Raw genomic sequence first — 57,671 nt, forward strand, 5'->3', positions numbered from 1 at the left:
AGAGCACACGGTTCATACCCGTGGTGTCGAGGGTTCGAATCCCCCTCTCGCTACTACACGAAAGATGAGTCTGTAAATCGAGTGAAAGGTTTACGGGCTTTTTTATGTTGCCGGCATATTCATACAAAAATATACAAAATTTCTTTTTACTATTGCCATAATCCCCAAAATCCTTTATAATGCAAAAAGGTGAAAGCAAAAGTTCATTGTAATGACAGTAGTATGAAATGATAACAGGGTGGTTATTCAAAAAAGGATAACTGCCTTGTTTTTGATTATAGGAAAAATCGCTATTGTAAAACCTTTTGCCGAATCACATCAACATTCACGAAAGAGAGGGAAAGGAATGGAGAAACAAGAGAAAAACACAGTAACACCCTACGACCTTGATGGAAGGCCGCCACTGAAGCTGGCGATTCCTCTTGGTTTGCAGCATGTGCTGGCTATGTTCGTAGGTAATCTTACACCGCTTCTGATCATCACAGCAGCCTGTGGAATCGAAGCCGGCGGAGAACTGCAGGTAGCACTTCTGCAGAATGCCATGCTGATCGCAGGTATTGTAACATTGGTTCAGGTATTTACCATAGGACCTGTGGGTGGTAAACTCCCCATCGTTATGGGAACCAGTTCCGGTTTTATTGGCGTATGCCAGAGTGTTGCAGGAGTCATGGGTAATGGAGTGGTTGCGTATGGTGCAATTATGGCGGCATCCTTTATCGGCGGTCTTTTTGAAACTGTACTGGGAAGCTTCCTGAAACCACTGAGAAAATTTTTTCCGTCAGTTGTAACAGGAACCGTTGTATTATCAATCGGTCTTTCACTGATTGCTGTTGGTATCAGTTCTTTTGGCGGCGGAAGTTCCGCTAAGGACTACGGTTCTCTGGAGAATTTGTTTGTAGGCTTTGTAGTTCTGGTTGTAATTGTCGTATTAAAACATGGAACAAAAGGATTTACAAGCTTTGCATCAATTCTGATCGGTATTATCGTTGGATATGTGCTGGTAAGTATTATGGCAGCAGTTCTTCCTACCACATTTACCTATGTGGATGATGCAGGTGCAACAGTAGAAGCTACCAAATCCTGGGTTCTTAACTGGGATAAAGTAGCAAGCGCATCCTGGTTTGCAGTGCCGAAGATCATGCCTGTCAAATGGGTATTTGATGCAAGGGCAATCGTTCCGATCTGCATCATGTTTATTGTAACAGCTGTAGAGACTGTAGGTGATATTTCCGGTATCACAGAGGGCGGTCTTGGAAGAGAAGCTACAGACAAAGAGCTTTCCGGCGGCGTTATGTGTGATGGCCTTGGATCTTCACTGGCAGCAGTATTTGGCGTACTTCCGAATACTTCTTTCAGCCAGAACGTAGGTCTGGTTGCAATGAACAAGGTTGTAAACCGTTTCTCAATTGCAACAGGCGGTATTTTCCTTATCGCATGTGGGCTGTTTCCGAAGCTTGCAGCACTGATCTCCATCATGCCTCAGAGTGTATTGGGCGGTGCGGCAGTTATGATGTTCTCATCTATTGTTGTCAGCGGTATCCAGCTTATCACAAAATGGCCGGTAACTCCGAGAAACGTAACAATTGTCTCCGTTGCACTTGGTCTTGGCTATGGACTTGGGGCAAACTCAGCAGTCCTTGCACATATGCCGCAGGCAATCACACTGATCTTCGGCGGTTCAGGAATCGTACCTGCAGCACTGTTTGCTATTATTCTGAATATCGTGCTTCCACCGGATGAGAAATCCGAAGTTGAGATTGCAGAAGAGATTCTTGACATGAAGAAAAAAGAGACACAGAAGAAATAGCGGCACACTGGGAGTGTTCGAAAGTGAATAAGTAAAACAATAAAAGCGTGAAACCGGGAATATTTGGTTTTGCGCTTTTATTCAGATTATAGTAAATGATTATCTGGTGTAGATATGTGGTGAAAGCAGACTGCAGATATCTGTAATGAATTTCCTGATAATGATAAAAATATGTTATTGAATTGTTATTGAGAAATTCAGGGTTGACAAATATAGTTTCCGGTGGTAAATTAAGTGTAAATTTAACAGATTAAACCGATGAAGCGGAAGTCAAAGCAGTCATGCGCGCACAGAGAATCCGGGAAGGTGAGAGCCGGGTGGAAATGCAGTCTGCCAAATGGGCCGCTGAGGGCACAGTGAAAGGTTGAAGATTACAGAGCAGACTAAGTATCCTGTGACGTGAGGCATACGTCAGTTGCCGGAAATATGAAGGTATTTCGCAAAGAGTACGGTTCAAACCGTAAATCAAGGTGGCACCGCGGGTGAAGTATATACGCTCGTCCTTGACAGAAACGATAATTCTGTCAAGGACGGGCTTTTTTATGTTCCTGGCAGAAACTGAATTAATCACAGGAGGTGTTTCCATGTATCCGACATTAGAAACCATCAGGCAGCTTGCACAGACAAAAGAATATCGTCGTATTCCTCTGTGCAGAGAACTTTATGCAGACAGATATACACCGGTAGAGGTAATGCGCATTTTGCGAAAAGCCAGCCGCCATTGTTACCTGCTGGAAAGTGCCAGCCAGACAGAAGTGTGGGGCAGGTATTCTTTTCTGGGGTATGAACCGTCCATGGAGATTACCTGTACAGACGGAACATTGAAGATCCGGACAACCGATGCTGAGGGAAAAACAGAGGAAACCGTAAGGCAGGTCACACATCCCGGTGATACTCTCAGAGAAATCATCCGGAAATATAAAACTCCGGTAATGGAAAAGATGCCTCCTTTTACAGGCGGTCTGGTAGGATATTTCTCCTACGATTATATCAAATACAGTGAACCAAAGCTGAAACTGGAGGACAGGGAACAGCAGGATTTCAGGGACATGGATTTAATGCTTTTTGATCAGGTGATCGTATTTGACCATTTCAGACAGAAAGTACTTCTGATCACAGGTGTGATGACAGATGATCTGGAAGCCTCCTACGAGAAAGCAGTAAAGAAATTGAAGGAAATGGCGCAGCTGATCCGAAACGGGGAGCATATGGAATTTGAACCGCTGAGACTTCAGTCAGAAATACAGCCGAAATTTCCGAAAGAAAAATATGCAGAGATGGTGGAGAAAGCCAAACATTACATCAGAGAAGGTGATATTTTCCAGGTAGTACTTTCCAATCCCATGCGTGCGAAAGCAACAGGAAGCCTGTTTGATACTTACCGTGTTCTTCGGGCATCTAATCCTTCTCCTTATATGTTTTATTTCTCCAGTGATGACATTGAACTGGCAGGTGCTTCCCCGGAAACCCTTGCGAAGCTGGAAAATGGCACCTTAAGTACCTTCCCTCTGGCAGGAACCAGACCAAGAGGAAAGACAAGAGAAGAGGATAAAGAACTTGAAGAGGGACTCCTGAAAGATGAGAAAGAGCTGGCAGAACACAATATGCTGGTAGACCTGGGAAGAAACGATATTGGAAAGATCAGCAAGATCGGAACTGTAAAAGTAGAAAAGTATCTCTGCGTAGAACGTTTTTCCCATGTAATGCATCTGGGCTCTACAGTAACAGGGATTATCCGGGATGATAAAGATGCTGTGGATGCAGTGGACGCAATCCTTCCGGCAGGAACCCTTTCCGGAGCACCCAAATTCAGAGCCTGCCAGATCATCGAGGAACTGGAACAGAGCAAACGAGGCATTTACGGAGGAGCCATCGGATATCTGGATTTTGCAGGAAACCTGGATACCTGTATTGCCATCCGCCTGGTTTACAAGAAAAACGGAGAAATCTGTATCCGTTCAGGTGCCGGAATCGTGGCAGACAGTGTACCGGAAAAGGAATTCCAGGAATGCTGCAACAAGGCAAGAGCAGTGGTACAGGCAATTGAACAGGCACAGGAGGGATTAGAATGATATTACTAATCGATAATTATGACAGCTTTTCCTATAACTTATATCAGCTCATCGGCACAGTGGAACCGGACATCAAAGTAGTGAGAAACGATGAGTGTACACTGGAAGAAATCGCAGAGATGAAACCGGAAGCCATCATTTTATCCCCTGGTCCAGGAAGGCCGGAGGATGCAGGTATCTGTATCCCGGTTATTAAAGAATTTGCAGGAAAAATCCCCATCCTGGGTGTGTGCCTGGGACATCAGTCCATCTGCGAAGCCTTTGGAGGAACAGTTTCCTATGCAAAAGAGCTGATGCATGGAAAGAAAAAGCTGATGTATAAAACAGGAGAAAGCCGGCTTTTTAAGGACCTGCCGGATACCTTTGCAGCAGCCAGATATCATTCCCTGGCAGCGTTAAAGGATACCCTGCCTGCAGAACTTAAGGTGACAGCAGAGTCAGAGGACGGAGAGGTCATGGCAGTGGAACATACAAAATATCCTGTGTTCGGAGTACAGTTTCATCCTGAATCGGTAATGACACCGGACGGCAGAGTGATGATAGAGAACTTTATGGAGGTAGTGAGAAATGATTAAGGAAGCCATTATTAAATTATCAAAGAAACAGGATTTAGCTTATGCGGAAGCAGAAGCTGTAATGGACGAGATTATGAGCGGTCAGGCAACACCTGTACAGATGTCTGCTTATCTTACTGCATTAGCTTTAAAAGGAGAGACAATTGATGAGATCACAGCTTCCGCAGCAGGAATGAGAGCTCACTGTATCAAACTTCTCCACAACCTGGATGTGCTTGAAATCGTGGGTACCGGCGGAGACGGTTCTAATTCCTTCAATATTTCCACTACTTCTTCTCTGGTGATCGCAGCAGGCGGTGTTCCGGTTGCAAAACATGGAAACAGGGCAGCATCCTCCAAATCCGGTGCAGCAGATGTTCTGGAAGCACTGGGAGTGAAGATTACACTGACGCCGGAACGCAGTGCAGAGATCCTGAAAAAGATCAACATCTGCTTCCTGTTTGCGCAGAATTATCACATTGCAATGAAATATGTGGCACCAATCCGTAAAGAGCTAGGAATCCGTACTGTATTTAACATTCTTGGACCGTTAAGTAATCCGGCAGGTGCAAACATGGAACTGATGGGAGTTTACGATCAGTCACTGGTGGAGCCACTGGCACAGGTTATGGCAAATCTGGGCGTTAACAGAGGAATGGTTGTCTATGGACAGGACAGTCTGGATGAGATTTCCATGTGCGCACCTACTTCTGTATGTGAGATCAGGGATGGCAAATTTACTTCCTATGAGATCACACCGGAACAGTTTGGATATGAGAGATGTGAGAAGGGTGCCCTGACAGGTGGTACACCTGCAGAAAACGCAGAGATCACAAAAGCAATCCTGAAAGGTGAGGAAAAAGGTCCGAAGCGTCAGGCGGTATGTTTAAATGCAGGTGCAGCACTCTATATCGCAGGAAAAGCCGCTTCCATAGAAGAAGGAGTGAAGCTGGCAGAATCCCTCATCGACAGCGGTGCAGCACTGAAAAAACTGGGAGAATTTGTAGAAGAGACAAATAAATAAAAAGCAACCCCCAATTACTAATGTAAAGGAAATCTGTAACTGTCCGGTAATCTGCTGACTGTGGATATACAGAACAGTTACAGAAAAATCATAGAGATTATGAAGAATATATTAGAAGAAATAGCAGCCAGAACAAGAGAAAGAATTGCAAAAGAAAAGTCCTGTATTTCTGTTTCGGAGCTGGAGAACCGGATTCAGGAAGTAAATAAAAATGCAGGGCAGAAAATCACATTTCTCCAGGCATTACAAAAAGATGGTATGTCCTATATCTGCGAGGTAAAGAAAGCCTCCCCCTCAAAGGGACTGATTGCACCGGATTTTCCATATCTGGCAATTGCAAAGGAATATGAACAGGCAGGTGCAAGTGCAATCTCCTGTCTCACAGAACCTTTTTATTTCCAGGGAGCAGACCAGTATCTGAGAGAAATCGCAGCCACTGTACAGATACCTGTACTCCGCAAGGATTTTACAGTGGATGAATATATGATCTATCAGGCGAAATCCCTTGGTGCTTCCGCAGTATTACTTATCTGTGCTATCCTGGATGACGGAGAATTAAGAGCATACAGACAGCTTGCAAAAGAGCTGGGACTGGATGCACTGGTAGAAGCACACGATGGGTACGAAGTGGACAGGGCCTTAAATCTCGGGGCAGAGATCGTGGGAGTCAATAACCGGGATCTGAGAACCTTTCAGGTAGATATGAACAACAGCATCTGCCTGAGAAAAATGGCACCGGACAATGTAGTTTTTGTTTCCGAGAGCGGAATCCGCACCCCGGAGGATATCCGGCTTCTTTATGAGAATAAAGTGGATGCGGTACTGATCGGGGAAACACTGATGCGAAGCCCGGACAAGAAAGCAGCGCTGGAAAGCCTGAATGGCAGCCCGTTACGCTGAAAGATCGAATATTATCTGAGAGGATAGAATATGACCAGAGAACAACAGCAAAGAACCAAAATCAAAATCTGTGGTCTGAAACGCCCGGAAGACATTACCTATGTAAATGAAGCAAAACCTGATTACTGTGGATTTATCATAGAATTTCCGAAGAGCAGCAGAAATGTTACAGGTGCATTGGTGAGAGAACTTACTGCAAAACTTAATCCGGACATTATCCCTGTAGGTGTTTTTGTAAATGTAGCACCTGAGCGTGTGGAGGAACTGCTTCTTGACGGAACTATCCATATTGCACAGCTTCATGGACAGGAAGATGAGGCATATATACGGAGAATCCAAAAGAATACAGGTCATCAGGTTATAAAGGCCTTTTCCGTAAAAACAGCTCAGGATATTGAAAAAGCCCTGAAAAGTCCGGCAGATTATATACTGCTTGATCAGGGTGGCGGTGGAACCGGACAGACCTTTGACTGGTCACTGATCCCGGAGATAGACAGACCCTTTTTCCTGGCAGGAGGACTGGGTGCAGATAATCTGGAAACAGCCGTCCGGACTATTCATCCCTATGCAGTAGATCTGAGCAGCAGTGTGGAGACGGATGGAATGAAAGACAGAGATAAGATTTTGAAGGCAGTTCAACTGGTGCATATAATATAAGATAATAATTCAGAAAGAACATAGAATACTCTGACCGACCATCTGACAGGCCAGGGATTACATACATAAAAGGAGGATATATACAGATGTCAAAAGGAAGATTCGGCATCCATGGAGGACAGTACATTCCGGAAACACTGATGAATGCTGTCATTGAACTGGAAGAAGCCTACAACCACTATAAAGATGACCCGGAGTTTAACGCAGAGCTTACAGAGCTTCTGAACGAATATGCAGGAAGACCATCCCGTCTCTACTTTGCATCCCACATGACAGAAGATCTGGGTGGAGCAAAAGTATACTTAAAGAGAGAAGACTTAAACCATACAGGTGCTCACAAAATCAACAATGTACTTGGTCAGGTACTTCTTGCAAAAAAAATGGGCAAGACCCGTGTCATTGCAGAAACAGGCGCAGGTCAGCATGGTGTGGCAACAGCAACAGCAGCAGCTCTTATGGGTATGGAATGTGAAATCTTCATGGGAAAAGAAGACACAGAACGTCAGGCATTAAATGTATACAGAATGCGTCTTCTGGGTGCAAAGGTCAATGCAGTTACTTCTGGTACTGCAACACTGAAGGATGCTGTTTCCGAGACAATGAGAGAGTGGACAAACCGTATTTCCGATACACATTATGTACTTGGTTCTGTAATGGGACCTCATCCGTTCCCTACAATTGTTCGCGATTTTCAGGCAGTGATCTCCAAAGAAATCAAAGAGCAGATTCTTGAAAAAGAGGGCAGACTTCCGGATGCAGTTCTTGCATGTGTAGGTGGCGGATCCAATGCAATCGGAACATTCTACAATTTTATCAATGACAAAGATGTCCGTCTGATCGGATGTGAGGCAGCAGGACGTGGCGTAAATACGGCAGAGACAGCAGCTACCATTGCAACCGGCAAACTGGGAATCTTCCATGGAATGAAATCTTATTTCTGCCAGGATGAATATGGTCAGATCGCACCTGTATATTCCATTTCCGCAGGTCTGGATTATCCGGGAATCGGACCGGAACATGCGCATCTCTATGATACAGGACGTGCAGAATATGTACCTGTCACAGACGAAGAAGCAGTAGAAGCATTTGAATATCTCTCCAGAACAGAGGGAATCATTCCTGCTATTGAGAGTGCTCATGCAGTAGCTTACGCAAAGAAAATTGTTCCGCAGATGAGAAAAGACCAGATCGTGGTCATTACAATTTCCGGACGTGGAGATAAGGACTGCGCAGCAATCGCGCGTTACAGAGGGGAGGATATCCATGAATAAGAGAATTACAGAAGCATTTGAAAAAGGAAAGGCATTTATCCCGTTTATTACCTGTGGAGATCCGTCTCTGGAAGTGACAGAGCAGCTTGTCTATGCAATGGAGGAAGCTGGTGCAGACCTGATCGAGCTTGGGATTCCGTTTTCTGATCCTACAGCAGAGGGACCGGTGATCCAGAGAGCAAATGTGAGAGCACTTTCCGGTGGTGTGACTACAGATAAGGTATTTGACATGGTGGTAAAGATCAGAAAGAACAGTTCTGTTCCTATGGTGTTTATGACTTATGCAAACGTGGTATTTTCTTACGGAACGGAGCGGTTTATTAAAACAGCTGCAGAGATCGGAATGGACGGTCTGATTCTGCCGGATGTGCCGTATGAGGAAAAAGAGGAATTTGACAGTGTTTGCAAGAAACACGGTATTGATCTGATCTCTCTGATCGCGCCGACTTCTCATGAGAGGATCGCACAGATTGCAAAGGATGCGGAAGGGTTTGTGTATTGTGTTTCTTCTCTTGGTGTTACAGGAACAAGAACTAATATTACTACAGATATCGGGGCAATGGTGAAGCTGGTAAAACAGGCGAAAGATATTCCTTGTGCAGTTGGATTTGGCATTTCTACGCCGGAGCAGGCAAAGAAGATGGCAGCACAGTCGGACGGGGCTATTGTGGGATCTGCAATTGTGAAGTTGTGTGCAGAACATGGTGCGGACTGTGTACCGTATGTGAAAGAGTATGTAAAAGCTATGAAGGATGCGGTAATGGAAGCTTAAATATTGAAAAGGGGACGCGCAGAAACATATTTCATTTCGTGTGCGGTTTCGGAGCCTAAGAACTTCTAAGTTGCTAAAAATATGCTAAAAACATAAGAAAAATGACCCAAACTCGCCGCATGCTGCGGCTCAGACAGTGGGTCATTTTTCTTATAACGCATATTTTTATCAGCTAAGAAGTTCTAAGACTCCTGCAAATGCACACGAAATGAAATATGTTTCTGCGCTGTGTATTGGTATGAACTGGAGTAATTCGTATCTTTTATAAGAAAGACCTCAGAATTTGCAGAACTCCGTTTTCCCAGTAGGGCGGGCAGGTATTTTTGGCGGCAGCCCGGACTTCCGGACGGGAGTTTGAAACCGCGTAGCTGAGTCCGGCATTTTTAAGCATTTCGATATCATTAAGATTATCTCCGAAAGTACATGTCTCATCAGGAGCAATTCCAAGATATTCCTGAAGAAAAGCAATAGATGGTCCCTTACCGGAACCAGGAGCACTGCAATCCATCCATTCCTTACCGGCAGCAGCCATAACTGTTTTGTCTTTCCAGGTGGGAGTGAATAAAGGGGCGCACATTTCCTCACAGGCGTTGGGGTGGTAGACTGCAAATTTGTTTACCTGTTGCCCCTCGAGTTTTAACATTTCCGGAACTTCATGGATATCATATCCGTAAGAATCTCTCAGCCAGTGAAACATCTGGCTGCCTCCGTCTTCTGCGAAACAGCGTTCAGGTGTGGAAATAAAATAATCACAGGAAGGCATATCCTCTCTTACCATAGAACACATTCCTTTCCAGATTTCGTCCGGCAGAGTATCCACTTTCAGAATCTCCTTCGGAGTCCGTACAACAGTTCCTCCGTCAGAGATATAAAGCAGTCTGTCTGCGACAGGGGCAAACAGTTTTCTTTCACTTCTGTACTGCCGCCCGGAGCATGCCACAAACACAATCCCCTTATCAATCAGCCTTCCGATAACCTCCATATACTCCCTGTCAATAGCCAGAGTCCCATCCTTTACCAAAGTTCCATCTATATCTGAAGCAATCAATTTAATCATATGAATAAGAAATCCTTTCTATTTCATTTTATAAATTCTCTTTGTAATAAGTCCCTTCTATAATAAATACAATTCTCATTCTATCACGCCAAAATATAACTTGCCATAAAAAATTTAGAAAAATTGCAACTATTCACCAGTCCCGGTTCATGCGTTACCATCCTGTAAAATGTTCTGTGAGGAAATCTCATCTGCATAGCCTGGCGTTGCAAGGCGCATTACTGTGAACGAAGTGAGCAGTAACAGCCCGGCAGTTCCACAGCCAATCAACAGGCAGGAAATATTTTTGTTTTCAGGTGCATTTGCAGTGGGCGTAGCACCTAGAGTTCCTAGCCCGCGAAACCGCACCTGAAAACAAAAATATTTCCTGCCGTCCCCAAACTTTTTTTGCCCCATGAACCCCATTGACTTTTCCCCTCTTTTTTTTTATATTATATAAATAGAATTCCGCGTACCCATAAACCTACGCGTTCAAACTCTGAAAAAGAAGGAGAAATGCATAAAAATGGATAAGAAAATGCTCTTTGTTTTCAACCCAAAAGCAGGCAAAGGTAAGATCAAAGCAAATCTGCTTGATATCGTGGACATTTTTAACAAAGGCGGTTATGAAGTCATTATCTATTCCACACAGAAACCAAAAGATGCCTATGAGAAAGCCAAAGAATACGAATCCAAAGTAGATCTTATCGTATGCAGCGGCGGAGACGGGACTCTTGATGAGGTGGTTACCGGAGTAATGGAAAAGAAGAGTTCCATTCCCATCGGATACATTCCGGCAGGAAGCACCAACGACTTTGCAAACAGTCTCTTTATGCCGAAAAGCATGACAGATGCCGCTTCCATGATCATGGAAGAGAAACTTTATCACTGTGACATCGGCAGATTCAATAACCAGAGCTTTACATATATAGCAGCTTTCGGTCTTTTCACAGATGTAGCCTATCAGACAGATCAGGATCTCAAGAATATCCTTGGCCATGTAGCCTATCTTCTTGAGGGAGTGAAACGCCTTTTTGATATCAAATCATACCATATGAGAATTGAATCCGAAGAATTAACTGTGGAGGATGACTTTATCTTTGGAATGATCACCAATTCCCGTTCAGTGGGAGGGTTCAAGAACCTTACAGGCAAGAACGTGGATATGAATGACGGACTTTTTGAAGTTACCATGATCACAAGACCGAAGAATCCGCTGGAATTGCAGGAGATCATGACTGCAATGCTGACAGCAGAGGACAATACAGATCTGATTCATTCTTTTAAATCAGCCAGGGTGACCATTACCTCAGAAGAACCGGTACCATGGACTCTGGACGGTGAATACGGCGGCAGTCATACACAGATAGAGATTGAAAACTGCCACGAAGCACTGAATCTGTATCTGAAAAGTACAAAAAATGAGGAAACCAGATCAATTGGAATTTCCCCGTTAATAAATAAAAAGGAGAAATAAAATGGGTGAGTATATCAATGTAGTAGAGACTTTTGGATGTGACGTGTTTAATGATTCCGTCATGCAGGCACGACTTCCGAAGAAGATCTACAAAGAATTGAAAAAAACCATAGAAGAGGGCAAAGAACTGTCTATGGAGATTGCGGATGTAGTAGCGCACGAGATGAAAGAATGGGCCATCGAGAAAGGTGCCACACATTACAGCCACTGGTTCCAGCCCCTTACAGGTGTGACAGCAGAGAAACACGATGCTTTTATCACAGCTCCGATGGATAACGGCAAGGTCCTGATGTCTTTCTCCGGAAAAGAACTGATCAAAGGTGAACCGGATGCATCTTCTTTCCCGTCCGGTGGATTAAGAGCAACTTTTGAGGCGAGAGGATATACAGCATGGGACTGTACATCACCGGCTTTTGTGCGTCATGATGCAGCAGGCGGAACACTCTGTATTCCTACTGCATTCTGTTCCTATACAGGAGAAGCACTTGACCAGAAGACACCACTTCTTCGTTCTATGGAAGCAATCAACACCCAGGCACTCCGTCTGCTGAGACTTTTCGGAAATACAACTTCTAAGAAAGTAACTCCGTCAGTAGGAGCAGAGCAGGAATATTTCCTGATCGATAAAGAGAAATGGCTTCAGAGAAAAGACCTGATCTATACAGGCAGAACTCTTTTTGGAGCTATGCCTCCGAAGGGACAGGAAATGGATGACCATTACTTCGGAAGTATCCGTCAGAGAATTTCCGCATACATGAAAGAGGTAAATGAAGAATGCTGGAAGCTTGGAATTCCTGCAAAGACACAGCATAATGAGGTTGCTCCTGCACAGCATGAGCTTGCACCGATCTATGCACCGGTCAATATCGCAGCAGACCAGAACCAGATGATGATGCGTATTCTTAAAAAGGTTGCCAGCCGCCATGGAATGCGTTGTGTCCTTCATGAGAAACCATTTGCAGGTGTGAACGGTTCCGGTAAGCATAACAACTGGTCTCTTACCACAGATGACGGAATCAATCTTCTGGATCCGGGCAAAACACCTCATGAAAATATTCAGTTCCTTCTGGTCCTTACCTGTATCCTGAAAGCAGTAGATGAACATGGAGATCTTCTGCGTGAATCTGCGGCAGATGTGGGAAATGACCAGAGACTTGGCGGTCATGAGGCACCGCCGGCAGTGATTTCCGTATTCCTTGGAGAGCAGCTTGAGGATGTTCTGGAACAGCTGGTCAGCACAGGAACAGCAACTCACAGTAAAAAGGGAAGTAAGCTGGAAACAGGTGTTAAGACTCTGCCTGATTTCATGAAGGATGCCACAGACCGTAACCGTACTTCACCTTTTGCTTTCACAGGAAATAAATTTGAATTCCGTATGGTAGGCTCAAGAGATTCTATTTCCGCATGTAACGTAGTCCTGAACACGATCACAGCAGAAGTATTTAAGGAAGCATGTGACCGTCTGGAAAAAGCTCCTGATTTCGAACTGGCGGTACATGACCTGATCAAAGAATATGCCACAGATCATCAGAAGATCGTATTTAACGGAAACGGCTATGCGCCGGAATGGGAGAAAGAAGCTAAACGTCGCGGACTTCCGATTCTTCCGAGCATGGTAGATGCAATCCCTGCACTTACTACAGAGAAGGCAGTGAAACTCTTTGAATCCTTTGATGTATTCTCAAGAGCTGAGCTTGAATCACGTGCAGAGATTAAATATGAGATTTATTCTAAAGCAATCAATATTGAAGCAAAGACCATGATCGACATGGCAACCAAGCAGATTATTCCGGCAGTTATCAAATATACCACTGTTCTTGGCGAATCCATCAATACAGTGAAGACAGCAGGCGAAGGGCTGATCGATGTAAGTGTACAGCTTGACCTGCTTAAGAAAGCATCAAAACTCTTAAAGGCTGCAAACAGTGCCATGAGTAAGCTGAGCAAACTGGTTGAGAAGACCCCGGAATATGCAGAGGGACGGGACAGAGCCGTATTCTGCAGAGAAAAGGTGGTTCCTGCAATGGAAGCTTTACGTGAGCCTGTGGATGAACTGGAAATGATCGTAGATAAGGAAATGTGGCCGATGCCTTCTTATGGAGATCTTGTATTTGAAGTATAATGTTGTAAAAATATAAAGAAGAATGCTATAATGAAAGGGTCGTGAATCTGTAAAAGATAAGCGGCCTTTTTCTATAACACAAACTGGACTATAATAGTTATATAAAGGAGAACTAAATGGAAGAACTGAAATTTCTGGAGGAGCAGCAGGTAGCCCCTGAACTGATAAAGAGAGTAGAAGAATTCCGCAGCCGGTATGAAGTGGCACCGGAAACAGCAGGCAGGATTGTGAAACCATCCATTCCATTTTACGGAAAAGACATTCTGGAAATGGCCATTGCCGGACTGCTCAAAGGGGAGAATCTATTACTCACTGGTCCGAAGGCAACAGGAAAAAATATCCTTGCAGAGAACCTGGCATATATTTTCAACCGTCCCGCATATAATGTTTCCTTTCATGTAAATACCAACAGTGGAGATCTGATCGGCACAGACACTTTCGTGGACAACGAAGTTAAGCTTCGCAAAGGAACTATCTATCAGTGTGCAGAATACGGTGGTTTCGGAATCCTTGACGAGATTAATATGGCAAAGAACGATGCAGTTTCCGTTCTTCATGCAACTTTGGATTATCGCCGTTCCATCGATGTCCCGGGCTATGACAAAATTGATCTTCATCCGGCTGCCCGTTTTATTGGAACCATGAATTACGGTTATGCAGGAACCAAAGAACTCAATGAAGCGCTGGTATCCAGATTTCTGGTCATAGACATGCCGGCTCAGACTGAAGAATCCCTGGAATTTATTTTCCGCCGGATGTTCCCGAATATAAAAGAAAACGCCAGAACACAGTTCATCGGAGTATTCCTGGATCTTCAGCTCAAAGCCACAAACAGTGAAATTTCCACCAAACCTCTGGATCTGCGAGGTCTCCTTGCAGCCATGAAGATTGTAGAAACCGGACTTTCTCCGAGAAAAGCAGTTACTATGGGAGTGGTGAACAAGACCTTTGACATTTTCGAGAAAGAAATCGTAGAGGATATTGTGAAAACCAGAATTCCGGCAGACTGGACAAGGGATGATGTATATGAAAGATGAGAAAATCGTAGAAATCGACGATTACCGTCTGGAACTGGAAAACAGGATCCGCAATCTCCTCTGGACTATCAGCGGGGATTACACGTTAAATATGAAAGTAGACGTTTCCCTGTATCTGCGCTCAAAAGCAATTGCTCTGTATGACGGCATCAAGCAGGGCGCTCTGGCAAAATATTATGACAGAAATCTGCTGGGTTTATATCTGGTAAAAAAAGTTTTCTGCCAGGCAGGAGAGGGAGAACTGACTGCAGTAGCACAGCTATGTGTAGAAGAAGCAATCGGGGATAAAATCTGTCAGGAGCGTCCGGGGGTCCGGGAGATGCAGAAGGAAGCATTCGAGGATATCCTGGATCAGGAGTTTGAACAGATGCCCGCATACGGAGATATTCTCGGTCGCCTGAAGATTGCCATCCTGCGTGACCGTTTGCAGAATGGAAACCATTATGTAGAAGAGCGTCTTCGGAAAATCCGCGACATGGTTTACAAAGCCAGAACAGCTACAGACACTATAGAACTGATCCGTATTATTGACAGTCTTTACAACACTATCATTGATCCGGATTTTGAGAAAGATCATGGAACACTGGAACAGGTTATGGCAGTCACCATGGAAGAACTGACAGAATACGATTGGGAAGATTTTCTCACAGAAGAACTTTATGAGGAAGCTCTGGAGAGTTACATCGAACAGATGACAAATAAGATTACGGATATGGAAGACACTGCTGTCACTGAAGAAATGGAAAAACAGCGCCAGACCAAACACAAAATTACAATTCTCACAGAGGAAGAACTTGAGAAAGCATACACCTATGTTGAGTTGAATTTCGGAAAAACTTATCTGACTCCTGCAGAAGAGAAGCGAATGAATTATCTGATGTGCAGGGAACTTCACAGAGACTGCAGCCTTTATTTTACAGAAGGAATTCTTAAGAATCCGGTCAAACGAAACTATCAGTACGAATATGCAGTGCGATTAAAGAATAAGAATATCTGGCTCTACCATGACAAACACAGAATCGTAAAGCAGAACATAGCATCCCTCACAGATCTTTTGCGAAAGACGCTGGTGCTGAAAAGCGAGACGCAGGAAGTACTGTCAGACAGAGGAACGATCATTCCGTCCAGACTCTGGCGTGTGGGCAGAAGCAGTGAGGCAAATCTGTTTAAAAGAGAATTGAAATCTGATGCATCTGATTTCGTAGTAGATGTGCTGATCGATGCCAGCGGTTCCCAGATGTCCAGGCAGGGAGATGTGGCATTACAGGCTTATATCATCAGTGAAGCATTAAGTAATGTAAACCTGCCTCACCGTGTCATGAGCTTCTGCACATTCTGGGACTATACGATCCTTCACAGATTCCGTGAGTACGATGATCCACAGTCAGCTAATGAAAATATTTTTAATTATGTAACTTCTTCCAATAACAGGGATGGACTTGCTATCAAAACCGCAGGATACGGTCTGCTTCAGAGATCTGAGGAGAAAAAAATCCTCATTGTATTAAGTGATGGAAAACCATATGATGTCATCGTAAACAGACCTCACGCAAAGAACCCGGAACCTTATATGGGAAAATATGCGATCAATGATACTGCTACAGAAGTGCGGCACCTGCGAAACCTTGGAGTAAGTGTTCTGGGAGTCTTTGCAGGGGAAGAAAAAGACCTTTCCACAGAAAAAAAGATATTTGGCAAAGATTTCGCATATATCCGGGATATTTCGAATTTTTCCAGAATTGTCGGGAGATACCTGATTAAACAGTTGGATTCAGATGAATAGACTGATAAAACAGGGCAAAAATATGCTGTTTGAGCGTGCTGATATGTTAAGAGATTATCAAGTTAGCACGTTAATATGGTAAAGTGCATAAAAAACCAGTTTTTTCACCTTGCCTTTTTGTATAAATTTCGCTATAATGTTTTATGTTTATAAATTAATACAAAAGGGAGAGGAAATCATGAACGAAAACAAAGAGTTCAAACCGTATATTCCGGCTGACAAGATCACACCAGAATTTACGGTGACATCCATCATCATGGGTGTTATCCTTGCAGTCATCTTCGGTGCAGCCAATGCTTATCTTGGTCTGCGTGTTGGTATGACTGTATCTGCTTCCATTCCGGCAGCAGTTATTTCCATGGGCGTAATTCGCAAGATCATGAAAAAGAACTCCATTCTGGAGAGCAACATGGTCCAGACAATCGGTTCAGCCGGTGAATCACTGGCAGCCGGTGCAATTTTCACAATGCCAGCTCTGTTCCTTTGGGCAGAAGAAGGACTTTGTGAAATGCCGGGTATCGTGGAAATCACATTAATCGCACTTTGCGGTGGTGTTCTTGGTGTACTTTTTATGGTACCACTTCGTAACGCACTGATCGTAAAAGAGCATGCAACACTTCTTTATCCGGAAGGAACTGCCTGCGCAGATGTTCTTCTTGCAGGTGAAGAGGGTGGTGCAAACGCTGCGACAGTATTCTCAGGTATGGGAATCGCAGCGATCTTTAAATTTGTCGTTGACGGTTTAAAGGTAATCCCTGCAGACGTTGCAGTAGCATTTAAAGGATTCAAAGGTGAAATTGGTATGGAATGCTATCCTGCACTTCTTGGTGTTGGATATATCGTAGGACCAAGAATCGCATCCTTTATGTTTGTTGGTTCTCTTATTGGCTGGATGGTGCTGATTCCGGTAATCTGTCTGTTCGGAGCTGATACAGTTATGTATCCCGGAACAGAAACAATTTCTGCTCTTTATGCAGCAGGCGGAGCATCTAAAATCTGGAGTACTTATGTAAAATATATCGGAGCAGGAGCTATCGCAACAGGTGGTATTATTTCTCTGATCAAATCCTTGCCTCTGATCATTGCAACCTTCCGTGATTCCATGAAGAGCATGAAGGGTGGCAAGAATACAAGTACAGAAAGAACTGCACAGGATCTTCCAATGAACGTTATCCTGATCGGTATTGTGGCAATGGTTGCGATCATTTGGCTTGTTCCGGCTATCCCGGTTAACCCGATCGGTGCGCTGATCATCGTAATCTTCGGCTTCTTCTTTGCAACTGTATCTTCCCGTATGGTTGGTCTTGTAGGAAGCTCCAACAACCCTGTATCAGGTATGGCTATCGCTACTCTTCTGATCGCAACAATGGTTATCAAAGCATCAGGCAAAACAGGTATCGACGGAATGAAAGCTGCAATTGCGATCGGTTCCGTAATCTGTATCGTAGCAGCGATCGCAGGTGATACTTCACAGGATTTAAAGACAGGTTATCTTCTTGGTGCAACTCCTAAGAAACAGCAGATCGGTGAGCTTATCGGTGTTGTTGCTGCCGGTCTTGCTATCGGTGGTGTTCTTTATCTTCTGAATACTGCATGGGGATACGGAAGTGCAGAAGTACCTGCTCCTCAGGCAACTCTGATGAAGATGATCGTAGAAGGTATCATGGGCGGCAAGCTTCCATGGACACTGGTATTTATCGGTGTATTCCTTGCAATTGGTCTGGAAATCTTAAGAATTCCGGTTATGCCATTTGCTATCGGTCTTTACCTTCCAATCTACCTCAACGCTGCTATCATGATCGGTGGTGTTGTTCGTATGTTCGTTGACGGAAGAAAGAATGTTGATGATAAGAAAAAAGAAGAACAGGCAACAGACGGTACACTTTACTGTGCAGGTATGATCGCAGGTGAAGGTCTTGTAGGTATCCTTCTTGCAATCCTTGCAGTAGTAAACGTAAGCAGTGTATTTGATCTCTCCGGAAGCATTAACCTTGGTAATGCAGGCGGCGTGATCCTGATGTTACTTATGATCTTAAGCCTTCTGAAATTCAGTATCTGGAACAAGAAGAAAGCCTGATCAGGCGGAGATGATAATATTTAAATGAGTAAAAAGAAAAAAGAATTACAGATCAATTATCTGGATCTCATTCCTGAGCGCAGTGCACAGCTTCGCTGGCATACTGATATCAGGGGGAGAATGGTGCTGGAAATAGAGAATAAGGGCGCGTTTAACACGATTGCCCAGAAGCTGTTTGGAAAACCCAGATATACGAAGATACATCTGGATGACAATGGCACATTTATCTGGCCACTCATAGATGGCAGGAAGACAGTGGAAGATATTGCTGCACTGGTAAAAGACGAATTTGGGGAGAAGGCAGAGCCTTTATATCCAAGGATCGTTAAATACTTCCAGATAATGGAGAGTTATCATTTTGTAAATTTTATCAATAAGCCTGAAAAATAAGGTAAGAATAAGAGCGGGAGCAGTCCTTCATGGATTGCTGCCGTTCTTGTAGTTTATGGAAGAATAATTACGGCACAGTGATAAAGCGGTATCTCTGGCTGATATTCATGAAAGCATAAAACAAATATTATTTTTACAGAATACAAGGAGGCGAATGAATGAAGTTAGTAAATGGAAAAAGATCACAGCTTCTGGAATATCTGATGATCATAGCAGGAACCGGATTAATGGCACTGGCGATCAATTCCGTATTTGATGCATCAGGTATGGTAACCGGAGGCTTTTCAGGTATCGCGATCATTATAAAAGCAGGGAGTCAGGGAATCATTGACGGTGGTATCCCTCTCTGGGTAACAAATATGGGTTTGAACATTCCACTGTTTTTGATCGGATGGAAGATTAATGGATTCTCCTTTGTAAAAAAAGCTTTGATAGGAGAAATTGCTCTGTCCACCTGGCTTGCCATAGAACCTGTATGGAATCTTGCTGGCAATGATCTTCTTCTTGCCGCACTTTACGGTGGTGTGATCCAGGGTGTGGGAATCGGTCTTGTCTTTCTGGGCGGTGGAACAACCGGAGGAACCGATATGATGGCAGCTATCATCCAGAAATATCTGCAGCACTATTCAATCGCACAGATCATGCAGGTTATAGATGCAGGCGTTGTACTGGTGGGTATGTATGTGTTTGGCATCCACAAGGCACTCTATGCGATTATTGCGGTATATCTGGTGACAAAAGTATCTGACGGTTTGATTGAAGGTCTGAAATTCTCAAAAGCTGCCTATATCATTACAGCAAAGCCAAAAGAAATAGCAGATATGATCATGAAAGATCTGGACAGAGGTGTAACAGGCATCAGTGCCAGAGGAATGTACTCAGGACAGGATAAACTGATGCTTTTCTGCGTGGTAAATAAAAAAGAGATCGTAATGCTTAAAGAAAAAGTAGATGAAATTGATCCGGAAGCCTTTGTGATAGTGACAGATGCCAGGGAAGTTCATGGAGAAGGTTTTATTGAAAAAAAGTAACACAAAAAAATATATAAAAAATTGTAAATTTTTTTCTCTTTCCTCTTTCATTTTTGGTAAATATATATTAAAATACAATACAGGTATAAGGTTTTATAGTTAAAACGGAAAATAAACACTATAGGATGAGAAGGGATTGAAATCAGATGATATCGAATCAGGTGCTTCAGAATACTCTTGAAGGGTTAAAAGAAATTTCCAGAACAGAATTTTGTGTACTCGACACAGAAGGCAAAGTGCTTGCAAGTACTTTTGCAGATTTTTCCATTGCAACACAGGATGTACAGGCTTTCGTAGAATCACAGGCCGACAGCCAGCTTGTAAAGGGGTTCCAGTATTTTAAAGTCTGTGATGACTATCAGCTGGAATATATATTGGTTGCCCATGGCGACGATGAAGATACTTATATGGTTGGCAAGCTCGCTGCTTTTCAGATCCAGAATCTGATCGTAGCGTATAAAGAACGCTTTGACAAAGACAGCTTTATCAAGAACCTGCTTCTTGACAACCTGCTTCTTGTTGACATTTATAATCGTGCGAAGAAACTGCACATTGAGGCAGATGTCCGCCGCGTAGTCATGATCCTTGAAATGCCACAGGAGAAAGACCACAGCTCCATGGAAAGCGTGAAGAGTCTTTTCGGCGGTAAAAGTAAAGACTTTATCACAGCAGTAGATGAGAAGAGTATTATCGTAGTCAAGGAACTTGAAGATGGTGAGAATTATCCTGAGATGGATCAGCTTGCACATACTATCCTTGATACTCTTGGAATGGGAAATGACGGTAAGACACATATGGCATACGGTACTATCGTCAATGAACTGAAAGAAGTATCACGTTCCTATAAAGAAGCCCGCATGGCTCTTGATGTAGGTAAGATTTTCTTCGGAGATAAAGAAGTGATCGCATACAGCTCTCTGGGAATCGGACGACTGATCTACCAGCTCCCGATCCCTCTCTGTAAGATGTTTATCAAAGAAATCTTCGGCGGCAAATCTCCGGATGACTTTGACGAAGAGACTCTGGTCACAATTGATAAGTTCTTCGAGAACAGCCTCAATGTTTCAGAGACATCCAGACAGCTTTACATCCATAGAAACACTCTGGTCTATCGCCTCGATAAACTCCAGAAGAGTACAGGTCTTGATCTCCGTGTTTTTGAAGATGCCATTACATTCAAGATTGCACTCATGGTAGTACGTTATATGAAATATATGGAAACACTGGAATACTGATATATTATAATAGAAGGAAAATTTTCAATGCCTGCCACAGCTTTAATTGCTGACGCAGGCATTTTTGACCTTTACAAATCCAGCCTTGCAGTGTATAGTTAGAAATCGAGATTGCAATTGATAAGGTATGCAATATCCTGAGACATGCAAGCTAAAATTCCATTGCCGCAGGCAATTTGAAATGAATGTTGGCTGCGTTACTGTGAACATTCTATGAATCCTCAAAAATCTCTTGCAATCCCCAAAAACATACATTACAATAATGTTACAAATTCATTAACCCATTGGAGGAAAAATCTATGATAGATCTTATAGATGTAAGCAAGTCCTATGGTCCCGGCCTTCCGGCAGTGAACCATGCGAACCTACATATAGATAAAGGTGAATTCGTCTTTGTAGTAGGAAACAGTGGTTCAGGAAAAACAACCCTGATCAAACTTCTTATGAAAGAGCTGGATTCCACATCCGGCCAGATCATCGTAAGCGGTGAACGTCTGGAAGGAATGAAACACAGAAGAGTAGCCAAATACCGCCGTAAGCTGGGCGTAGTATTTCAGGACTTCCGTCTTCTGAAAGACAGAAATGTATATGAGAATGTAGCGTTTGCCCAGAGAGTAGTCAACCGTCCCACAAGAGTAATCCGTAAACGTGTCCCGGAGGTACTTCAGGAAGTTGGACTTGCTGTCAAATACAAATCCTTCCCGGATGAACTTTCCGGTGGAGAACAGCAGAGAGTTGCATTGGCAAGGGCGCTGGTCAACCGTCCGGATATCCTTCTGGCAGACGAGCCTACAGGAAACCTGGATCCGAAGACTTCCGAAGAAATCATGAAGCTTCTGGAACAGATCAACGACAGAGGAACCACAGTAGTGGTTGTTACACATAACAAGGATATTGTAAATTCCATGCGCAAACGTGTTGTGACCATGCATGAGGGCTCTATTATAAGTGACGAGAAAGAGGGAGAATATCATGAGGCCTAGTACAATCTGGTACACTCTGAAACAGGGTGTCAAAAATATCAAAAGAAACTGGATGTTTTCCCTGGCTTCCATTATCACCATGGCTGCCTGTATTTTTCTGTTTGGAATCTTTTTCTCCATTGTCAATAATGTGAATAATATTGCACATAAGGTAGAGCAGGAAGTCCCGATCACAGTATTCTTTGAAGAGGGAACTACAAACAAACAGATCAAAGCAATCGGAAAGAAGATCAAGGCACGTCCGGAAGTAGAGAAAATAGAGTATCAGTCAGCTGATGAAGCATGGGAGGAATATAAAGAGCAGTATTTCCAGGGCTCAGAGGCAGCAGACGGATTTAAGGACGACAATCCTCTTGCAAACTCAGCCAACTATCGTGTGTATATGAATGATATCACGAAGCAGTCAGAGCTTGTTTCCTATATACAGGAATTGAAACATGTAAGAAAAGTCAACCAGTCTGAGGAAGCAGCAAAAACACTGGGAAATATCAACAAGTTGGTTTCCTATATTTCCATTGCCATCATTGTATTACTGCTTATTATCTCCATATTCCTGATCAGCAATACGGTATCTGTGGGAATTGCAGTCCGTAAAGAAGAGATTGGAATTATGAAATACATAGGAGCTACAGACGCATTTGTCAGAGCACCATTCCTGCTGGAAGGCATGGTTCTGGGGGTGGTCGGAGCAGCAGTTCCGCTGATCGTGCTTTATTTCTGTTATAATGGGGCAATATCCTATATTCTGACCAGGTTTAATGTGCTTACAGGTGTGGTGGATTTCATCCCGGTATGGCAGATTTACCAGACATTACTTCCAATAAGTCTGGGACTTGGAATCGGAATCGGACTGATCGGAAGTTTCTTTACAACAAGAAAGCATTTAAGAGTATAATAAAAAGCAGATAAGCATGAAGCTGCCGGAACAATGATATCATATCATAAACCGGCGGCTTTTTTTACAGGAGTGCAGACATGAAAAATAAAGAATTTTGGAAAGGTGCAGTAGCAGGAGCACTGGTTGTGACGTGCATCGGTACAGGTGCCTTTGCGGGAACAGGTCTTGCAGCAAAAGGAACAGCTCTTGGTGATCGCAAGTGTACATCAAAGCTGGCATATCTTGAAGAGCTGATCGACAGATACTATCTAGGAGATAAGGATGAAGAAAAGCTTCAGGAAGGGCTTTATGCAGGTCTTCTCTATGGGCTGAATGATCCTTATTCCAGATATTATACAGCAGAGGAATACGATTCTGAGAATTCTTCCAATGAGGGAAGCTATGTGGGAATCGGCATTCTTATGGAGAAGAACAAAGAAGGCGGAGTAAAGATTGTTGAATGCTATGAGGGCGGTCCCGGAGAAAAAGCAGGACTGGAGGAAGGGGACATCATCAGTGCCATTGACGGGGAAGATATCACAGAGGATGAAGTATCTGATGTTGCAGACATTGTCCGCAATTCAGATAAAGACAGTGTGGTACTTACTGTTCACAGAGAAGGTGCAGAAGATGCCATGGAAATCACAGTCCCTGTCACAGATGTGGAATTACCGTCTGTTTTCCATGAAATGCTGGATTCTAAAATCGGTTACATCCGCATTACACAGTTTACAGGCGTTACCGGCGAACAGTATCAGGAAGCTTTTGATGACCTGCAAAAACAGGGAATGGAGAAAATGATCGTGGATCTCCGCGATAATCCGGGTGGACTTCTTGATTCTGTCTGTGATGTCCTGCGGAAAATCCTTCCGGAAGGACTGATCGTTTACACCGAAGATAAGGACGGAAACAGAGAAGAGGAAAAATGTGATGGCAAAAACGAACTCCGGATTCCGCTTGCAGTCCTGGTAAATGAAAGCAGCGCCAGTGCATCAGAGATTTTTGCCGGTGCAGTGCAGGATTATGGTATTGGAACGATTGTCGGAACAACCACTTACGGAAAAGGCGTGGTACAGTCCATCCGCCAGCTCTCAGACGGAAGTGCCATTAAACTGACTGTTGCCAACTACTACACTCCAAAAGGAAACAACATCAACAAAACAGGAATCAAACCTGATATAGAGGTTTCTCTGGATACCAGCCTGCTGAATAAGAATAAAGACGAGATCACCCATGATGAGGATAATCAGCTGCAGGAAGCGATTAAGGCAGTTGAGAAGGAAAAGTAGTTGTTTGGCTGATAGTTTGATGTTATACTGTATATATCTGTATTTATAATAGAAGCATTTTTATTATAGATGAAAAGCCCATTACTGAGCAAGCTGCGGATTTTGATTTGTAGTTGCTAAGACACTGAACAGTTAATGGGCAGAAAGTGAAAAATATCAGAAAACGAGAGGGCGACAACATGAGCGAATATGTGATCACCACCGACAACAATTCAGATCTTCCGGAGAAATATCTCAAAGACCATGGAGTAGGCTGCATGTATCTCAGTTATTCCATGGATGGAAAAAATTATACGCATGGAAATTTCCTTCCGGAGCATGAATTTTATGAGGCAATGAGAAATGGTTCCATGCCAACCACAGCACAGGTAAATCCTGAAACTGCAAAAGCACTGCTGGAGCCTTACCTGAAAGAAGGAAAAGATATTCTTCATATTGCATTTTCCTCTGCTTTAAGCGGTACATACAATAGCAGCCGTATCGCAGCAGAGGAACTGATGGAGGACTATCCGGATCGCAAGATCATCGTGGTAGATTCTCTTGGCGCTTCCCTTGGTCAGGGGCTTCTGGTTTACCTTGCACAGGAGAAGAAAGAGCAGGGAGAAGATATGGAGACAGTTGCGAAATGGGCAGAAGAGAACAGGCTTCATATGGTACATCTTTTTACAGTCAACGATTTAAATCACCTATACCGCGGAGGCCGCATTTCCAGAACCACTGCAGTAGTAGGAAGCATGCTGAATATTAAACCGGTTCTTCATGTAGACAACGACGGAAAACTCACTGCCATCGGAAAAGTCCGCGGCCGTAAAAAATCCCTTCAGGAGCTGGTAAAGCTTATGGATGAGAAAATCGGCAGCTATCATGACACCTGCCATACCATCTTTATCAGTCATGGCGACTGCGAAGAAGATGCAAATTATGTGGCAGAGAAAGTAAAAGAAAAATACCAGATCAACACGATTATCATGAATCAGGTAGGAGCCACCATCGGCGCTCACTCAGGTCCGGGAACAATGGCGTTGTTCTTTGTGGGAGATGAAAGATAAATTAGCTTTTTGTAAAATGGTTTCATGGTATCATTATCCTGCGGGAAGATAAATGATACTGCGGAACCATTTTTGATATTACAGGAGAATTTTATGAAATTATTAAAAAAAGCATTCGCATTCACATTTATATTTATGCTGAGCGTTTCAGGACTGACAGGATATCAGGTAAACGCCTCAGAGGAGCCAAAACATCTGGATATCCTGTTCACCCATGATCTGCATTCTCATTTGAACAGCTTTCAAACGATTGTAGACGGGACACAGCAGGAGACCGGCGGGTTTGCCCGGCTGAAAACATTGATCAATGAGCACGAGAAAGAGAATACAGATACACTCATATTGGATGGCGGAGACTTTTCCATGGGAACTCTGATACAGACTGTATATGACACAGAGGCCGCCGAACTGCGGATGCTTGGATATCTGGGCTGTGATGTGACAACTCTGGGAAATCATGAATTTGATTACGGCTCCGATGGTCTGGCAGATATGCTGAACGCCGCAGTCAGTTCAGGCGAAAACCTTCCCAGGATGGTTGTGTGTAATGTGGACTGGGATGCAATGAAAAAAGCCGGCTTCAGTGAAGGACAGAAACAGATTTATGAAGCATTTCAGACATATGGAGTAAAAGACTATACGGTAATTCAAAAAGGTGATGTAAAGATTGCAGTACTGGGTGTTTTCGGAGAGGATTCTCTGGATTGCGCTCCTACCTGCGAGCTTCTTTTCAAAGACCCGTCAGAAGCAGCCAGAGAAACAGTAGAGGAAATAAAAAAGAACGAAGATGTAGACATGATCGCCTGTGTATCACACAGCGGAACATGGGAGGACGAAAAAGTATCAGAGGACGAAATCCTTGCAAAGAATGTTCCGGACATTGATCTGATCGTCAGCGGACATACCCACACACAGTTGGCAGAACCAATCCTGCAGGGAGATACCTGCATCGTATCCTGTGGAGAATATGGGAAAAACCTGGGAACACTTTCCATGACTCAGAAAGAGAATGGACGGTGGGAAACGGATACCTATGAGCTTGTTCCGGTTACGGATGAAATCAAGGCAGATGAGGCCACACAGAAGAAAATAGATGAATTGTCAGATACTGTTGACACCAATTATCTTTCCAATTTTGGTTACACCAGAGAGAAAATTCTGGCAGAGAATGACGTTGAATTTAACAGCCTCAGTGAGATGGAAACAAAGCATGAGGAGTTAAATCTGGGAGATATCATATCAGATGCTTATGTATATGCAGTAGAGAATACAGGAGACTCTGACGGAGAAAAAGTAGATGTTGCAATCGTACCTGCCGGAACTGTAAGGGATACTTATACAAAAGGCAATATAACAGTGGAGCAGGTATATAATTCCTTCTCGCTGGGAACAGGAAAGGACGGACTTGCAGGTTATCCTCTGATCAGTGCATATTTAACGGGAAAAGAACTGAAAACAGTGGCAGAGGTAGATGCCTCAATTTCAGATTTTATGACAATAGCCAGATTATATTGCAGTGGAATGAATTTTACCTATAATCCCCACCGCATGATCTTAAATAAAGTAACAGACTGTTATCTGACAGGCAAGGACGGGGAAAGGGAAGAAATACAGGACGATAAATTGTATCATGTTGTCACCGACCTGTACACTGGCCGCATGCTTGGCTCTGTTCTGGACAAATCCTATGGTCTGATATCCATCGTCCCCAAAGATAAAAACGGCAATCCCATAGAGAATCTGGAAGATTATGCAGTCATGGATGGAAAAAAAGAACTGAAAGCCTGGGCTGCAATCGCAGAATACATGCAATCCTTTGAAGACACAGACAAAGACGGAATTGCAAATGTGCCGGAATATTATGATACAACACACGAAAGAAAAGTTGCCGACAACAGCAAAAACATCATAAATCTGGTAAAACATCCGAATAAATTTGCCGTAGCGATTGTGGGAATCGGTATTGTGGCTGTTGGGGTGATTCTGCTGTTGATCTTTGGGGTTGTAAAGATTATCAGAAGAAGGAGATAGCATTTCATTATAAACATTGCATGATCAACTGCTTTATCAGGAGAGTAAAGGGTGGATATGTGAAAAGCTATTTCTATTTTGGAAAAAAGAAAAAGACCTCATAACATAATATGAAGTCTTTAAATGCACACACTGTGCAACTGGAAAAACCAGTGAGTTGAGTTTACTTTTATTTGAACTCGCAGTGCAAATCCGTAGGGGAACTACGATTTGCATCTTTATAATAATATACGGGAGGAGAAATGTCAAATGGAAAAGAAAAGTAAAAAAATTTATCTGGGACTTGATATTGGAACTGATTCAGTCGGATATGCTGTGACAGATGATCAGTATAATCTTCTGAGAGTTCATGGGGATGATGCATGGGGCAGTGTTATATTTGATGCAGCTTCTTTGAGCGATGAAAGAAGAAGTCATCGTTCTGCAAGAAGAAGACTGGACAGGAGACAGCAAAGAATAAATCTGCTGCAGGAAATTTTTGCTAAAGAAATTTCAAAGGTAGATGCTCGTTTTTTTATTCGATTATCGGAAAGCTATCGTTGGAGAGCGGATGTTCAGGACCGGTATGTTTTTTTCAATGATGAGGAATATACAGATGTTCAGTATATGGGAGAATATCCAACGATTCACCATTTGATCTGTGAATTAATGAATAATAAGAATCCTCATGATGTGCGCCTGATATATCTGGCCTGCGCATGGCTGATAACGCACAGAGGACATTTCCTTAATAATCTCAATGTGGAAAAACTGGATGAAATCATGGATATCAGCTCAGTGTATCAAAATTTTATAAATTATTTTACTGAAAATGGATACAGAAGACCATGGGGTGAAATAGATGTAAGTGCTTTGTCAGAGGTATTGAAACAAAAAACAGGTGTAACGGTAAAAAATAAAGAATTACAAAATATTCTTCTGGAAGGAAAGAAGCCGGAAAAATCCGGAACTGAAGAGTTTCCTTTTAGCCAGGACAGTATCATACGACTTCTGGCAGGAGGGCAGTGTAAATTAAAGGATGTTTTTTGCAAAGAAGAATATCTGGATTTGGGATCAGTATCGTTGGGGATGGACGAGGAGAAGTTTGGTGAAATTTCAGGCAATATCGGAGAGGATTATGACCTGCTCATAGCATTACGTGGACTATATGACTGGAGTGTACTGGCAGATATTTTAAACGGTCATTCTGAAACGATTTCCACGGCAAAAGTACAGATATATGAGCAGCATGGGAAAGATTTACAGATATTGAAATATTTTGTCCGTAAATATGTACCTGATAAATACAATGAAGTATTCAGAAAAGCAAAAGCTGATAATTATGTGGCTTACACAGGTCACATGGATAAAGATATTGCAAGTCAGATTAAAAAGAAAGCAAAAGCAGAGGAGTTTTCAAAATATGTCTTGAAACTTATGAGTCCAATAAAGCCGGAGAAAACAGATTTACAGTCATATGAGGATATGTGTGAACGTCTGAAGCTGAATATCTTTTTGCCTAAACAAAAGAATACTGATAATCGTGTAATACCACATCAATTATATGAATATGAGTTGATTCGAATTTTGAAAAATGCATCCTTATATTTGCCTTTTCTTAATGAAGTCAGGAATGGAATCAGTGAGATGGACAAAGTGGTATCCATTTTCAGGTATAAACTTCCGTATTATGTAGGACCATTAAATAAGAAATCAGATTTTGCATGGATTTCACGTAAAGCCGGAAAGATTACTCCATGGAATTACAAAGACATGATAGACGAGGATGCCAGTGAGAATGCATTTATCAAAAGGATGACAAATAAATGCACCTATTTGCCAGGGGAAGATGTTTTGCCAAAAGATTCTCTATGCTATCAGAAATTTATGGTGCTGAATGAACTTAATAATCTTAAGATTGATGGGCGCAAAATCCCTGTTGAAGTAAAACAGGGAATCTATCATGAATTATTTGAAAAGAAAAAGAAAGTGCGGCGAAAGGATATTGAAGAATATCTTATAAGTAATAATTATCTGGCTAAGGGTTCGACAGAACTGATAAGCGGAATTGATGAGCAAGTGCATTCTTGTCTGTCATCTTATTATGCATTTCGAAATCTTTTGAGCAGAGAAATTTTATCTGAAAATGATGTAGAAAAAATTATAGAGAGGGCTTCTTATGCAGAGGACAAGAGTCGTGTAAAAAAATGGCTTAGAAAAGAATATCCTGATCTTTCACAGGATGATGTTCGCTACATCACTAAAATCAAAATTAAAGAGTTTGGAAAATTATCCAGAAAATTTTTAACAGAATTAAAAGGATGCAATAAGCAGGATGGAGAAATGACAACGATTCTGCGGATAATGTGGGAAACCAATGATAATTTAATGGAAATACTTTCGGATAAATATACATTTCGGGAAGCTGTGGAGATGTTTACACAGGAATATTACACCGGGAAAAACCAGAGTTTAAAAGAACGTCTTGATGAAATGCGTGTTTCCAATTCAGTGCGGCGTCCAGTTTACAGAACTCTTGCTGTTGTAAAAGATATTGAAAAGGCATTTGGAAAGCCAGATAAGATATTTGTAGAAATGACGCGTGGTGGACTGTCCGATCAGAAAGGGAAGAGAACAAAAAGCAGAAAACAGCAGATTCTTGAGCTTTACGCCAAATGTAGAGAAGAAGATGTACGGGATTTGAAACAGCAATTAGAATCTATGGGAGAGCGTGTGGACAGTCGCCTGCAGGGCGAGCATCTGTTCTTGTACTTTATGCAGTTTGGAAAATGTGCATACAGTGGAATGCCTATAGAACTGGAAAAGCTTATGTCTGGCTCAAAAGAATACGACATAGATCACATATATCCTCAGGCATATGTAAAGGATGACAGTATTATTAATAACAAAGTATTGGTATTATCAAAGATAAATGGAACAAAAGGTAATGTATACCCTATTAGTCCTGAAATTCGTAACAGAATGCAGGGACAATGGAATTGGTGGCATCATATTGGAGTGATCAGTGATGAAAAATATAAGCGTCTTATCAGGTCAACACCGTTTACAGATGATGAAAAATATGGATTTATTAATCGACAGCTTACAGAGACATCTCAATCTACAAAGCTAATAGCAGGCTTGTTGAAGGAAAGATTTCAGAACATAGACATTGTTTATGTAAAGGCAGGACTTGTTTCTGATTTTCGACACGAATTTGATTTGCCAAAGTCCAGAACTTATAATGACCTGCACCATGCAGTGGATGCATATTTGAATATTGTGGCAGGAAATGTTTATAATATGCGATTTTCAAAGAGATGGTTTAGTGTTGATTCAAAATATAGTATAAAAACAAAAACAGTTTTTTCTCATCCGGTGAATTGCCAGGGAACCATAGTTTGGGATGGAGCGTCGATGCTTGCAAAGGTTAAGAAAATCGCGAAGAAGAACACAGCACATTTTGTGAAGTTTGCTACATTTAAAACAGGAGGATTGTTTGACCAGAATCCAGTTAAGAAAGGAATCGGCTTGATTCCTTTAAAGGCGGGATTGCCTACTGAAAAATATGGCGGGTATAATAAAGCTGGTATAATGTTTTTGATGCCTGTCAAATATAAAATCAGGAAAAAATGTGCAATGATAATTATGCCGGTAGAATTGCTTCATGGAAAACATTTTTTAGAAGATGAAACATTTGCCAGAGAATATACGTTTAACAGATTAAAAAGTATTTTAGGCAAGAAGGTAGATGAAATTTCATTTCCGTTGGGTATGCGTCCATGGAAGATTAATACAATGCTATCGTTAGATGGATTCAGAGTATGTATTACTGGAACTGGAGGCAAAGGAAAATGTCTGGTGGCACAGTCGGTAATGCAGTTTTCTTCAGAGGATTGTTGGAAAGGCTATATGAAGAAGTTGGAAAAATTTACTGAAAAATTTAAGAAGAATCCTGATTTTATATATGATAAAGAATATGATAAGGTATCTGTAGAGGAAAATCAAAAACTTTATGAACTGTATATTGAAAAATTACAGAATACAATTTATAGTAAGCGCGTAAATTCACCAGTACAAATTCTCATGGATGGACAGGAACGGTTTGAAAAATTGAATATTAAAGAACAATGTGTGGTTCTGATGAATATTCAAACAGTATTTGGTCGTATGACAAGTGGCTGTGATTTGTCATTGATTGGTGGTTCGCCTAATAGCGGTGCAACAGTTAATTTCAGTTCAACAATATCAAATTGGAGAAAAAATTATTCAGATGTCAGAATCATTGATCAGTCACCATCCGGAATATGGGAAAAGCGTTCAGAAAATATATTGGAGTTATTATGAGTTGGAGAATTGTAGTAATTGAAAATCAGGCAAAACTGGATTATAAAATGGGATACATGGTCGTTAGAGGATTGGAAACCAAAAGGGTTTTGCTTGATGAAATTGGAATTCTTCTAATAGAGAATCCTGCAGTTTCATTAACTGGGATTTTGATTGAAGCATTAACAGAGAAAAAAATCAAAGTTATTTTCTGCGATCGGAAGCGAAATCCAGTAGCTGAGTTGATGCCTCATCATGGATGTCATGACAGTGCAGCAAAAATACGAACGCAGATTGTTTGGGAACAGAACATTAAAGATATTATCTGGAGAGATATTGTCAGTGAAAAGATTCGCAAGCAGTCAGAGTTTCTGGTGGAAATTGGAAAAATACAACAGGCAGGTATGCTGTCAGAATATGTGAAACAAGTGGAACTGGCAGATGCGACTAATCGTGAGGGACATGCTGCAAAGGTATATTTTAATGCACTGTTTGGTATGGATTTTACCAGAAGTGCAGATATACCTGCAAATGCTGCCCTTAATTATGAGTTCTATCGGCTATTAACCGGGAAGTCAGTGCAAATGGGTATTTGACACAGCTTGGAATATTCCATAACAACATGTTTAATCATTACAATCTCTCCTGTGATTTTATGGAGCCATTTCGTATTCTGGTAGACCGTATGGTATATAGTATGCAACCAACAAAATTTGAACAGGATGAAAAACATTTTATGTGGACTCTATTGGACCAGAAGGTTATGATTGACGGTCAGAATCAATTTGTAATGAATGCTATCAAAATATATACCAAAAGTGTTTTAGATGCGATTAATGATAAAGATTCTGCGGAAATAAAATTTTATAGTATAGTGTGATTTGTTTTGGAGAAAGAGATATGAGTGGGTTTCGGTTTATGAGAATGATAGTTTTCTTTGATCTTCCAACACTGACCAATGAGGATAAACGTAATTACAGGAAGTTCCGCAAGGTTTTAATCAAAAATGGTTTTATTATGCTACAGGAATCTGTTTACTGTAAAATGATGACCAGTCCATCTATGGAAAAATCCATGAAAAATATGGTACATAATAATAAACCACCTAAGGGATTAATTCAGACAATAACTATTACGGAGAAACAATTTGTAAAAATGGATTATATAGTGGGGGAATATACCAGTGATATCATAGATTCGGAAGAGAGGCTGATCATATTATGAAAATAATTTTATCTGAGATTGATCATATATTTGATTGTGCAGGTGGCCGATGCTGTAGCATAGTTATTGAAAATCAAAAATTATTTTATAATGTGATTCGAGATATTTTTAATCAGGTTCAGGGAGAAGAAGGGATAAGTGTGCTGTCAGAAGATAATAAGGTTCTGCCTATGGCGAAACATATTGAACTGATGACAAGGTTTGTACCATTTGATATGAATCAGAAAAATCTTATTACCAAAATGACGACAAGGATGCAGAATATTGCGATAGATGAGAGTCATTATATGGAAACAAAGGAAATGCTTGGAAAATGGGAGCAATACCTCATGAAATTATCATTGGATATGGTTGGATCTTTTGAATTTTCAAAAATATCAATTGAGACGTTGATTAAAGCTGCGGGAATTCGTGTAGATGATGATTATGACAATCTGGGAGAACAACTGCTAGATTACTTTGAATTAGTTCAGGAATATGATGGAAAAAAATTATTTATTCTGGTAAATTTGCGGAGTTATCTTTCTGATGCAGAGATGAATTTATTTCTGCAGAATATAATAGAAAGAGATATACAGATATTGATACTGGAAAGTAGCGAACATCCAATTCTTGAATGGGAATGTAGACATATTGTGGATGCAGATTTCTGTATTTTGTGTTAGTATAGGGGTGAGTAAATACAACTTGCGAAATTGCACAAGTGATTCGCAGATCATTTATTTCAAACATTTGAGGTTTGAGAGCAGTGCAAATTCGTAGGGGAATCAAACCACCGCAACAGTGACCTCTACATTTTTGTAGTTTGAGAGCAGTGCAAATTCGTAGGGGAATCAAACTCAAGGTAAATTATTATTCTGAAAACAAGGGTTTGAGAGCAGTGCAAATTCGTAGGGGAATCAAACAAAGTCAGCGCCAGCCCTTCCGCTTGGGAGGTTTGAGAGCAGTGCAAATTCGTAGGGGAATCAAACACGAATCAGCCACAACAGGAGATGCGTACTGTTTGAGAGCAGTGCAAATTCGTAGGGGAATCAAACTTACGGCTACAAACGCAAGGTCATGGCGGGTTTGAGAGCAGTGCAAATTCGTAGGGGAATCAAACCCTCATGAAGAAAATTGATTGTGAATATGGTTTGAGAGCAGTGCAAATTCGTAGGGGAATCAAACGGTGCTTGTTACACAGAGAAATATCACACAGTTTGAGAGCAGTGCAAATTCGTAGGGGAATCAAACTGTTTACCTCCTTTATCTCCTCTGTTGATGTTTGAGAGCAGTGCAAATTCGTAGGGGAATCAAACATTCACTTGAAGATGCAAGCGATGCAGAATGTTTGAGAGCAGTGCAAATTCGTAGGGGAATCAAACATATTATGGATGGAAATTATAGCTTAGCAGTTTGAGAGTAGTGCAAATTCGTAGGGGATTAAACTTCTGGGAGGGCGAATGGGCTGACGGGAAGTTTGAGAGCAGTGCAAATTCGTAGAGAAAATTAGAACAGTAGTTTATCTAAATTAAATGATTTTATAAAAAGAAAGCAGGTGAAACGCAATGAACGTTATATGTTTCCACAACCCGGATGAAGAAAATGGCTATTTAAGTAACTGGTATCTTAGTCATTTTACAGTCAAGGGAATAGATTTTTCGTCAATGGAGCAGTTTATGATGTATCAGAAAGCATGCCGCTTTCATGATGAAAAAATAGCTAATGACATACTTCATACAGATAATGTTGCTGAGATTAAGAAATTAGGTCGTAAAGTACATAACTATGATGAAAATGTCTGGAATGGTGTAAGGCAGCTTATTGTTTATGAGGGATTAAAAGCGAAATTCAGTCAAAACACAGACTTAAAACGACAACTTGTTGATACAGGTGATGCTGTGTTAGCTGAATGCGCAGTAAGAGATCAGATCTGGGGAATAGGTTTATCCATGGGAAATCCAAACAGGTTTGAGCGAAGCAAATGGAGAGGCAACAATCTTCTGGGATATGCGTTAATGTTAGTCAGAGAACAGTTATAAGTGGAGGAACACAAAACAAATGCACCTTGAGTTAGTCAAAACATTGCGAAATTACGACAGAAAAAATTTATCAAAGGACATCCTTACCGGGCTGATCATTATGGCTGTCTCGATCCCGATTTCCATGGGCTATGCCCAGATTGCGGGGCTTCCGGCGGTTTATGGACTGTATGGCTCTGTATTCCCGATCATTTTGTTTGGGCTGTTTTCCACATCGCCTCAGTTCATCTTCGGAGTGGATGCAGCACCTGCAGCGTTAGTCGGGGCGGCACTGGTGGAAATGGGAATCCAGAGTGGTTCGAAACAGGCAATGGCGGTTGTGCCGGTGCTCACATTTTTTGTGGCAGTCTGGCTGTTTGTATTTGCATTTTTAAAAGCAGGAAAACTGGTAAACTATATTTCCGCACCTGTAATGGGAGGCTTTATCACAGGTATCTGCACCACGATCATTCTCATGCAGGTGCCCAAATTAATGGGCGGAACTGCAGGAACTGGAGAATTGTCGGAGCTGGCAGAGCATATCTGGGCTACATTAGGGCAGATCAATTTGCCTTCCCTGATTTTAGGTCTGGTTTCTCTGGTCATCCTTCTGGTGATGAAAAAAATCCTGCCCAAGTTTCCTATGGTAGTAGTTCTGATGGCAGCAGGTGTATTATTATCCTATTTCGTCCCGATTTCCAACTGGGGAATCCGTACACTGGATGCAGTAGAACCGGGGCTGCCTGTATGGAGTATTCCTGATTTCTCTGCCATTGGTCTAAAAGAAGCGGTCATCTACAGTCTGTCAATTGCAGTAGTGATCATGGCGGAAACTTTACTTGGTGAGAATAGCTTCGCACAGAAAAATGGTTACAGGGTAAATGCTAACCAGGAGCTGGTAGCCTTTTCCATGGGAAATCTGGCAGCAGCTCTGACAGGCTGTTGTCCGATCAACGGTTCGGTGTCACGTACCGCCATCAGTGAACAGTACCAGGGAAAAACACAGTTGACCGGAATTGTTGCAGGAATTTCCATGATTCTTGTGCTTCTGGGAGCAACCGGGCTGATTGCTTATCTGCCGGTTCCTATGCTGACTGCAATTGTAATCTCCTCACTTCTGGGGGCAACGGAATTTGATCTGGCTGTACGTCTGAGGAAAATCAGCAAAAAGGAATGCCTGATTTACTGGGGCGCATTCTGGGGAGTGCTGACGCTTGGTACCATCAATGGAGTATTGATCGGTATTATTCTCTCCTTTGCCGAGATGATCATCCGTACTGCGAAACCGGCACGCTGTTTTCTGGGAGTGCAGCCGGGACACAGACATTTCGAAGATCTTACGGAAAGTCTGCATAACTGTGAGATTGAGGGAGTAGTGATCTACCGATTCAGCAGCAGCCTGTTTTTTGCAAATATAGATATTCTACAGCAGGATATTGAGAATGCCATTGGATCGGATACCAAAGCAGTCATTCTGGATGCCAGCGGGATTGGTAGCATTGATGTTACGGCTGCAGACAGGCTTGCAATTCTGTATCGTTCTCTGAAGTCAAGAGGAATTCGTTTCTACATAACAGAGCATATCGCTGAGCTGAATGAACAGATGCGCGCACTGGGACTTGGATTTATGATCGAAGAGGGACGTGTGCGTCGGACTATACATGTGGCATTGAAGGATATGGGAATCCATTATCCTTATCCTTTGAAGGGCAATGTAGATAATACAGAACGTTCTCCGTTCAGAAAGCGTGTGGACAACAGTGTACAGGAATTTGTCTGGGCTTTTGGTTCTGATTCTGAGGCAGAGATAGAGAAACAGATCCGTCTGCAGATTGAACAGCTGAAAGAGAACGGAGATATGCAGGAGCTGCTCCATGGTCAGTGGAATCATATGGATGAACTTGATGCAGATGCATGGATTGAGCATCTGGAAGAGCATATGAAAGAAATTGTAAAGATTTCCGGACAGGATGAACAGGAATTGACCGTACGTTTTGAGAAGCATCGAAAAAAACTCCGGGAACAGATGATGAAAGAGCATCCGGAGCTGGTGGCAATGTTCGAGGAGCGCAGGCGGCTTTTGGATGAGCAGCTTGAGAGAAAATGGCCGGATGTGTATGCTCTGGTCTTAAAACAGCGTGAGAAAGATAGCAGGTTAAAATAACAAGCAGTCTGGCATACAAATCAGAGCTTCTGAATCAGCGGATGTTCCCGGTAGTACATCCTGGTGAAGTTCAGGAATTTTTGCATATTGTCACTGATGTATTTCCCCTTTTTCCATACGATTCCGATTTTTATGCGGATGGGTGGACTGAGGGGAATTCCTTTTATGCCAGAAGAGGCAAATTTATCAGTCATGCTGGAATAGAGAAAGCTGCCATACTTGCAGGTCTTTACTAGCTGCAAAATGGTATAAATCTGGCTGCTGCGCATGACGATGTCCGGGACGTAACCGTCCGTTTCAAAGCGTGTTTTCAACAACTGGTTCTGTACGGAATCGGCATTGAAAAAGATCAAAGATTCTTTAGACATTTCTTTTGTGGTCACAACTTCTTTGTCTGCCAGTCGGTGGTCATCACTCACACAAAAAACAACCTGGTCGTTGGCCAGGAGAGCCTTGTTAAACTTATCAATATTATATTGTTCCATATTTACCAGAGCCAGATCCAGAGTGTCATCCTGTACCAGATTGCAGGCACGGACAGAGCCATATTCCTCCAGAACAACAGCGATTTCCGGATATTGGTCATGAAATGCGATGAGAAGCTCAGGAAAAAAGACGGTGCTCAGCATAGGCGGAATTCCGATACGAAGAGGGGGTTTTACTCTCGCCATACTGGAGTAATCTGCCTGAAGCTCAGTGCAGTACTGAAGAATGTAGGTAGCTTTGTTATAAAGCTCTTCGCCTTCCTGGGTAAGGATTAGACTGTTTCCTTTCCTATAGAAGAGACTGATACCGAATTCGATTTCCAGGTCACGGATGGCCACGGACACAGTGGGTTGAGTAACGTATAATTCCTCGGCTGCCTTTGTGATACTGTGGCAGCGGCTGGCTGTGCAAAAGTAACGGAGTTGGTTAAGTGTCATAAGTAATTTCCTCTAAGTTCGTTGTAGTGTGTCGAAATATGTCATTTCTATAGCAAGTATAGTATTTTCTGAAACTGCTTTAAGTTATCTTCAAATAAAAAATACCATATACCTATCATAATTTCCATATTTATTTCTAAAGTTTTCTTTAATGTAGTAATATTGCATAAAAAAAACCTGCTAAAATTGAGATTATAAAAATTTTTTATGGGGATATGTAATCCATTAATTTGTTTTTTTATACATGCATGATTTATAATAAACTCATCAAAGGAAACGTGCACGGCCGGTACCTTTCAAAAGAGATTAATACAAAAAAAGACGGATAAGTAAGACAAAAGCGAAGAGCAAAATAAAAAATGAAATCACAGAAAAAAGTGAAAGGAGATCAATAAAATGTCTCAACAAACAATCACACTGTTATTTCTTGTGTTTACGATCATTAGTTTCATCCTCGAAAAGATACCACTTGGGCTTACAGCTTCGATCTGTGCAATCGGATTGACACTCACCGGAGTAGTGGATGTATCTACAACGTTTTCACAGTATGTAAACAGTAACGTAATCCTTTGTGTCGGCATGTTTGTAGTAGGTCAGGCACTATTTGAAACAGGAATGGCAAATAAAATCGGAGGTCTGGTCACCAGATTTGCCAGAACAGAAAGAACATTGATTATTGCAATCATGGTAATCGTAGGTGTGATGTCCGGATTCTTATCAAACACAGGTACAGCAGCAGTGCTGATCCCTGTAGTCTGTGGAATCGCTGATGAATCCGGCTATTCAAGAAGCCACCTTTTGATGCCGCTGGTATTTGCAGCAGCGCTTGGCGGGAATCTTTCCATCATCGGTGCACCCGGAAACCTGATGGGTGTAAACGCACTTCAGGAAATGGGGCTTTCCACAAGCTTTTTTATGTATGCACCGGTGGGAGTCCCGATGCTTCTGGTAGGAATTATCTACTTCGTTTTCATTGGATACAGATTTCTTCCGGATGGAAAAGGGGCTGTAGGGGCAACTGTTGAAAAACAGAAAGATTTCAGTGATGTACCGAAATGGAAACAGACTGTTTCACTGGTAGTTCTGATACTTGTGATTCTTGCAATGATTTTTGAGAAACAGATCGGAGTCAGCATTGAGATTTCTGCATGCATCGGAGCAATCATTCTGGTGCTGGTTGGAGTTCTTTCAGAAAAAGAAGCACTGGCTTCCATTGATCTGAAAGTAGTATTCCTTTTTGGAGGATCTCTTACACTTGCTAAAGCCCTGGATACAACAGGTGCCGGTGAACTGATAGCAGATAAGATCGTAGGACTTCTGGGTGCAGACCCGAACCCGATCGTGCTTCTTCTGGTAATATTCATTGTAACCTGTGCACTGACAAACTTCATGTCAAACACGGCCACAACCGCACTGATGATCCCAATTGCAGTTTCTCTGGCAAACAACCTTGGTGCGGATCCGAGAGCTGTTGTTATCGCAACTGTTATCGCAGGCTCCTGTGCATATGCAACACCGATTGGAATGCCTGCAAATACTATGGTAGTAGGACTTGGAGGATATAAATTCAAGGATTACGTGAAATCAGGTTTACCGTTGATTCTGGTATCCTTCGTGATCTGTATGATCCTTTTGCCTGTTCTGTTCCCGTTCTATCCGTGAGAGGATAAACCATATGAGACGGAAGATTTTCCGCTTAATGTAAATGTATCAATAGAAATAAAGCAGAAAACATGCTGCTTTAGATAAATAACCCAAAATTAAAAGCCAAACAACCCTAAACCATTGAATGATCAGGAGGTAAATCATGACTAAGGAAAATGGAGTTAAAGTATTAACAGACATGGTAGCAGATTTTGTTGCCCATATTGGAAAAAAATTACCGGACGACGTAGTAACAAAACTGGAAGAGCTTGGTTCTCAGGAAAGCGCAGCACTTCCAAAAGTACTTTATGAGACAATGACTAAGAACCAGGGACTGGCTGTAGAGCTGAACCGCCCAAGCTGCCAGGACACAGGAGTTCTTCAGTTCTGGCTGAAATGCGGAACTAATTTCCCGTACATCAACGAGCTGGAAGCCCTTTTGAAAGAAGCTGTTGTACAGGCTACTTTTGCAGCACCATTAAGACATAACTCTGTAGAAACTTTTGACGAGTACAACACCAAGAAAAACGTTGGAAAAGGAACTCCGACTGTATGGTGGGACATCGTTCCAAACAGTGATAAATGTGAGATTTACGCATACATGGCAGGAGGCGGATGTACTCTTCCGGGAAAAGCAATGGTACTTATGCCAGGTGCAGGATATGAAGGCGTTACCGATTTTGTTCTTGATCAGATGACAACTTACGGACTGAATGCTTGTCCTCCGCTTCTTGTGGGTGTAGGTGTAGGAACATCTGTAGAGACAGCAGCCCTCAACTCCAAGAAAGCACTTATGCGTCCGATCGGTTCTCACAATGACAATGCAAATGCAGCAAAAATGGAGAAGCTTCTGGAAGACGGAATCAATGCAATCGGCCTTGGACCGCAGGGAATGGGCGGAAAATATTCTGTAATGGGCGTTAATATCGAGAATACAGCCCGTCATCCGTCTACAATCGGTGTAGCAGTAAATGTAGGCTGCTGGTCACACCGCCGTGGTCACCTGACCGTAAATTCTGACCTTACAGTAACCTGTGATACACATTCCACATGGAAATTCAACGCATAATCGGAGGGAAAAAACATGATCGAAATCAGAGGAGATAAAAAAGTTCTTATTACACCAATCAGTGAAGAAGACCTGGCTGACATCAAAATCGGTGATATTGTATGGCTGGACGGAGAGCTGATGACCTGCCGTGATGTGGCACATCGCCGTCTGGTTGAGTATGGAAGAGAACTTCCATATGATATCAAGGACAAAGCAATTTTCCACGCTGGCCCAATCGTTCGTAAAATTGAGGGAACAGAAGATGACTATGAAATGGTTTCCGTTGGACCGACAACCTCCATGCGTATGGAGAAATTTGAGTATGAATTTACTAAGCTTACAGGTGTAAGAGTAATCGTTGGAAAAGGCGGAATGGGACCGAATACAGAGCGTGCATGCAAAGAATTTGGTGCGATCCACTGTGTATTCCCGGCTGGCTGTGCAGTAGTAGCTGCAACAGAGGTTGAGAAGATCGTAGAACATCACTGGGATGAGCTTGGAATGCCTGAGACCTTATGGTGCAACAAGGTAAAAGAATTTGGTCCACTGATCGTATCTATCGATGCACAGGGCCGCAACCTGTTTGAAGAAAACAAGGTTATCTTCAATGAGAGAAAAGAAGCCGCTAAGCAGGCTATTTATCCGGAAGTTAAGTTTATTAAATAATGCATTTCAGTTTTACAAAAGTAAAAACCGTACGATTTCTTCTTTATTGTTTCAAAGATAAAAAAAGATAAACATCATCTAAGATGAAAAGAAAAGGTGGCTCACAGATTTCCTTCATACATGGTCTGTGGGCTGCTTTTTTCTGTATACGAAATTTAAATAAATAGTAACTTTAACCGAATCAAGTAAGTCCCCTGCGGAGGTTGCGAAAAGCAATAAGCAGTGGGTGGGGACTCGCATACAAATGATTATGCCACTGCTACATCTTTTTCCTCCGCCTTGAAATAAAAAAAATTATCCTGCAAGATTGTTTCAGGAATTAACATGTCGACACATTAGAGCGTGTCTGAAAAATCATTCCCGCAATCTGCACGCCCCACTTTGCGATATATTTTGTCCGAATTCGGTTGTCGTAGCCCATGAATTTTGGCAAGTAAAGATTATCTGAAAACTGAAAAAATAGGTATAAAAAATAAATATAGGGCTGTTGCAATGACAGAAAATAAGGTATGATATCTGCAGAAGCATGATACATGTTTCCATAACCCGGGTGAAGTAAATGAAAAAGGCAATAATCTGTTGAGATATCTTCACCGGACAGACACAAAATCATTTGGAGAAAGTTATATGAAAAAGTTTAAGTTAAATGTACAGAGACATATCTGCATTTTATTATGCCTTATTTTATATATTACTGTGCTTCCCCTTCCTGTATCAGCAGAGAAAGCAAAATCCAAAACAGTCAGAGTAGGCTGGTATGAGGGAACCTATAATACCACAGGACCAGACGGTCAGAGGAGAGGCTACAGCTACGAATACCAGCAGGCAGTAGCTGCGCATACCGGATGGAAATATGAATATGTGGAGGGAAACTGGGCAGAACTGATGAGCATGCTGAAAAATGGACAGATCGATCTGCTGGGAGCCATTTCCTATACAGAGGAACGTTCCACTTCCATGCTTTTTTCAGAATTGCCTATGGGAGAGGATAAATATTACCTGTATGTGGATACTTCTAATACAGATATCTCCACTTCAGATCTGACTACATTAAATGGAAAAAGAATCGGTATGTTGCCGAATTCACTTCCTGCTGAAATGTTCCATGAGTGGGAGAAAAGTCATGGAGTGAACACGCAGCAGGTTGATATTACCGGTGCAGACGATGTCCGTCAGAAATTAAAAAATCATGAAATTGACGGATTTGTTTTAAATGAATCTCCACAGTGGGAAAGAGATAATATTTCTCCTGCTATTCTGATTGGTGGTTCTTATAATTATTTTGCAGTCAGCAAAAAACGCCCGGATTTGAAAGAAGAGCTGGATCAGGTAATGCAGAAGATAGAGAGGGAGAATCCTTTTTATACAGACGATCTTTATAAAAGGTATCTCTCCGCAAATTCCCTTGAAACTCTTACGGATGAGGAACAGAACTGGCTGGAACAGCATGGGGCGGTCCGGATTGGATATCTGAAAAATGATGTGGGTATCAGCCTTGTGGATACGGAGTCAGAGAAACCGGTAGGAATTATTAATGATTATATTAGTCTGGCTTCTGGCTGTCTGGGAGAAAAAAATATAGAATTTCAGTTGACAGGCTTTGATTCTCAGGAGGAAGAGCTGCAGGCATTAAAGGATAGCAGGATTGATATGATTTTTCATATGAATCAGAATCCATATGAAGCTGAGCAAAACGATGTTATATTGTCAAATACTGTTTTTGAAGTCAATGTTGCAGTACTCACCGGTGTTAAGAAGTTTGATGAAAATAAAGAGAATACAGTAGCAGTGAGCAGGAATAACCTGCTGGGGAAGTGGTATATTTCTTTTAACTATCCTTTCTGGAAAATAAAGGAATATGACTCATCTGCTGAGGCCGATAAAGCAGTTCAAAGTGGAGAGGCAGACTGCTTTGTTGCGAAGGCAGGACAGTCATTAAAGACACTGGAGGACAGCAAAATGCGCAGTATTTTTCTTACGAAATCCGGCGCTTCCTGTTTTGCGGTCACCAGGGAAAACACAACATTAATGAATATCCTGAACAAAACCATTCAGACTCTGCCTGCTTCCAGACTTTCCAGTCAGTTTTACGTATATGAAAACGCACCGGGCAAGGTTACTCTGGCAGAATACATAAAGGATAATCTGTGGGTAGTTTCCATTTGGTTTGTAAGTGTGGTCTTGATTATTGTATGGATCATAGTTTATCTGCTGATACAAGCGAGAAAAGCCCAGATTCAGGCAGAAAAGGCCAATGCCGCCAAATCAGATTTCCTTTTCAATATGTCTCACGATATCCGGACACCCATGAATGCCCTGCTGGGATACAGTGAGCTGATGAAAAGGGAATTGACTGATCCCAAGCTTCTGGATTATCAGGAGAAGATGGAACAGTCCGGAAATCTGCTGCTGTCTATTATCAATAATGTGCTGGACATGGCCCGGATTGAAAGCGGTAAGGTGGAACTGGATGAAGATTATGTGAAGATTAGAGATATTTATCACGGAATTTACAAAATTTTCCAGGCGGAAGCGGAGAAAAAAGGTATTCACCTTAAGATGGAATACGATGTCAAGCATGAGCACGTAATCTGCGATGAGACGAAGAACAGGGAAATTTTCCTCAATCTGATCAGTAATGCGGTAAAATATACAGCTTCAGGGGGAAGAGTTACCATAAGGATCACAGAGCTTGACTGTGACAGGAAAGACTATGTGCGGATACGGACTCAGGTAATTGATACAGGTATCGGAATGAGCGAAGAATTCCTTCCATCTCTCTTTGAGGCTTTTGCCAGGGAACGAAATACAACAGACGGAAAGATTGCGGGAACAGGTCTGGGAATGCCGATCATAAAGAAGTATATTGATATGATGTACGGAACTATTGAAGTAGAAAGTAAGCAGGGAGAAGGAAGTAAATTTACAGTTACCCTGGAATACAGGATTGCTGATAAGAGCTACTATGAACAGGATACGGAAAAATCTTCAGATGTGGATGAAACAGACAGAATCAGCGGAAAACATATTTTGCTTGCTGAGGATAATGATCTGAATGCGGAAATCGCACAGTTTATCCTGGAGGATATGGGACTTATGGTTGATCGTGTTGAGGATGGAGTTCAGTGTGTGTCAAGGATAGAACAGAAACCGGCAGGCACCTATGACCTGATCCTTATGGATATCCAGATGCCGAACATGGATGGCTACAGGGCAACTGAGATGATCCGCGGACTGTCAGATAAAGACAAAGCCACTATTCCGATCATAGCCATGACAGCCAATGCCTTTGAGGAAGACAGAAAAAAGGCACTGGCAAAAGGAATGAACGGACATATTGCAAAGCCTGTTGATGCAGAAAAAGTTGAGAAGACTATTTGTTCGGTTTTAGGCAGCCAGAGTGAACAGTAACGCGACACGTTAAAGTACAGAACAGGTATTCGCTTGCTCTGTACTTTTTTTATATGGGATGATATACTGAAAATATAACCATATTAAACATATTTCAATTTTTGATAAGTGAAATTTGATTAAAACAGGAGAATATTATGGATCATTTTGAATTGCATTCCGAGTACAAGCCAACTGGAGACCAGCCCCAGGCAATTGAGCGTCTGGTCAGGGGCTTTAAAGAAGGCAACCAGTTCGAAACTTTACTGGGTGTCACCGGTTCCGGCAAGACATTTACCATGGCGAACGTCATCGCTCAGCTAAACAAACCAACCCTCATCCTCGCCCACAACAAAACTCTCGCAGCACAGCTCTACGGAGAGATGAAGGAATTCTTCCCCGATAACGCAGTGGAATACTTTGTCTCCTATTATGACTACTATCAGCCGGAGGCTTATGTCCCGTCTTCAGACACCTATATTGCCAAAGACTCCTCCATCAATGACGAGATTGACAAACTCCGTCTCTCTGCCACAGCCGCAATGTCAGAGAGGAAAGACGTAGTGGTCATTTCCTCCGTTTCCTGTATCTACGGACTGGGTTCCCCTCAGGAATTCTTTGACATGATGATCTCTCTGCGTCCGGGAATGACCAAAGACCGGGATGAGGTAATCCGGGAACTGATCGACATTCAGTACACCAGAAATGAGATGGACTTCCACCGAAGCACCTTCCGTGTCCGTGGAGATACCCTGGAAATTTTTCCTGCCAACAGCTCCGACACAGCCGTGAGAGTAGAATTTTTTGGAGATGAGATTGACCGTATTTCAGAAATTGATGTACTGACAGGAGAAATCAAATGCCAGCGTTCTCATATCAGCATCTTCCCTGCATCCCACTATGTAGTACCAGCAGAACAGATCCAGAGAGCAGCTGTAGCAATAGAAGAAGAATTAAAAGAACGTGTAGAGTATTTCAAAAGTGAAGACAAGCTTCTGGAAGCCCAGCGAATCTCAGAACGCACCAATTTCGACATTGAAATGATGAAAGAAACCGGATTCTGTTCAGGAATCGAAAATTATTCCAGACATCTGTCAGGATTAAAGCCCGGACAGCCGCCATACACACTGCTGGACTATTTTGGAGATGACTTCTTACTTATTATAGACGAATCTCATATCACAGTACCTCAGGTAGGAGGAATGTATGCCGGTGACCAGAGCAGGAAGCAGACACTGGTAGACTACGGATTCCGGCTTCCTTCAGCCAAAGATAACCGCCCCTTAAGCTTCGAAGAATTCGAATCCAAACTGGATCAGGTCATGTTTGTATCTGCCACTCCGGGACAATATGAGTATGATCATGAACTCCTCCGTGCAGAACAGATCATCCGTCCAACCGGACTTCTGGATCCGAAAGTAGAAGTCCGCCCTATTGAAGGACAGATTGATGACCTGATCGGGGAAGTAAACAAAGAAGTGTCAAAGAAACACAAAATCCTGATTACCACTCTCACCAAACGAATGGCAGAAGACCTGACAGAATATATGAAAGAAGTAGGAATCAGAGTCCGTTACCTCCATTCCGATATCGATACCTTAGAGCGTGCCCGCATTATTCGTGATATGCGTCTGGATGTCTTTGATGTACTGGTAGGAATCAACCTTCTCAGGGAAGGCCTGGACATCCCGGAGATCACCCTGGTAGCAATCCTGGATGCAGACAAAGAAGGCTTCCTCCGTTCCGAAACCTCTCTCATCCAGACCATCGGACGAGCTGCCCGAAACAGCGAAGGCCACGTAATCATGTACGCAAACAACATGACCGATTCCATGCACAAAGCCATCACCGAAACCAACCGCCGCCGCATCATTCAGGAAGCCTATAACAAAGAACACGGAATCACTCCGACTACTATCAAAAAAGCAGTCCGCGACCTCATCGCCGTATCCAAAGCAGTAGCCGAAACCGAAGTCCGACTCCAGAAAGACCCAGAGTCCATGACCCGTAAAGAACTCACCAAACTCATCGCCCAGGTAGAAAAACAAATGCGCGCCGCAGCCGCAGATCTCAACTTCGAACAGGCCGCCGAACTACGTGATAAAATGATCGACCTGAAAAAGAACTTGGATACACTAGACAAATAATGTTTCTTAATCCAGTCCATCAGAGTGTGAAATCCTGCGTCAGATATCTTTGCCGTGCGTCAACACGCCTGCAGATATCTTCCTTGTCTTTCGCACTTTGCTGAACTGTCTTAAATGCATTATTTACAAGGATTGCTATAGAAGAGGCGATTCGCCTCCCAGGCGAGAGCCCCGCTTGTATAATCGTCCTGAACAGCCAGCGGGGAGAAATTATTGATATTGTGTGCCTTTAGCAGATTTCTGCAGACTTAGTATCTCTTAGCGTCCGAAACCGCACACAATATCAATAATTTCTCCCCGCGTCCCCTTTCTATAACATAATCTTAATAACCCCTATTGTTCATAAAATAACAAAAAATTCACAAAATAATATTGACAAACCAAATCAAGAGTGCTATCTTATGAGCATAAGGTGTTAGCACTCCTAAAACATGAGTGCTAACAAACCAAAAACAAAGGCAGTAAAGGAGTGGAACTTCATGGATCAGGAATTAGATGATCGTAAAAAGAAAATACTAAAAGCCATCATCAAAACCTACATGGAAACAGGCGAACCGGTGGGTTCCCGGACCATTTCCAAGTTTGCAGATTTAAATGTAAGCTCTGCCACCATCCGGAATGAGATGTCAGACCTGACAGATATGGGATATATCGTACAGCCCCACACCTCAGCCGGAAGAATTCCTTCTGATAAAGGTTATCGCCTCTACGTAGACGAGCTGATGAGAGAAAAGGAATCAGAGGTTCAGGAAATCAAAGATCTCATGATCGAGAAAACCGATAAAATGGACAAAATGCTGAAGCAGGTAGCAAAGGTACTGGCATCCAATACCAACTACGCAACAATGATCTCTGTTCCACAGTACAGCGGAAGCAAGATTAAATTCATCCAGCTTTCCCGTGTGACACCCCTTCAGCTTGTGGCAGTAGTAGTGAGTGATAACAATGTCATCCGAAACCAGATCATCAATCTGGATGAGGAGATGGACGATCAGACAATCCTGAAATTAAATCTTCTTCTTAACACCAACTTAAATGGGGTGCCCATTCAGGATATCAACCTGGGAATGATTGCCCGCCTGAAAGAACAGGCAGGTGTACATGGCTCTGTGGTTGGCACAGTCCTTGATGCAGTGGCAGACACCATCCAGGTAGACGAAGACGATATGCAGATATATACTTCAGGAGCAACCAACATTTTCAAGTATCCGGAGCTTGCAGACACAAGCAAAGCGAGCGAGCTGATTTCAGCATTTGAAGAGAAGCAGGATCTGGTAGACCTGGTGAAAGAGAGAATGTCTGATACCGAGAACACAGGAATTCAGGTGTACATTGGTGATGAGATGCCGGTGCAGACCATGAAAGACTGCAGTGTAGTCACAGCCACTTACGAACTTGGAAAAGGAATGCATGGTACCATCGGTATCATCGGTCCCAAGCGTATGGATTATGCAAACGTAGTTGACAGCCTGAAGGCTTTGAAAGTCCAGCTGGACGAACTGATTAAGAAAGAGAGTTAGAAAGGCGGTAATAGAGAGTGTCAGAAGAAACAAAGAACACAGCTCAGGAAGAAGAGACAACAGATACTCCGGTAACAGAAGAAACTGTTGAGAATGAACCTGAAGTTGTAGAGAACGGCGAAGCAGAAACAGAGGAAATCCCGGTAGAGGACGGAGACGAGGAAGCTTCCCAGGATGACAAGAAAGACAGCAAATCAAAAACTTCTTTCTTCGGCAAGAAGAAAAAAGAAAAAGATAAATTTGAACAGCAGATTGAAGAACTTACAGACAGGCTGAAACGAAACATGGCTGAATTCGATAACTTCCGTAAGAGAACGGAGAAAGAGAAATCCAGCATGTATATCATCGGAGCCAAGGACATAGTTGAGAAAATGCTTCCGGTTGTGGATAACTTCGAGAGAGGTCTTGCACAGGCACCTGAAGGAGATTCTTTTGCAGATGGCATGAAGATGATCTACAAACAGCTGATCACCACATTAGATGAGCTGGGCGTGAAACCGATTGAAGCAGTGGGTAAGGAATTTGATCCGAACTTCCACAACGCAGTAATGCATGTGGAGGATGAAGAAGCTGGTGAGAATATTGTGGTAGAAGAATTCCAGAAGGGTTACACCTACAAGGATTTCGTAGTCCGCCACAGTATGGTAAAAGTAGCCAACTAATTTACATGAAAATATAGAATATATCAAATCTAGTTGAAAATAAACAGGAGGAACAAGATTATGGGAAAAATCATTGGTATTGACTTAGGTACAACAAACAGCTGTGTAGCCGTAATGGAAGGCGGACAGCCAACAGTTATCGCTAATACAGAAGGCGCAAGAACAACACCATCAGTTGTCGCTTTCACAAAAACAGGAGAACGTCTTGTAGGTGAACCTGCAAAACGTCAGGCAGTAACAAACGCAGAGAGAACAATCTCTTCCATTAAAAGAGAGATGGGTACTGACTATCGTGTAACAATCGACGACAAGAAATATTCTCCACAGGAAATTTCTGCTATGATTCTTCAGAAACTGAAAAAAGATGCAGAAGGATACCTTGGTGAGAAAGTTACAGAAGCAGTTATCACAGTTCCTGCATATTTCAATGATGCTCAGCGTCAGGCAACAAAAGATGCCGGTAAAATCGCAGGTCTTGATGTAAAACGTATCATCAACGAGCCAACAGCAGCAGCTCTTGCATATGGTCTTGACAATGAAAAAGAACAGAAGATCATGGTATACGATTTAGGTGGCGGTACATTCGATGTATCTGTGATCGAAATCGGTGACGGCGTTATCGAAGTACTTTCCACAGCAGGTAACAACCGTCTTGGTGGTGATGACTTCGACCAGAAAGTTACAGATTACATGCTTGCAGAGTTTAAGAAAGCAGAAGGCGTAGACTTAAGCAATGATAAGATGGCACTTCAGAGATTAAAAGAAGCTGCAGAGAAAGCAAAGAAAGAGCTTTCTTCCGCAACAACTACAAACATCAATCTGCCATTCATCACAGCTACAGCAGAAGGCCCGAAACACTTCGATATGAACCTTACAAGAGCTAAATTCGATGAATTAACACATGACTTAGTAGAAATGACAGCAGAACCGGTACGTCGTGCACTTTCAGATGCAGGTATCACAGCATCTGAACTTGGCCAGGTACTTCTGGTTGGTGGATCTTCCCGTATCCCGGCTGTTCAGGATAAAGTAAGACAGTTAACAGGCAAAGAGCCAAGCAAGAACCTGAACCCGGATGAGTGTGTAGCACTTGGTGCTTCTATCCAGGGTGGTAAACTTGCAGGTGATGCAGGCGCAGGTGATATCCTTCTTCTGGATGTTACTCCACTGTCACTGTCCATCGAGACAATGGGTGGTATTGCAACAAGACTGATTGAGAGAAATACTACAATTCCTACAAGAAAGAGCCAGATTTTCTCAACAGCAGCAGACAACCAGACAGCAGTAGATATCAACGTTGTACAGGGTGAGCGTCAGTTTGCAAAAGACAACAAATCCCTTGGCCAGTTCCGTCTGGACGGAATCCCGCCAGCACGTCGTGGTGTTCCGCAGATTGAAGTTACATTTGATATCGATGCAAACGGTATCGTAAATGTATCTGCTAAGGATCTTGGAACAGGTAAAGAACAGCACATCACAATCACAGCTGGTTCTAACATGTCTGATTCCGATATCGACAAGGCAGTAAAAGAAGCTGCTGAGTTTGAAGCACAGGATAAGAAACGTAAAGAAGCAATCGATACAAGAAACAATGCTGATTCCATGGTATTCCAGGTTGAGAATGCACTGAAAGAAGCCGGAGACAAGATCGATGCTAATGATAAAGCTGCTGTAGAAGCAGACCTGAACGCACTGAAAGATTTACTGTCTCAGACTGCAAATGCAGAAGAGATGACAGATTCTCAGGTAGCAGATATCAAAGCTGCTCAGGAGAAGATGATGGAAAGTGCTCAGAAGCTTTTCGCTAAAATGTATGAGCAGACACAGCAGGCAGGCGGCCAGGCAGGACCGGACATGAATATGGGCGGCGGTGCAGCAGGCAGCACAGATGCAGGAAACAACGATGATGTTGTAGATGCTGATTACAAAGAAGTATAATGTGACATTTCTGTAAAAGCAGAGATTTGCAACGGAAATATCAATAATAACTGTTCAGTGGGAGAGTCTCTCTCACTGAATAGTTGTGTTATAAATAAAACGGGTATAGGATTAAAATCATGGCTGATAAGAGAGATTATTATGAAGTCTTAGGCGTGGACAAAAGCGCCGATGACGCAACACTTAAAAAAGCATATCGTAAGCTGGCCAAGAAGTATCACCCGGATGTAAATCCAGGAGATAAAGAGGCTGAGGCGAAATTTAAAGAGGCAACAGAGGCTTACACCATCTTAAGCGATCCGGAGAAGAGAAAACAGTATGACCAGTTTGGCCATGCGGCTTTTGAAAACGGTGGCGGAGGTGCCGGCGGCGGCTTCGGAGGTTTTGATTTTAACGGTGCTGATATGGGTGATATCTTCGGCGATATTTTCGGCGATTTATTTGGCGGCGGCAGCAGAAGCAGACGTGCCAATAATGGTCCGATGAAGGGAGCTAATCTCCGCGCACGCGTAAATATTACTTTTGAAGAAGCTGTCTTTGGCTGTGAGAAGGAACTGGAGATCGTACTGAAAGACGAGTGTACCACCTGTCATGGAACAGGTGCGAAGCCGGGTACTTCACCGGTAACCTGTCCGAAATGTCATGGAGAAGGTCAGGTTGTTTATACACAGCAGTCGATGTTTGGAATGGTGCGTAATGTACAGACTTGTCCGGATTGTCATGGATCAGGTAAGATCATCAAGGATAAATGTACTTCCTGCCGCGGAACCGGATATACATCTTCAAGAAAGAAGATTCAGGTATCTGTACCTGCAGGTATTGACAATGGTCAGAGCATCCGCATCCGTGAGAAGGGTGAACCGGGTACAAACGGAGGTCCGAGAGGCGATCTGCTTGTAGAAGTAAATGTTGCACGTCATCCGATCTTCCAGAGACAGGATATGAATATCTTCTCTACTGCGCCTCTTACATACGCGCAGGCAGCACTGGGCGGTACTGTACGTATCAACACAGTGGATGGAGAGGTTGAATATGAAGTGAAACCCGGAACTCAGACAGACACAAGGATCCGTCTGAAGGGAAAAGGTGTACCGTCTCTGAGAAATAAGAATATACGTGGCGATCATTATGTGACTTTCGTTGTGCAGGTTCCTACAAACCTCAACGAAGAAGCAAAAGAAGCACTGCGCAAATTCGATGAGGCGTGTGGTAACCGTCCGAAATCAAAAGATTCTGATGATTTTGAAAAACCGGAAAAGAAGAAAAAGAGTTTCATGGATAAATTAAAAGAGACTTTTGAGGATTAATTATAAAAGAAAATTAAAGAAAAGAGGTTTACCCTCTTTTCTTTTTTTGTATAGTCGTGTATATTGAAGAGTAACGGTAAAAATCAGATGAACAGACAGGAATAAAAGTTTCCTGAGAAATGGAGAGATATTTGACAAAAACAGAGAAGATCGCAGCTTTTCGGGAGAAGTATCTCCCTGTATGGGCAATTTTGCCGCTGATAAGCATTTTTGTATTAAACTGTCTTATTTACTGGGGAAGCGGAGTACTGACAGCAGATAGATATCATTTTGATTTTACCATGTCACTGGACAGGGCAGTGCCGTTAATACCACAGTTTATCTGGATTTATATTCTGGCATTTCCTTTTTGGGCAGTGAATTATATTCTGGCCGCACAGAGAGGAAAAGATGGATTTTATCGGTTTGTGGCAACTGATCTGACTGTTCATATTACATGTTTTATTATTTTTCTGGTTTTGCCAACTACCAATGTCAGACCTGAGATTGCAGGAACTACATGGTCCCAGCAGATGCTTAAGTTTGTTTATCTCATGGATGGTGGAAACAGTCCGTCTAACTTATTTCCGTCAATCCATTGTTATGTAAGCTGGCTGAGCTGGCGCGGAGTCAGTAAATCAGAGAATATTCCAAAATGGTATCAGCATTTTTCACTGATTTTTGCAATACTGATCATTATTTCTACCCAGGTGCTTAAACAGCATTATCTGGTGGATGCCATTGCCGGAGTTGCACTGGTAGAACTGGCGTGGAGATTTTACAGCAAAGGAAACCGCCACGAGATATTCAGACATTTTTTTGAGAAAATAAGTGAAGCATGCAGTCGGTGGGTAAATAAGAATTGACTGGATGTGGTGAGATGCTGCATTATGGGAATAGCTGCAGAGTAACAGAGAATGGGCCAGACATATTTTGGGATGATAATAGTTAATTATATAACATAAAGAAATGGAGACAATTACATGAAGTGGAACCGTTTTACAGTAAAAACGAAAACAGAAGCAGAAGATATCGTTATCAGCACACTTGCAGAAGTCGGCATTGAAGGCGTGGAAATTCAGGACAAACAGCCTCTGACTGAGGAAGACAAGGCTCAGATGTTTGTAGATATTATGCCGGAAGGACCTGCAGATGACGGCGTTGCCTATCTGAATTTTTATCTGGAAGAAGATGCAGACAAAGAAGCAATCCTGAAAGATGTTCGTGAAGCATTAGATGACCTGAAGAATTTTATGGACATCGGGGAAGCTACCATTGAAGAATCTCAGACAGAGGACAAGGACTGGATTAATAACTGGAAACAGTATTTCCACCAGTTTTATGTAGATGATATCCTTATCGTACCGTCATGGGAAGAAGTAAAAGCAGAGGATAAAGACAAGATGATCCTTCACATTGATCCGGGTACAGCCTTCGGTACAGGTATGCATGAGACTACTCAGCTTGTGATTCGCCAGTTAAAGAAATATGTAACACCGGATACAGAGATGCTTGACGTAGGAACCGGAAGCGGTATCCTTGGTATCGTTGCCCTGAAACTTGGTGCGAAACATGTACTGGGAACAGACCTTGATCCATGTGCAGTTCCTGCAGTTGCAGAGAATAAAGAAGCAAACCAGATCGTGGATGAAACTTTTGATATGGTGATCGGAAACATCATTGACGATAAAGCGATTCAGGATCAGGCAGGATATGAAAAATATGATATTGTAACAGCAAATATCCTTGCAGATGTTCTGATCCCTCTGACACCGGTAATTGTAAACCAGATGAAGAAAGGTGCTTACTACATTACCTCCGGTATTCTTGATGTGAAAGAAGAAGTTGTAGTGGAGGCAGTAAAAGCAGCAGGCCTGACGGTCGTAGAAGTGACGCATCAGGGCGAGTGGGTTTCCGTAACAGCAAGAAAGGACTGATCCTATGCAGCGTTTTTTTGTGGAGCCTTATCAGATTGAGGAAGAGGCACACCGTATCCACATCAATGGGACAGATGTAAATCATATTAAAAACGTTCTCCGCATGAAATGTGGGGAGGATGTGTGGATCAGTGACGGAGGAGATAAAGAATATCACTGTCAGATTGAAGAACTGGGAGAGGATGAGGTTCTGTTGCATATCCTCTATGCACAGGAGCCGGAATATGAGCTGCCCAATAAGCTTTATCTTTTTCAGGGACTGCCGAAAGCAGACAAGATGGAACTGATCATCCAGAAAGCAGTAGAGTTGGGAGCTTTTTCTATAATCCCGGTAGAGACAAAGCGATGTGTGGTGAAACTGGATGTTAAGAAGGCAGCAAAGAAGGTGGTTCGCTGGCAGCAGATCGCAGAGAGTGCAGCAAAGCAGTCCAAGCGAATGCTGATCCCGGAGATCCATGAAGTAATGACCTACAAACAGGCACTGGAATTTGCGAAACAGTTAGATGTAAAACTGATCCCGTACGAACTTGCCAAAGGAATGAAAGAAACCAGAGAAATCCTCAGCGAGATTAAGCCTGGACAGTCTGTCGGTATCTTTATCGGACCGGAGGGTGGATTCGAGGAAGAAGAGGTAGCAAAGGCACTGGAAGCAGGTGCCCATGCGATTACACTTGGAAGACGAATCCTCAGAACTGAGACAGCAGGACTTGCGATTCTTTCAGTTCTGATGTTCCAGTTGGAAAATGAATAATAGAAACAAGAGAGAACAAAAATGGAAGCATATTTTGATAATTCAGCCACGACCCGCTGCTTTGAAGAAGTAAAGGACATCGTGGTAAAAACAATGATGGAAGATTTCGGAAACCCATCTGCCATGCATCAGAAAGGTGTAGACGCAGAAGGGTATGTCAAAGAATCCGCCAGAACTTTGGCACAGATACTGAAAGTAACAGAAAAAGAAATCCTGTTTACTTCCGGCGGAACAGAGTCAAACAACCTGGCTCTGATCGGTGGTGCGCTTGCCAACAAACGAAGTGGTAATCACATTGTCACAACTGCAGTAGAGCATGCTGCAGTCAGCCAGCCGGTAGCTTTTCTGCAGGAACAGGGATTTGAAGTGACCATTCTTCCTGTAGACGGGCATGGAGTAGTAAAACTTGACGCATTGGAGAAAGCATTAAGGCCGGATACCATTCTCGTATCTACAATGATGGTAAATAATGAGACCGGTGCGGTTATGCCTGTAGAGAAAATCGGTGCCATGATCCAGGAAAAGTGTCCGAAGGCGCTGTATCATGTAGATGCGATCCAGGCATTCGGCAAATATCGTATTTATCCGAAGAAATGGAATATCCATCTTCTGTCTGTCAGCTCACATAAGATCCATGGACCAAAAGGAGTTGGATTCCTGTACATCAACAGCAAGGCAAAAGTGCAGCCTCTCATTCTCGGCGGCGGCCAGCAGAACGGCATGCGTTCCGGAACAGACAACGTACCGGGAATCGCAGGACTTGGCGTTGCAGCAAAGATGATGTACCAGAACTTTGATGAGAAAGCAGAACATCTCTATCAGTTAAAAGAACGTATGGCAGAGGGACTTTCTAAGATGAATGATGTAGTGATCAATGGAATGCCTGTCAGAGAGGGTGCACCTCATATTTTAAGCGTCAGCTTTCTGGGAATCAGAAGCGAGGTATTGCTTCACACATTAGAGGATAGAAATATTTATGTATCAGCAGGAAGCGCATGCTCCAGTCACAAGAGAAAACCAAGTGCAACACTTTCAGCAATGGGAATGAGTAACGCACAGATTGAGAATACCGTACGTATCAGCTTTTCAGAGGAGAATACTTTCGAAGAAGTTGATTACTGCCTGGAAGTTCTGAACGAAGTACTTCCAATGCTGAAACGCTATGCGCGCAGATAATTATTATAGCAATTCCATAAAATAAGAGAAGGAGAAACAAATGATATTTCACGCATTTTTGATAAAATACGCAGAAATCGCTATCAAGGGTAAGAACAGATACATGTTCGAGGATGCCCTTGTAAAGCAGATGAACATCGCTCTTTCCAAAGTAGAAGGCGAGTTTGAAGTAAAGAAAGAACAGGGAAGAATTTATGTATTCTGCCCGGAACAGTATGATTATGATGAGACAGTAGAAGCTTTGCAGCACGTATTTGGTATTGTCGGAATCTGCCCTGTAGTGATCTGCGAGGATCAGGGATTCGAGCAGATGGCAAAGGACGTAGTTTCTTATATGAAAAACTGTCATCCAAACTACAGCGGAAGCTTTAAAGTATATACAAGAAGAGCAAAGAAATCCTATCCGATCACATCCATGGAAGTCAGCGCAGAACTGGGCGGCCGCATTCTGGATGAATTCCCGGATGCAAGTGTAGATGTACATGAACCGGATCTGACTCTCTCTGTGGAAATCAGAGACAAGATTTATGTATATTCCCAGACTATCAAGGGCGCAGGCGGAATGCCGATCGGCACAAACGGAAAAGCCATGCTTCTTCTTTCAGGCGGCATCGACAGCCCGGTAGCAGGATACATGATCGCAAAACGTGGCGTTAAAATTGACGCTGTATATTTCCACGCTCCGCCATACACCAGCGAGAGAGCAAAACAGAAAGTTGTAGATCTGGCAAAACAGGTAGCAAAATACAGTGGACCAATCCGCCTTCATGTAGTGAACTTCACAGATATCCAGCTTTATATTTACGACCAGTGTCCGCACGATGAGCTGACTATCATTATGCGTCGTTACATGATGCGTATTGCAGAGCATTTCGCAAAAGAAAGCAGATGTCTCGGTCTGATCACTGGAGAAAGTATCGGTCAGGTTGCCAGCCAGACCCTGCAGAGCCTTGCAGCAACAAACGAAGTCTGCACACTCCCTGTATACCGTCCGGTTATCGGATTCGACAAACAGGAAATCGTAGAAAGATCCTGGGAAATCGGAACCTATGAAACATCCATTCAGCCATTCGAAGACTGTTGTACTATTTTCGTGGCAAAACATCCGGTTACCAAACCAAACCTGAACGTGATCCACCGTTCTGAAACAAAACTGGAAGAAAAAATTGACGAACTCATGAAGACAGCGCTGGAGACTGTTGAGATTATTGAGATTGATTAATATCGATTACAAACATTCGGAATCTGCTGACGCTATTTCCTTATGTTTGAACTTGAAACTCTGGTATGCAAAAAAAAGAGGAACTGGTAAACAGTTCCTCAATGACTGCGAAAAAATTATTCTGTAACGTATTTGCCTACGATTGCCATAACGGTATCAAGAGCAGCGCCATCAGCGTGGATGTTTAAATC

At 42.6% G+C, this 57,671-nt stretch carries 46 protein-coding genes, 2 pseudogenes and 1 CRISPR repeat array (1 of these 49 running past the window's edge); of the genes and pseudogenes, 43 read left to right on the top strand and 5 right to left on the bottom strand.

Annotated elements, in window-relative coordinates; genetic code table 11:
• Positions 1 to 346 precede the first annotated feature (346 nt).
• The 8 genes from G4417_RS02370 to trpA all read left to right on the top strand — a co-directional run bounded on the left by G4417_RS02370 (position 347) and on the right by trpA (position 9,057).
• Complete coding sequence (locus tag G4417_RS02370) at positions 347 to 1,807, top strand: uracil-xanthine permease family protein (protein WP_118566237.1); 1,461 nt, start codon at positions 347 to 349, stop codon at positions 1,805 to 1,807.
• Between the two features lie 584 nt (positions 1,808 to 2,391).
• Positions 2,392 to 3,879, top strand: a complete 1,488-nt coding sequence (trpE, locus tag G4417_RS02375) for an anthranilate synthase component I (RefSeq protein WP_173682516.1) — start codon at positions 2,392 to 2,394, stop codon at positions 3,877 to 3,879.
• Positions 3,876 to 4,454, top strand: a complete 579-nt coding sequence (locus tag G4417_RS02380) for an anthranilate synthase component II (protein WP_173682517.1) — start codon at positions 3,876 to 3,878, stop codon at positions 4,452 to 4,454. Before trpE ends, G4417_RS02380 begins: the two co-directional genes overlap by 4 nt.
• Entirely contained in the window at positions 4,447 to 5,457 is a 1,011-nt protein-coding gene (gene trpD, locus G4417_RS02385; protein WP_055150405.1) for an anthranilate phosphoribosyltransferase, read from the top strand. Before G4417_RS02380 ends, trpD begins: the two co-directional genes overlap by 8 nt.
• Positions 5,458 to 5,556: 99 nt before the next feature.
• A complete protein-coding gene (gene trpC, locus G4417_RS02390; RefSeq protein WP_173682518.1) occupies positions 5,557 to 6,357 on the top strand; it encodes an indole-3-glycerol phosphate synthase TrpC in 801 nt (266 codons plus the stop codon).
• A gap of 30 nt (positions 6,358 to 6,387) precedes the next feature.
• Entirely contained in the window at positions 6,388 to 7,014 is a 627-nt protein-coding gene (locus G4417_RS02395; RefSeq protein ID WP_173682519.1) for a phosphoribosylanthranilate isomerase, read from the top strand.
• 86 nt (positions 7,015 to 7,100) lie between these two features.
• Positions 7,101 to 8,285, top strand: a complete 1,185-nt coding sequence (gene trpB, locus G4417_RS02400) for a tryptophan synthase subunit beta (RefSeq protein WP_055058796.1) — start codon at positions 7,101 to 7,103, stop codon at positions 8,283 to 8,285.
• Positions 8,278 to 9,057: a tryptophan synthase subunit alpha gene (gene trpA, locus G4417_RS02405; protein WP_173682520.1), complete on the top strand. Its 780-nt coding sequence runs from the start codon at positions 8,278 to 8,280 to the stop codon at positions 9,055 to 9,057. The genes trpB and trpA overlap by 8 nt, the downstream gene beginning before the upstream one ends.
• Positions 9,058 to 9,319: 262 nt before the next feature.
• On the opposite strand, the gene G4417_RS02410 is transcribed toward trpA, so the two are convergent.
• Together G4417_RS02410 and G4417_RS02415 are read right to left on the bottom strand one after the other, a co-directional pair.
• Positions 9,320 to 10,114: a Cof-type HAD-IIB family hydrolase gene (locus G4417_RS02410; protein ID WP_173682521.1), complete on the bottom strand. Its 795-nt coding sequence runs from the start codon at positions 10,112 to 10,114 to the stop codon at positions 9,320 to 9,322.
• Positions 10,115 to 10,261: 147 nt separating this feature from the next.
• The gene (locus G4417_RS02415; protein ID WP_173717659.1) at positions 10,262 to 10,510 is read right to left on the bottom strand and encodes a hypothetical protein; all 249 of its coding nucleotides are present in this window, start codon (positions 10,508 to 10,510) and stop codon (positions 10,262 to 10,264) included.
• Positions 10,511 to 10,619: 109 nt separating this feature from the next.
• Between G4417_RS02415 and G4417_RS02420 the strand changes: the two genes are divergently transcribed.
• The 20 genes from G4417_RS02420 to G4417_RS02510 all read left to right on the top strand — a co-directional run bounded on the left by G4417_RS02420 (position 10,620) and on the right by G4417_RS02510 (position 37,167).
• Positions 10,620 to 11,570, top strand: a complete 951-nt coding sequence (locus tag G4417_RS02420) for a diacylglycerol/lipid kinase family protein (RefSeq protein ID WP_055150387.1) — start codon at positions 10,620 to 10,622, stop codon at positions 11,568 to 11,570.
• Between the two features lies 1 nt (position 11,571).
• Complete coding sequence (locus tag G4417_RS02425; RefSeq protein WP_055052544.1) at positions 11,572 to 13,692, top strand: glutamine synthetase III; 2,121 nt, start codon at positions 11,572 to 11,574, stop codon at positions 13,690 to 13,692.
• A gap of 116 nt (positions 13,693 to 13,808) precedes the next feature.
• Positions 13,809 to 14,729 carry an AAA family ATPase gene (locus G4417_RS02430; RefSeq protein ID WP_055150380.1) on the top strand — a complete coding sequence of 307 codons (921 nt, stop codon included), beginning with the start codon at positions 13,809 to 13,811 and terminating at the stop codon, positions 14,727 to 14,729.
• Positions 14,719 to 16,512: a cobaltochelatase CobT-related protein gene (locus G4417_RS02435; protein WP_070102139.1), complete on the top strand. Its 1,794-nt coding sequence runs from the start codon at positions 14,719 to 14,721 to the stop codon at positions 16,510 to 16,512. The genes G4417_RS02430 and G4417_RS02435 overlap by 11 nt, the downstream gene beginning before the upstream one ends.
• A gap of 178 nt (positions 16,513 to 16,690) precedes the next feature.
• Positions 16,691 to 18,589, top strand: a complete 1,899-nt coding sequence (locus tag G4417_RS02440) for an OPT family oligopeptide transporter (RefSeq protein WP_173682522.1) — start codon at positions 16,691 to 16,693, stop codon at positions 18,587 to 18,589.
• A gap of 24 nt (positions 18,590 to 18,613) precedes the next feature.
• Entirely contained in the window at positions 18,614 to 18,979 is a 366-nt protein-coding gene (locus G4417_RS02445) for a PqqD family protein (RefSeq protein WP_008707355.1), read from the top strand.
• Positions 18,980 to 19,137: 158 nt separating this feature from the next.
• Complete coding sequence (locus G4417_RS02450) at positions 19,138 to 20,010, top strand: YitT family protein (protein WP_008707356.1); 873 nt, start codon at positions 19,138 to 19,140, stop codon at positions 20,008 to 20,010.
• Positions 20,011 to 20,156: 146 nt separating this feature from the next.
• Positions 20,157 to 21,245: a PucR family transcriptional regulator gene (locus G4417_RS02455; RefSeq protein ID WP_008707357.1), complete on the top strand. Its 1,089-nt coding sequence runs from the start codon at positions 20,157 to 20,159 to the stop codon at positions 21,243 to 21,245.
• Positions 21,246 to 21,544: 299 nt separating this feature from the next.
• Positions 21,545 to 22,228 carry a cell division ATP-binding protein FtsE gene (ftsE, locus tag G4417_RS02460; RefSeq protein WP_008707358.1) on the top strand — a complete coding sequence of 228 codons (684 nt, stop codon included), beginning with the start codon at positions 21,545 to 21,547 and terminating at the stop codon, positions 22,226 to 22,228.
• Positions 22,218 to 23,123, top strand: coding sequence for a permease-like cell division protein FtsX (ftsX, locus tag G4417_RS02465; protein ID WP_008707359.1), 906 nt, complete (start codon positions 22,218 to 22,220; stop codon positions 23,121 to 23,123). Before ftsE ends, ftsX begins: the two co-directional genes overlap by 11 nt.
• An 80-nt stretch (positions 23,124 to 23,203) precedes the next feature.
• Positions 23,204 to 24,394 carry a S41 family peptidase gene (locus G4417_RS02470; protein ID WP_119252849.1) on the top strand — a complete coding sequence of 397 codons (1,191 nt, stop codon included), beginning with the start codon at positions 23,204 to 23,206 and terminating at the stop codon, positions 24,392 to 24,394.
• Between the two features lie 179 nt (positions 24,395 to 24,573).
• Positions 24,574 to 25,443, top strand: coding sequence for a DegV family protein (locus G4417_RS02475; protein WP_173682523.1), 870 nt, complete (start codon positions 24,574 to 24,576; stop codon positions 25,441 to 25,443).
• Between the two features lie 93 nt (positions 25,444 to 25,536).
• On the top strand, positions 25,537 to 27,474 hold the full coding sequence (locus tag G4417_RS02480; RefSeq protein ID WP_330598104.1) for a bifunctional UDP-sugar hydrolase/5'-nucleotidase: 1,938 nt from the start codon (positions 25,537 to 25,539) through the stop codon (positions 27,472 to 27,474).
• Positions 27,475 to 27,723: 249 nt separating this feature from the next.
• Entirely contained in the window at positions 27,724 to 31,800 is a 4,077-nt protein-coding gene (gene cas9, locus G4417_RS02485) for a type II CRISPR RNA-guided endonuclease Cas9 (protein ID WP_173682525.1), read from the top strand.
• Positions 31,797 to 32,375, top strand: coding sequence for a type II CRISPR-associated endonuclease Cas1 (gene cas1 / locus G4417_RS17110; protein WP_274597612.1), 579 nt, complete (start codon positions 31,797 to 31,799; stop codon positions 32,373 to 32,375). Before cas9 ends, cas1 begins: the two co-directional genes overlap by 4 nt.
• Positions 32,372 to 32,659: a CRISPR-associated endonuclease Cas1 gene (locus tag G4417_RS17440; protein ID WP_334296870.1), complete on the top strand. Its 288-nt coding sequence runs from the start codon at positions 32,372 to 32,374 to the stop codon at positions 32,657 to 32,659. Before cas1 ends, G4417_RS17440 begins: the two co-directional genes overlap by 4 nt.
• Before the next feature lie 38 nt (positions 32,660 to 32,697).
• On the top strand, positions 32,698 to 33,003 hold the full coding sequence (cas2, locus tag G4417_RS02495; protein WP_173682611.1) for a CRISPR-associated endonuclease Cas2: 306 nt from the start codon (positions 32,698 to 32,700) through the stop codon (positions 33,001 to 33,003).
• The gene (csn2, locus tag G4417_RS02500) at positions 33,000 to 33,668 is read left to right on the top strand and encodes a type II-A CRISPR-associated protein Csn2 (protein ID WP_173682526.1); all 669 of its coding nucleotides are present in this window, start codon (positions 33,000 to 33,002) and stop codon (positions 33,666 to 33,668) included. The genes cas2 and csn2 overlap by 4 nt, the downstream gene beginning before the upstream one ends.
• A gap of 72 nt (positions 33,669 to 33,740) precedes the next feature.
• Positions 33,741 to 34,496: direct repeats of the CRISPR family, unit length 36 nt; unit sequence GTTTGAGAGCAGTGCAAATTCGTAGGGGAATCAAAC.
• 54 nt (positions 34,497 to 34,550) lie between these two features.
• Positions 34,551 to 35,024, top strand: a complete 474-nt coding sequence (locus G4417_RS02505; protein WP_173682527.1) for an NADAR family protein — start codon at positions 34,551 to 34,553, stop codon at positions 35,022 to 35,024.
• Between the two features lie 19 nt (positions 35,025 to 35,043).
• Positions 35,044 to 37,167 (top strand): SulP family inorganic anion transporter, encoded by a 2,124-nt coding sequence (locus G4417_RS02510; RefSeq protein ID WP_173682528.1) that lies wholly within the window; start codon positions 35,044 to 35,046, stop codon positions 37,165 to 37,167.
• Between the two features lie 20 nt (positions 37,168 to 37,187).
• Here G4417_RS02510 and G4417_RS02515 read toward each other — a convergent pair whose 3' ends face one another.
• Positions 37,188 to 38,090 (bottom strand): LysR family transcriptional regulator, encoded by a 903-nt coding sequence (locus G4417_RS02515; RefSeq protein WP_173682529.1) that lies wholly within the window; start codon positions 38,088 to 38,090, stop codon positions 37,188 to 37,190.
• 396 nt (positions 38,091 to 38,486) lie between these two features.
• Here G4417_RS02515 and G4417_RS02520 point away from each other — a divergent pair, with 396 nt between their 5' ends.
• From G4417_RS02520 to ttdB, 3 genes are all read left to right on the top strand, one after another.
• The gene (locus G4417_RS02520; protein WP_173682530.1) at positions 38,487 to 39,752 is read left to right on the top strand and encodes an SLC13 family permease; all 1,266 of its coding nucleotides are present in this window, start codon (positions 38,487 to 38,489) and stop codon (positions 39,750 to 39,752) included.
• 145 nt (positions 39,753 to 39,897) lie between these two features.
• The gene (gene ttdA / locus G4417_RS02525; protein ID WP_008707380.1) at positions 39,898 to 40,803 is read left to right on the top strand and encodes a L(+)-tartrate dehydratase subunit alpha; all 906 of its coding nucleotides are present in this window, start codon (positions 39,898 to 39,900) and stop codon (positions 40,801 to 40,803) included.
• 15 nt (positions 40,804 to 40,818) lie between these two features.
• The gene (gene ttdB, locus G4417_RS02530; RefSeq protein ID WP_008707382.1) at positions 40,819 to 41,451 is read left to right on the top strand and encodes a L(+)-tartrate dehydratase subunit beta; all 633 of its coding nucleotides are present in this window, start codon (positions 40,819 to 40,821) and stop codon (positions 41,449 to 41,451) included.
• Positions 41,452 to 41,770: 319 nt separating this feature from the next.
• Here the strand turns inward: ttdB and G4417_RS17680 are convergent.
• A pseudogene (locus G4417_RS17680) lies at positions 41,771 to 41,860 on the bottom strand (DUF6783 domain-containing protein); the annotation flags it as partial.
• On the opposite strand from G4417_RS17680, the pseudogene G4417_RS17685 reads away from it, so the two are divergent.
• From G4417_RS17685 to thiI, 12 genes and pseudogenes are all read left to right on the top strand, one after another.
• Positions 41,831 to 41,899, top strand: a pseudogene (locus G4417_RS17685) (hypothetical protein); the annotation flags it as partial. The pseudogenes G4417_RS17680 and G4417_RS17685 overlap by 30 nt on opposite strands.
• 179 nt (positions 41,900 to 42,078) lie before the next feature.
• Positions 42,079 to 44,862: an ATP-binding protein gene (locus G4417_RS02535; protein ID WP_173682531.1), complete on the top strand. Its 2,784-nt coding sequence runs from the start codon at positions 42,079 to 42,081 to the stop codon at positions 44,860 to 44,862.
• Positions 44,863 to 44,999: 137 nt separating this feature from the next.
• Positions 45,000 to 46,988, top strand: a complete 1,989-nt coding sequence (gene uvrB, locus G4417_RS02540; RefSeq protein ID WP_202048472.1) for an excinuclease ABC subunit UvrB — start codon at positions 45,000 to 45,002, stop codon at positions 46,986 to 46,988.
• A gap of 479 nt (positions 46,989 to 47,467) precedes the next feature.
• The gene (hrcA, locus tag G4417_RS02545; RefSeq protein WP_022381212.1) at positions 47,468 to 48,508 is read left to right on the top strand and encodes a heat-inducible transcriptional repressor HrcA; all 1,041 of its coding nucleotides are present in this window, start codon (positions 47,468 to 47,470) and stop codon (positions 48,506 to 48,508) included.
• 17 nt (positions 48,509 to 48,525) lie between these two features.
• Positions 48,526 to 49,170, top strand: a complete 645-nt coding sequence (gene grpE, locus G4417_RS02550; protein WP_022381213.1) for a nucleotide exchange factor GrpE — start codon at positions 48,526 to 48,528, stop codon at positions 49,168 to 49,170.
• Between the two features lie 60 nt (positions 49,171 to 49,230).
• Positions 49,231 to 51,108, top strand: coding sequence for a molecular chaperone DnaK (dnaK, locus tag G4417_RS02555; protein ID WP_008707391.1), 1,878 nt, complete (start codon positions 49,231 to 49,233; stop codon positions 51,106 to 51,108).
• A 119-nt stretch (positions 51,109 to 51,227) separates the two neighbouring features.
• Positions 51,228 to 52,415 carry a molecular chaperone DnaJ gene (dnaJ, locus tag G4417_RS02560; protein WP_173682532.1) on the top strand — a complete coding sequence of 396 codons (1,188 nt, stop codon included), beginning with the start codon at positions 51,228 to 51,230 and terminating at the stop codon, positions 52,413 to 52,415.
• Between the two features lie 119 nt (positions 52,416 to 52,534).
• Entirely contained in the window at positions 52,535 to 53,260 is a 726-nt protein-coding gene (locus G4417_RS02565; RefSeq protein ID WP_118409623.1) for a phosphatase PAP2 family protein, read from the top strand.
• A gap of 117 nt (positions 53,261 to 53,377) precedes the next feature.
• Complete coding sequence (gene prmA, locus G4417_RS02570) at positions 53,378 to 54,331, top strand: 50S ribosomal protein L11 methyltransferase (RefSeq protein ID WP_008707396.1); 954 nt, start codon at positions 53,378 to 53,380, stop codon at positions 54,329 to 54,331.
• A gap of 4 nt (positions 54,332 to 54,335) precedes the next feature.
• Positions 54,336 to 55,082: a 16S rRNA (uracil(1498)-N(3))-methyltransferase gene (locus G4417_RS02575; RefSeq protein ID WP_118338578.1), complete on the top strand. Its 747-nt coding sequence runs from the start codon at positions 54,336 to 54,338 to the stop codon at positions 55,080 to 55,082.
• A gap of 21 nt (positions 55,083 to 55,103) precedes the next feature.
• Positions 55,104 to 56,258: a cysteine desulfurase family protein gene (locus tag G4417_RS02580; RefSeq protein WP_173682533.1), complete on the top strand. Its 1,155-nt coding sequence runs from the start codon at positions 55,104 to 55,106 to the stop codon at positions 56,256 to 56,258.
• A 40-nt stretch (positions 56,259 to 56,298) separates the two neighbouring features.
• A complete protein-coding gene (thiI, locus tag G4417_RS02585) occupies positions 56,299 to 57,480 on the top strand; it encodes a tRNA uracil 4-sulfurtransferase ThiI (RefSeq protein ID WP_026649530.1) in 1,182 nt (393 codons plus the stop codon).
• A 116-nt stretch (positions 57,481 to 57,596) separates the two neighbouring features.
• Here thiI and G4417_RS02590 read toward each other — a convergent pair whose 3' ends face one another.
• Positions 57,597 to 57,671, bottom strand: partial view of an HPr family phosphocarrier protein gene (locus tag G4417_RS02590; RefSeq protein ID WP_008707401.1) — the final stretch only. 162 nt of this gene lie beyond the right edge of the window; 75 of the gene's 237 nt are visible here — the last part of the coding sequence; its start codon lies off the right edge, out of view; its stop codon occupies positions 57,597 to 57,599.

The sequence above is a fragment of the Blautia wexlerae genome, from assembly GCF_013300825.1.
GTDB lineage: Bacteria > Bacillota > Clostridia > Lachnospirales > Lachnospiraceae > Blautia_A > Blautia_A wexlerae_B.

Coding starts and splice junctions, on each gene's coding strand:
- G4417_RS02370 (WP_118566237.1), top strand. CDS start 347: ATGGAGAAACAAGAGAAAAACACAGTAACACCCTACGACCTTGATGGA.
- trpE (WP_173682516.1), top strand. CDS start 2,392: ATGTATCCGACATTAGAAACCATCAGGCAGCTTGCACAGACAAAAGAA.
- G4417_RS02380 (WP_173682517.1), top strand. CDS start 3,876: ATGATATTACTAATCGATAATTATGACAGCTTTTCCTATAACTTATAT.
- trpD (WP_055150405.1), top strand. CDS start 4,447: ATGATTAAGGAAGCCATTATTAAATTATCAAAGAAACAGGATTTAGCT.
- trpC (WP_173682518.1), top strand. CDS start 5,557: ATGAAGAATATATTAGAAGAAATAGCAGCCAGAACAAGAGAAAGAATT.
- G4417_RS02395 (WP_173682519.1), top strand. CDS start 6,388: ATGACCAGAGAACAACAGCAAAGAACCAAAATCAAAATCTGTGGTCTG.
- trpB (WP_055058796.1), top strand. CDS start 7,101: ATGTCAAAAGGAAGATTCGGCATCCATGGAGGACAGTACATTCCGGAA.
- trpA (WP_173682520.1), top strand. CDS start 8,278: ATGAATAAGAGAATTACAGAAGCATTTGAAAAAGGAAAGGCATTTATC.
- G4417_RS02410 (WP_173682521.1), bottom strand. CDS start 10,114: ATGATTAAATTGATTGCTTCAGATATAGATGGAACTTTGGTAAAGGAT.
- G4417_RS02415 (WP_173717659.1), bottom strand. CDS start 10,510: ATGGGGCAAAAAAAGTTTGGGGACGGCAGGAAATATTTTTGTTTTCAG.
- G4417_RS02420 (WP_055150387.1), top strand. CDS start 10,620: ATGGATAAGAAAATGCTCTTTGTTTTCAACCCAAAAGCAGGCAAAGGT.
- G4417_RS02425 (WP_055052544.1), top strand. CDS start 11,572: ATGGGTGAGTATATCAATGTAGTAGAGACTTTTGGATGTGACGTGTTT.
- G4417_RS02430 (WP_055150380.1), top strand. CDS start 13,809: ATGGAAGAACTGAAATTTCTGGAGGAGCAGCAGGTAGCCCCTGAACTG.
- G4417_RS02435 (WP_070102139.1), top strand. CDS start 14,719: ATGAAAGATGAGAAAATCGTAGAAATCGACGATTACCGTCTGGAACTG.
- G4417_RS02440 (WP_173682522.1), top strand. CDS start 16,691: ATGAACGAAAACAAAGAGTTCAAACCGTATATTCCGGCTGACAAGATC.
- G4417_RS02445 (WP_008707355.1), top strand. CDS start 18,614: ATGAGTAAAAAGAAAAAAGAATTACAGATCAATTATCTGGATCTCATT.
- G4417_RS02450 (WP_008707356.1), top strand. CDS start 19,138: ATGAAGTTAGTAAATGGAAAAAGATCACAGCTTCTGGAATATCTGATG.
- G4417_RS02455 (WP_008707357.1), top strand. CDS start 20,157: ATGATATCGAATCAGGTGCTTCAGAATACTCTTGAAGGGTTAAAAGAA.
- ftsE (WP_008707358.1), top strand. CDS start 21,545: ATGATAGATCTTATAGATGTAAGCAAGTCCTATGGTCCCGGCCTTCCG.
- ftsX (WP_008707359.1), top strand. CDS start 22,218: ATGAGGCCTAGTACAATCTGGTACACTCTGAAACAGGGTGTCAAAAAT.
- G4417_RS02470 (WP_119252849.1), top strand. CDS start 23,204: ATGAAAAATAAAGAATTTTGGAAAGGTGCAGTAGCAGGAGCACTGGTT.
- G4417_RS02475 (WP_173682523.1), top strand. CDS start 24,574: ATGAGCGAATATGTGATCACCACCGACAACAATTCAGATCTTCCGGAG.
- G4417_RS02480 (WP_330598104.1), top strand. CDS start 25,537: ATGAAATTATTAAAAAAAGCATTCGCATTCACATTTATATTTATGCTG.
- cas9 (WP_173682525.1), top strand. CDS start 27,724: ATGGAAAAGAAAAGTAAAAAAATTTATCTGGGACTTGATATTGGAACT.
- cas1 (WP_274597612.1), top strand. CDS start 31,797: ATGAGTTGGAGAATTGTAGTAATTGAAAATCAGGCAAAACTGGATTAT.
- cas2 (WP_173682611.1), top strand. CDS start 32,698: ATGAGAATGATAGTTTTCTTTGATCTTCCAACACTGACCAATGAGGAT.
- csn2 (WP_173682526.1), top strand. CDS start 33,000: ATGAAAATAATTTTATCTGAGATTGATCATATATTTGATTGTGCAGGT.
- G4417_RS02505 (WP_173682527.1), top strand. CDS start 34,551: ATGAACGTTATATGTTTCCACAACCCGGATGAAGAAAATGGCTATTTA.
- G4417_RS02510 (WP_173682528.1), top strand. CDS start 35,044: ATGCACCTTGAGTTAGTCAAAACATTGCGAAATTACGACAGAAAAAAT.
- G4417_RS02515 (WP_173682529.1), bottom strand. CDS start 38,090: ATGACACTTAACCAACTCCGTTACTTTTGCACAGCCAGCCGCTGCCAC.
- G4417_RS02520 (WP_173682530.1), top strand. CDS start 38,487: ATGTCTCAACAAACAATCACACTGTTATTTCTTGTGTTTACGATCATT.
- ttdA (WP_008707380.1), top strand. CDS start 39,898: ATGACTAAGGAAAATGGAGTTAAAGTATTAACAGACATGGTAGCAGAT.
- ttdB (WP_008707382.1), top strand. CDS start 40,819: ATGATCGAAATCAGAGGAGATAAAAAAGTTCTTATTACACCAATCAGT.
- G4417_RS02535 (WP_173682531.1), top strand. CDS start 42,079: ATGAAAAAGTTTAAGTTAAATGTACAGAGACATATCTGCATTTTATTA.
- uvrB (WP_202048472.1), top strand. CDS start 45,000: ATGGATCATTTTGAATTGCATTCCGAGTACAAGCCAACTGGAGACCAG.
- hrcA (WP_022381212.1), top strand. CDS start 47,468: ATGGATCAGGAATTAGATGATCGTAAAAAGAAAATACTAAAAGCCATC.
- dnaK (WP_008707391.1), top strand. CDS start 49,231: ATGGGAAAAATCATTGGTATTGACTTAGGTACAACAAACAGCTGTGTA.
- dnaJ (WP_173682532.1), top strand. CDS start 51,228: ATGGCTGATAAGAGAGATTATTATGAAGTCTTAGGCGTGGACAAAAGC.
- G4417_RS02565 (WP_118409623.1), top strand. CDS start 52,535: ATGGAGAGATATTTGACAAAAACAGAGAAGATCGCAGCTTTTCGGGAG.
- prmA (WP_008707396.1), top strand. CDS start 53,378: ATGAAGTGGAACCGTTTTACAGTAAAAACGAAAACAGAAGCAGAAGAT.
- G4417_RS02575 (WP_118338578.1), top strand. CDS start 54,336: ATGCAGCGTTTTTTTGTGGAGCCTTATCAGATTGAGGAAGAGGCACAC.
- G4417_RS02580 (WP_173682533.1), top strand. CDS start 55,104: ATGGAAGCATATTTTGATAATTCAGCCACGACCCGCTGCTTTGAAGAA.
- thiI (WP_026649530.1), top strand. CDS start 56,299: ATGATATTTCACGCATTTTTGATAAAATACGCAGAAATCGCTATCAAG.